At 38.2% G+C, this 48,754-nt stretch carries 39 protein-coding genes and 3 pseudogenes; 32 read left to right on the top strand and 10 right to left on the bottom strand.

Going from position 1 to position 48,754, the window contains the following annotated elements; genetic code table 11:
• Positions 1–641: 641 nt before the first annotated feature.
• Together EAL04_RS06450 and EAL04_RS06445 are read right to left on the bottom strand one after the other, a co-directional pair.
• A complete protein-coding gene (locus tag EAL04_RS06450; protein ID WP_120974107.1) occupies positions 642–1,520 on the bottom strand; it encodes a YihY/virulence factor BrkB family protein in 879 nt (292 codons plus the stop codon).
• Positions 1,520–2,368: a biotin synthase gene (locus EAL04_RS06445; protein ID WP_001155622.1), complete on the bottom strand. Its 849-nt coding sequence runs from the start codon at positions 2,366–2,368 to the stop codon at positions 1,520–1,522. Before EAL04_RS06445 ends, EAL04_RS06450 begins: the two co-directional genes overlap by 1 nt.
• A 201-nt stretch (positions 2,369–2,569) precedes the next feature.
• On the opposite strand from EAL04_RS06445, the gene EAL04_RS06440 reads away from it, so the two are divergent.
• From EAL04_RS06440 to EAL04_RS06430, 3 genes are all read left to right on the top strand, one after another.
• Positions 2,570–5,134 (top strand): DEAD/DEAH box helicase family protein, encoded by a 2,565-nt coding sequence (locus EAL04_RS06440; RefSeq protein ID WP_423750107.1) that lies wholly within the window; start codon positions 2,570–2,572, stop codon positions 5,132–5,134.
• Positions 5,128–6,990, top strand: a complete 1,863-nt coding sequence (locus EAL04_RS06435) for a site-specific DNA-methyltransferase (RefSeq protein ID WP_120974103.1) — start codon at positions 5,128–5,130, stop codon at positions 6,988–6,990. Before EAL04_RS06440 ends, EAL04_RS06435 begins: the two co-directional genes overlap by 7 nt.
• 118 nt (positions 6,991–7,108) lie before the next feature.
• A complete protein-coding gene (locus EAL04_RS06430) occupies positions 7,109–7,972 on the top strand; it encodes a DNA/RNA non-specific endonuclease (protein WP_120974101.1) in 864 nt (287 codons plus the stop codon).
• Positions 7,973–8,264: 292 nt separating this feature from the next.
• Here EAL04_RS06430 and EAL04_RS06425 read toward each other — a convergent pair whose 3' ends face one another.
• Genes EAL04_RS06425 through EAL04_RS06415 form a run of 3 tightly spaced genes read right to left on the bottom strand, consistent with a single transcriptional unit; the run spans position 8,265 to position 12,310 of the window.
• On the bottom strand, positions 8,265–9,092 hold the full coding sequence (locus EAL04_RS06425; RefSeq protein WP_120974112.1) for a prephenate dehydrogenase: 828 nt from the start codon (positions 9,090–9,092) through the stop codon (positions 8,265–8,267).
• Positions 9,093–9,100: 8 nt separating this feature from the next.
• Entirely contained in the window at positions 9,101–11,605 is a 2,505-nt protein-coding gene (gene lon, locus EAL04_RS06420) for an endopeptidase La (protein WP_120974099.1), read from the bottom strand.
• Between the two features lie 42 nt (positions 11,606–11,647).
• On the bottom strand, positions 11,648–12,310 hold the full coding sequence (locus EAL04_RS06415; RefSeq protein ID WP_120974097.1) for an outer membrane protein assembly factor BamD: 663 nt from the start codon (positions 12,308–12,310) through the stop codon (positions 11,648–11,650).
• A gap of 403 nt (positions 12,311–12,713) precedes the next feature.
• Between EAL04_RS06415 and fliW the strand changes: the two genes are divergently transcribed.
• Positions 12,714–13,103, top strand: coding sequence for a flagellar assembly protein FliW (gene fliW / locus EAL04_RS06410; RefSeq protein WP_001861714.1), 390 nt, complete (start codon positions 12,714–12,716; stop codon positions 13,101–13,103).
• On the opposite strand, the pseudogene EAL04_RS08265 reads toward fliW, so the two are convergent.
• A pseudogene (locus EAL04_RS08265) lies at positions 13,061–13,225 on the bottom strand (flavoprotein oxidoreductase). The gene fliW and the pseudogene EAL04_RS08265 sit on opposite strands and share 43 nt — an antisense overlap.
• A gap of 47 nt (positions 13,226–13,272) precedes the next feature.
• Here EAL04_RS08265 and fabZ point away from each other — a divergent pair.
• Genes fabZ through mreC form a run of 5 tightly spaced genes read left to right on the top strand, consistent with a single transcriptional unit; the run spans position 13,273 to position 17,751 of the window.
• Positions 13,273–13,752, top strand: a complete 480-nt coding sequence (fabZ, locus tag EAL04_RS06400; protein ID WP_000438071.1) for a 3-hydroxyacyl-ACP dehydratase FabZ — start codon at positions 13,273–13,275, stop codon at positions 13,750–13,752.
• A gap of 2 nt (positions 13,753–13,754) precedes the next feature.
• Positions 13,755–14,567, top strand: a complete 813-nt coding sequence (lpxA, locus tag EAL04_RS06395) for an acyl-ACP--UDP-N-acetylglucosamine O-acyltransferase (protein WP_060871255.1) — start codon at positions 13,755–13,757, stop codon at positions 14,565–14,567.
• Between the two features lies 1 nt (position 14,568).
• Positions 14,569–15,915: an ATP-dependent protease ATP-binding subunit ClpX gene (gene clpX, locus EAL04_RS06390; protein ID WP_120974095.1), complete on the top strand. Its 1,347-nt coding sequence runs from the start codon at positions 14,569–14,571 to the stop codon at positions 15,913–15,915.
• Between the two features lie 42 nt (positions 15,916–15,957).
• Positions 15,958–17,001: a rod shape-determining protein gene (locus tag EAL04_RS06385; protein ID WP_000577745.1), complete on the top strand. Its 1,044-nt coding sequence runs from the start codon at positions 15,958–15,960 to the stop codon at positions 16,999–17,001.
• Positions 17,002–17,004: 3 nt separating this feature from the next.
• Positions 17,005–17,751 carry a rod shape-determining protein MreC gene (gene mreC / locus EAL04_RS06380; protein WP_120974093.1) on the top strand — a complete coding sequence of 249 codons (747 nt, stop codon included), beginning with the start codon at positions 17,005–17,007 and terminating at the stop codon, positions 17,749–17,751.
• 50 nt (positions 17,752–17,801) lie between these two features.
• Here the strand turns inward: mreC and EAL04_RS06375 are convergent, their stop codons facing one another.
• Genes EAL04_RS06375 through EAL04_RS08210 form a run of 3 tightly spaced genes read right to left on the bottom strand, consistent with a single transcriptional unit; the run spans position 17,802 to position 23,174 of the window.
• A complete protein-coding gene (locus EAL04_RS06375) occupies positions 17,802–20,705 on the bottom strand; it encodes a DEAD/DEAH box helicase family protein (protein ID WP_120974091.1) in 2,904 nt (967 codons plus the stop codon).
• Positions 20,706–20,715: 10 nt separating this feature from the next.
• A complete protein-coding gene (locus EAL04_RS08215) occupies positions 20,716–21,744 on the bottom strand; it encodes a DNA methyltransferase (RefSeq protein ID WP_120974089.1) in 1,029 nt (342 codons plus the stop codon).
• Between the two features lie 8 nt (positions 21,745–21,752).
• Positions 21,753–23,174, bottom strand: a complete 1,422-nt coding sequence (locus EAL04_RS08210) for a DNA methyltransferase (RefSeq protein WP_120974087.1) — start codon at positions 23,172–23,174, stop codon at positions 21,753–21,755.
• Positions 23,175–23,420: 246 nt separating this feature from the next.
• On the opposite strand from EAL04_RS08210, the gene EAL04_RS06360 reads away from it, so the two are divergent.
• From EAL04_RS06360 to EAL04_RS06250, 23 genes and pseudogenes are all read left to right on the top strand, one after another.
• Positions 23,421–24,284 carry a DNA-methyltransferase gene (locus tag EAL04_RS06360; protein WP_021304183.1) on the top strand — a complete coding sequence of 288 codons (864 nt, stop codon included), beginning with the start codon at positions 23,421–23,423 and terminating at the stop codon, positions 24,282–24,284.
• Positions 24,271–25,050 (top strand): annotated as a pseudogene (locus tag EAL04_RS08145) (DNA methyltransferase); the annotation flags it as partial. The gene EAL04_RS06360 and the pseudogene EAL04_RS08145, both read left to right, overlap by 14 nt.
• Complete coding sequence (locus EAL04_RS08140; protein ID WP_240454723.1) at positions 25,027–26,208, top strand: restriction endonuclease subunit R; 1,182 nt, start codon at positions 25,027–25,029, stop codon at positions 26,206–26,208. The pseudogene EAL04_RS08145 and the gene EAL04_RS08140, both read left to right, overlap by 24 nt.
• Positions 26,209–26,294: 86 nt before the next feature.
• A complete protein-coding gene (gene crdR, locus EAL04_RS06350; protein WP_108322083.1) occupies positions 26,295–26,936 on the top strand; it encodes a copper response regulator transcription factor CrdR in 642 nt (213 codons plus the stop codon).
• Complete coding sequence (crdS, locus tag EAL04_RS06345) at positions 26,902–28,104, top strand: copper-sensing histidine kinase CrdS (RefSeq protein ID WP_120974083.1); 1,203 nt, start codon at positions 26,902–26,904, stop codon at positions 28,102–28,104. The genes crdR and crdS overlap by 35 nt, the downstream gene beginning before the upstream one ends.
• A gap of 2 nt (positions 28,105–28,106) precedes the next feature.
• A complete protein-coding gene (locus EAL04_RS06340) occupies positions 28,107–29,501 on the top strand; it encodes an NAD(P)H-hydrate dehydratase (protein WP_120974081.1) in 1,395 nt (464 codons plus the stop codon).
• A gap of 10 nt (positions 29,502–29,511) precedes the next feature.
• Positions 29,512–30,978: a replicative DNA helicase gene (locus tag EAL04_RS06335; RefSeq protein ID WP_120974079.1), complete on the top strand. Its 1,467-nt coding sequence runs from the start codon at positions 29,512–29,514 to the stop codon at positions 30,976–30,978.
• Positions 30,975–32,288 (top strand): ComEC/Rec2 family competence protein, encoded by a 1,314-nt coding sequence (locus tag EAL04_RS06330; RefSeq protein WP_162982516.1) that lies wholly within the window; start codon positions 30,975–30,977, stop codon positions 32,286–32,288. Before EAL04_RS06335 ends, EAL04_RS06330 begins: the two co-directional genes overlap by 4 nt.
• Before the next feature lie 70 nt (positions 32,289–32,358).
• On the top strand, positions 32,359–33,201 hold the full coding sequence (gene mqnP, locus EAL04_RS06325; protein ID WP_240454721.1) for a menaquinone biosynthesis prenyltransferase MqnP: 843 nt from the start codon (positions 32,359–32,361) through the stop codon (positions 33,199–33,201).
• Positions 33,194–33,688, top strand: a complete 495-nt coding sequence (locus tag EAL04_RS06320; protein WP_205585822.1) for a hypothetical protein — start codon at positions 33,194–33,196, stop codon at positions 33,686–33,688. Before mqnP ends, EAL04_RS06320 begins: the two co-directional genes overlap by 8 nt.
• A gap of 12 nt (positions 33,689–33,700) precedes the next feature.
• Entirely contained in the window at positions 33,701–34,207 is a 507-nt protein-coding gene (locus EAL04_RS06315) for a DUF6115 domain-containing protein (protein ID WP_000953115.1), read from the top strand.
• Positions 34,201–35,004: a phosphatidylserine decarboxylase gene (locus EAL04_RS06310; protein ID WP_120974073.1), complete on the top strand. Its 804-nt coding sequence runs from the start codon at positions 34,201–34,203 to the stop codon at positions 35,002–35,004. The genes EAL04_RS06315 and EAL04_RS06310 overlap by 7 nt, the downstream gene beginning before the upstream one ends.
• Complete coding sequence (nadA, locus tag EAL04_RS06305) at positions 34,994–36,004, top strand: quinolinate synthase NadA (protein ID WP_120974070.1); 1,011 nt, start codon at positions 34,994–34,996, stop codon at positions 36,002–36,004. Before EAL04_RS06310 ends, nadA begins: the two co-directional genes overlap by 11 nt.
• Positions 36,004–36,825: a carboxylating nicotinate-nucleotide diphosphorylase gene (nadC, locus tag EAL04_RS06300; RefSeq protein ID WP_120974068.1), complete on the top strand. Its 822-nt coding sequence runs from the start codon at positions 36,004–36,006 to the stop codon at positions 36,823–36,825. The genes nadA and nadC overlap by 1 nt, the downstream gene beginning before the upstream one ends.
• Positions 36,826–36,849: 24 nt before the next feature.
• Positions 36,850–40,317, top strand: a pseudogene (locus tag EAL04_RS06295) (type ISP restriction/modification enzyme).
• A 246-nt stretch (positions 40,318–40,563) separates the two neighbouring features.
• A complete protein-coding gene (locus EAL04_RS06290; protein WP_162982515.1) occupies positions 40,564–41,928 on the top strand; it encodes a S41 family peptidase in 1,365 nt (454 codons plus the stop codon).
• Between the two features lie 6 nt (positions 41,929–41,934).
• On the top strand, positions 41,935–43,098 hold the full coding sequence (locus EAL04_RS06285) for an SH3 domain-containing protein (protein ID WP_120974064.1): 1,164 nt from the start codon (positions 41,935–41,937) through the stop codon (positions 43,096–43,098).
• Complete coding sequence (locus EAL04_RS06280) at positions 43,085–43,795, top strand: 1-acyl-sn-glycerol-3-phosphate acyltransferase (RefSeq protein WP_000841619.1); 711 nt, start codon at positions 43,085–43,087, stop codon at positions 43,793–43,795. The genes EAL04_RS06285 and EAL04_RS06280 overlap by 14 nt, the downstream gene beginning before the upstream one ends.
• Entirely contained in the window at positions 43,792–44,493 is a 702-nt protein-coding gene (gene ung / locus EAL04_RS06275) for a uracil-DNA glycosylase (protein WP_120974062.1), read from the top strand. The genes EAL04_RS06280 and ung overlap by 4 nt, the downstream gene beginning before the upstream one ends.
• An 88-nt stretch (positions 44,494–44,581) precedes the next feature.
• Entirely contained in the window at positions 44,582–45,574 is a 993-nt protein-coding gene (gap, locus tag EAL04_RS06265) for a type I glyceraldehyde-3-phosphate dehydrogenase (RefSeq protein WP_120974060.1), read from the top strand.
• 14 nt (positions 45,575–45,588) lie between these two features.
• A complete protein-coding gene (locus tag EAL04_RS06260) occupies positions 45,589–46,797 on the top strand; it encodes a phosphoglycerate kinase (protein WP_120974058.1) in 1,209 nt (402 codons plus the stop codon).
• Positions 46,798–46,812: 15 nt separating this feature from the next.
• Positions 46,813–47,769 carry a magnesium/cobalt transporter CorA gene (corA, locus tag EAL04_RS06255; RefSeq protein WP_000248511.1) on the top strand — a complete coding sequence of 319 codons (957 nt, stop codon included), beginning with the start codon at positions 46,813–46,815 and terminating at the stop codon, positions 47,767–47,769.
• Between the two features lie 6 nt (positions 47,770–47,775).
• Positions 47,776–48,501 carry a TerC family protein gene (locus EAL04_RS06250; RefSeq protein ID WP_120974056.1) on the top strand — a complete coding sequence of 242 codons (726 nt, stop codon included), beginning with the start codon at positions 47,776–47,778 and terminating at the stop codon, positions 48,499–48,501.
• A gap of 144 nt (positions 48,502–48,645) precedes the next feature.
• On the opposite strand, the gene EAL04_RS06245 is transcribed toward EAL04_RS06250, so the two are convergent.
• A partial coding sequence (locus tag EAL04_RS06245; RefSeq protein WP_120974054.1) for an outer membrane beta-barrel protein occupies positions 48,646–48,754 on the bottom strand: 109 nt, incomplete at its 5' end.

The raw sequence follows: 48,754 nt of genomic DNA, 5'->3' as shown, positions 1-48,754 counted from the left end.
CCGAACCTGGAAGTCAAGCTCTTCATCGCTGATAATACTGCTCTTTTCAAGAGTGGGAATGTAGGTCGGTGCAGGGATAGGGAAATGTTTTTTTAGTCTTGCTTTTTATTTAATTTCATTATTGATTATATTTTAGTGCTTTATTTTTTTGTTGTTTTTTTCATTTTTTTTTATTTTTAGTTGTTTTGATTTGGGGTTTATTGTTTTATTCAAAGGTTTTAGGGTTTTAAGAAAACGAGTTTGAAAACAAAATAAATTTGAAGTCATAAAATAAAGCTTAAAGTCATAACATAAGATCTAAAATCCAATTTTTTTAAAAAGTTTAAGATTTATATCTTTGGCGAGAAAGCATCAATTAAACACGGATTTAAGAGAAAAGTTTTATTCTCTAAAGAATGTAATTATTTGTGAAACTCTTATCCAAGCTTCTTTTTAAAGGAAGTTTATGAAGTTTTTAAAATCCCTAAACCGCGCTTAAATTCTAAAGAGCGCTAAGAAATGTTTTTAGAAAGTTTTATTCTTTATTCTTTATTCTTCAGCTGGTGTTGCTTTTTATTTCTTTTGTGTTTAACTTTTTAGTTTGGGTTTTTAGGGGGTTTGTGTTTGGATTTTTAGAACCGATCTAAAAGAAAACTTTTTCATCAAGTTTCTTTTTTAAAAAAGCCTAAAAATTTCTTAAACACTTCTTTAGGATCGAATGTGTCGCACACCTTGCACCCATACATGCCAATTAAAATCACAAGCCAGCTCACATACACCCAGCTCATCAAAAACCACAAAATAGAAACGCTCCCATAAAGCTCATGGTAAGTGCGATTATACAACACATAATAAGTGAAAGCCCATTTCAGCACATGCCAAGAAACGCTCGTAAAAAACACCCATAAAAACACCCAAAAATAATGTTTAAACACCTTGTTCGTGGGAATGGTAAAAAGGATCAAAAAAAACGCGTAAGTGCCTATCCATCTTAAAACATGCAACAAACTTGAATTTTTATCTTCAAAAAACACTTGGATCTTAATATCAAAAAACACCACCAAAGGCAGAGCGAATAAAAACACTAAAGTCGTGCCAAAACCCCAAAATAAAAAGATTTCTTTACCCTTAAAATGCGCATAATCTCTGGGCTTTGCTTGAAAAATTTTTGACGCGATGGAGCGGTAGTTTTCACAAAAAAGCACCAACGCCACCACAATAGACACCTCTTCAAGCGTGCCTAAAGTCATGTCTGTTTTTTTAAAATTTTCTAAAAAATCCTTAATCGCGCCAATGAGTTTAGGAGCGTTAGGGAAAATCAAGGCTTCCATTTCACCGCTGTGCGCTTGCAAATAATGAGACACAAAAAGACTGAACACAAACAACAAAATAGGCGATAAAGACAAAATCGTATAAAAACTCAAGCTGGAAGCGTAGTAAAACAATTCGCTCAAGCCCAAAAAGGCGTTTTTCAGACGCTTGGGGAAAATCATTCTAAGAAGGCGCAAAAACCCTCTAACGCTTTTAAAAAGTTCTCTCATTAATGACAGCTTGTCGCCATTGTCAAGCCATAAGAGAGCAGTTTTTCTATATCTTTTTTAGGGGCTTTGCCTTTGGTGGTTAAATAATCCCCTAACACCACCGCATTAATGCCGTATTCAAAAAGCTTGGCTTCCTTTTTGTCGTTATCTTTAAACACCACTTCACGCCCCCCAGCCACCATAAGCCTAGCGTTAGGCAAAAACTCTTTAGCCAAAAGCACGCATTCTAGGGCTTCATCTGCGCTTAAAGTCTCTGCATCAATGGGCAATACCGGGTTTTTAATGAAAAAATTAATCGGCGTGGTGTGCGGTGAGAGCGAAGCTAACGCCCTAAGCATTTCAATCCTGTCTTCCCAGCTCTCATTAAGCCCAAAAATCCCCCCACTGCACAAGCCTAACCCCGCCCTTAAAGCGTTTTCGCATGTGATAAACCTTTCTTCCCATGTGTGCGTGGAACAAATTTTAGGGAAGAAATTTTGCGAAGTCTCTAAATTGTGGTTATAGCTATGGATGCCCGCATCTCTTAAAAATTCTAATTGCTCCAAATCCGCGCGCCCGCAGCATGCGATTAGATGCAAGCCCAATTCTTCTTGATTGATCGCTTTTGCTAATTTAGCGATGTATTCGCATTTTTCATCGTCTAATTCGCGCCCTGAAGTAACCAGACAAAACCCTAAAGCCCCTAATTCCCTTAAGGCTCTAGCTTCTTGTAAAACCACTTTTTCATCTTTAAATTTATAGCGCTTGATCGCTCCTTGGTGGTGCGAGCTTTGCGTGCAATAAGCGCAATCTTCCTTACAATCCCCACTGCGCACATTGGAAATAGAACATAAAAAAATCTCTTGCATAATCATTCCTTTGTTTTAAAAAAGTTGGTTTTTTGAGATTGATTATAGCAAAGAAAAAGAAGCGCTTTTTGATTTTAAGGGCTTTATTCCATTAAATATTAAAACTAAAACTTTATTTGATTTTCATTCAATTGTTCGCTCGCACACTTAAAATTAATCTCAAAACTTTACGCTATAATTTTGCCACTTTTTCATTAAGGGATTTCATGCAAGATTCATCCATTCAAAGTTACCCCCCCCCCCCAATCAGCGATAAAAGATCACACGCCAAATAACGCACCCAATAACGCGCATAGTAATGGAGAAATAGATCTACCCACCCACATCACCAGTAATTTAAAAAAAGAGCTTAGAGACTATCAAAAACAAGCGATATATAATTATTTAGAAAAACGCCAATCCCACCCAACTCAAAAGCATTTCATGTTTGAAATGGCCACCGGTAGCGGCAAAACCTTAGTGATGGCGGCTTTGATTTTAGAATGCTACAAGCAAGGCTATCAAAATTTTATCTTTTTTGTAAACAGCACCAGCATTTTAGAAAAAACGAAATTGAATTTTACAGACAGCTTCTCATCAAAATACCTTTTTAGTGAAAATATCAATATCAATGATGAAAACATAGAAATTAAAAGCATCAATAATTTAAACGAGAGCCATAACAACGCTATCAACATTTATTTCAGCACCATTCAAGGCTTGTTTTCATTATTCACTAAAGCTAAAGAAAACGCTATCACCCTAGAGGATTTAAAAGATCAGAAATTGGTTTTTTTAGCGGATGAAGCGCACCATTTAAACACAGAAACTAAAAAGAAATTAAATGATAGTGAGGCTAGCGAAAAACGCAACTGGGAAAGCGTGGTGAAATTAGCGCTAGAACAAAATAAAGACAATTTATTGCTGGAATTTAGCGCCACTATCCCTAAAGAAAAAAGCGTTAAAGAAAAATATGAAAACTTAAAGGTGGTAACTTACACCTTAAAAGAATTTAGCGAAGATAAATTTTGCAAAAACATCTACTCCCTTTCCTATGAAAATAAAGAATTAGAAACGCGCTTTTTAGGGGCATGCGTTTCCAGTTTGTATAAAGAATTGTTAGCCCAACACCATAATATTGAAAACTTTAAACCCTGTATTTTGTTTAAAAGCGAAAGGATTGAAGAGAGTAAAAAAAATCAAGAGCTCTTCAATGCGTTTTTAGAAAATTTAAGCCCTTTAGATTTAGAAAATTTTTTCCATTACAGCCGCAACGCTTTTTTTAAAGCCGCTAAAAACTTTTTTGATGAGAAAAATTACACCCCTAACCTTGTGGCATTCTTGCAAACGAAATTCAAAAAAAGCACCCAGATTAACACCAATAACGAAAAAGAATTAGAAAAAGGCATGCTTTTATTGAACTCACTAGAAGACAGAGACAACCCTAAAAGAGTGATTTTTAGCGTGGATAAGCTCAATGAGGGTTGGGATGTGTTGAATTTGTTTGACATTGTCAGGCTTAAAAATAAAGCCAATCAAAAAGACACCATTAAAGATGCCCAGCTCATAGGGCGAGGAGCGAGATACTACCCCTTTAGCTACAACGATTTCAAGCCAAGCCGCATAGAGTTTTACCAACGCAAATTTGATCTTGCCAATCCCTTAAGCGCACTAGAGAGGTTAGACTACCATGCCATTTATAACAGCGAATTTATCGCTAAATTAAAAGAAGAGTTACGAGAGTTAGGATTAGAATTAATTGAAAAGGAAAAAACAACTATCCCCTTAACGCCCACCAAGCGTTTCAAATGCTACTATGCGAGCAATACAAAAGACAAAAAGAAAAACTTATTTAATATGGATTATTCAGACCCTGTTGAAGCCAAACTCAAAAGCTTGCATGTCCCCTTATTTGGCTTTATTGTGCGTGAAAAGAAAGTGGATTTTAAAAAAGAAAATAAAGGCGATACAACTTATTTTGAGTCCCATACCTTAAATAAAATCCCTATAAACTATTTTTTAAAAGCCCTTAATTTAAAAAACCTGGATTTCAAAACGCTTAAAAAAGCCTTTAAAAAACATGCCTTTAACAATAAAGTGGAATTTATAGAGCGGTATGTCTCTTCATTAAAAACAAACTTCCATAAAAACCAAAAGTTTGATAACAACGAAATCCTTTTAAAACTCGCTGTTTATATCATTGAAAACTTAAAAGACACGCTTTTAAAAGAGCAAGATAAACCTAGCGTGAGCGCGTTAGAATTAAAAGAATTTGAAACGCATAATAAAAGCCTTAGCGCTAGTGAATTGGAAAAAGACATTCCCTTTTATGAATGGCTGCTTTTTAAGGACATGCGAAAACTAGACAGCGATTTAGAAAGGGAGTTTTTAGATTTTATCAACGACCATAAAGAGGTTTTAGACAAGAAATTCAAAGAATGGTGCGTTTTAAGGAACGATCATTTCGCTGAATTAAAAGTTTTTTGCAATATAGAAAATAGCCCCTTTTACGCGCAAGGTTTTGAGCCGGATTTTATCCTTTTTGCCCAAACGCATGAAGATGAATTTTTAGGCTTCACTTGTTACATGGAAGCTAAAGGCGAGCATTTAGAGCATTCTAACGCTTGGAAAAAAGAATTTTTAGAAATGCTAGAAAACGCTACGCTTAAAAGCCATAACAAAAAACTCCATTTAAAAGGCTTGCCTTTTTTCACGCTCCATAATCGCGTATTCAATGGCGATTTTCAAACCGCTTTCCATCAAACTTTTAAGGACAAAGAATGTTAAAAACCCCACTCAAAACCCTACTAGATATTTTAATTAATCATTTCACTAAAGAACGATTAGTTACTTTAATCCTAACAGCTGATGAAAAGCTTTTAATTTTCATGCTTGAGCATGAAAACGCTAACGACTATAAAAAACACTTTTTTAAAATGATCGCTAATTCGCTCGTATTCAATGAAAAAGCGTTATTAGAATGTTTAGAAATAAAAGAATTAGAAAAATCTTTCACACGATTTAAAAATAAAATAGGCTTATATTCACAAGGGTGTCCTATCAAATCCAGCGAATTAGTCGTTTTGAATTTCCCTTTTAAAGACAACGTTTTACTCGGTAACGCTAAAGATAACAACACCAAATCTAAAGAGTGTTTTTACCATGAAATACTGCATAAAAACGAAATTGACACGCTTTTAAATAAAAAAGCGTTGTGTCGTTTTGAAATGCATGGACAAGGCGATCTAAAAAACGCCTTAAAAGATAAAAACACAAACTACCTTATCAAAGGCAATAACTTGATCGCTCTTCATTCTTTAAAAAAGAAATTCGCTAAACAAGTGAAATGCATCTACATTGACCCCCCTTATAATACCGGTAATGACAGCTTTAACTACAACGATAATTTTAACCACAGCTCTTGGCTAGTGTTTATGAAAAACAGGCTTGAAGTGGCTAGGGAATTTTTAAGCGATGATGGCGTGATTTTTGTGCAATGCGATGACAACGAACAGGCTTATTTAAAAGTTTTAATGGATGAGATTTTTGGGAGAGAGAATTTTGTAGCTTGTTTTGTGTGGGAAAAGACAAGTAATAGCTTATCAAGAATACGCATAAAAACAGAGTATATTTTGTGCTATGAACAAACTAAATTTGGGCTTATTTTCAATGGGGATATGGCTGAAGAAGGACAAGATTTTCCTATTTTAAATGAAGTAAATGTAAAGAGAACTTTACAATTTCCACCAAATTCCATATATTTTAAAACTTTTAAGGGAGTGATTAAGCCTACAAAATTTAATAAAATGGAATTAATTGATGATTTAAGAATAGTAAATAAAACAAATTCAAACATGGTAAGAATTAACGCCAAATTTAAATGGACACAAGACAAGCTGGATGACGAAATAAAAGAAGGCACAACTTTTGTGATAAAAAGCGATGAGTTTTCTATGAGATATATTAGAAAAGGCGATAGGGAAGTAAAGGCAAGCAATGTTTTTAACGCAGAATGTGGGGTTACCACAAATATAAAAGCTACAAGTGAAATAAAAGTCCTTTTTGCAAATTCAAATACCGATTTATTTTCAACACCCAAACCCGAAGCCCTAATTTCAAGAATTTTAGAAATTTCCACCCAAGAAAACGACCTCGTGTTAGACTTTTTTGCTGGGAGCGGGACGACTTGCGCGGTGGCGCACAAAATGAAACGCCGCTACATTGGTATCGAGCAAATGGACTATATAGAAACTATCACTAAAGAAAGGTTAAAAAAAGTCATAGAGGGCGAGCAAGGGGGCATTTCTAAAAAATGCGATTTTAAAGGGGGCGGGAGTTTTGTCTATGCTGAATTGAAAGAAGTGAATTCAGGAATTAAAAAACAAATCCTTAACGCTAACAGCACGAGCGAATGCCTAAAAATCTTTAACGCTCTTAGCGAGCGTTTTTTAAAACGCGCCGATTGTAAGATAGATGAAATCCATAGCGAAGAGTTCCACAATTTAGATCTCAATGAGCAAAAAAGAAAATGTCGTGATCTTTTAGACTCTAACGAAGACTATTTAAACCTGGGCGATATTGACGAAGACGCATGGGAGATAGATGAGATCACTAAAAAATACAATGAAATTTTTTATTCTTAAGTTTAATCGTTCAACGCACGATTTAACGCATCAAAACGCTACGCCTATTTAGTGGGCAAAAATAAACGATTAAAAATATTGTTGTAGTATTCAAGCCAATCAAAAAAGGGAGTGAAACATGAAAATTTTTAAAAACTGGCTCTGTTTTAGCCTGATCGCTATGAGTTGGCTTCAAGCGGACATGTTGGATAATTTCACTAAGGCTATTAACAGCTACACCACTAAAAAGCTTAATGAAATCAAGGATCAAGTCAATAGCGCTAATCCTGCTAAAAACCACAATCCCACTCATAACGCTAATGGCATGCTCACTAACATTGATTGTAAAGTCTTAAAAAATAACTTCTATTCGGTGTGTTATTCTAGCGAGTTGAAAAACCCTATTTATGGCGTGAGCGTGTTGTTTGGGGATTTAGTGGATAAAAACAATATTGAAAAACGCTATGAGTTTAAGCCGGACACACGATTAGCAGAGTATCAACAAGCCGTTACACAAGATTACACAAGAAGCGGTTTTGATAGGGGGCATTTTGTGGCGAATGACGCTTCTTTTGATTTTGCCTCTAACCCTTTAAGAGAGACTTACAGAATGACTAATATCACCCCTGAAGCCAAAAACACCAACAGGCATTCTGTTTTATTGGTAGAAAAAGAGGGCCGTAATTTGGCCAGGAAATACCATCAAGTTTTAGTAGAAGAACTCACCATCATCAAACAGGGTTATAGAACTTTCAGCTCTAAAAATATCGCTATCCCTAGCGGATTTTGGTACCACTATGATACAAGCCTAACGGACAGCTATGAAAACGCTAAAAGCGAATGCTTTTATATCCCTAATGACAACCAAAAATATCCCTTACAAGAAATGAGAAGAGATTGTAAAGAATACGAGCGGGTTGAAAAGCAAGTGGTTTTTAAGAACAATAAAAACACTGAGTTGAATGAATTGCCCAAATACATGAATAATTCTAAGAAATATTAAAAACTGCCCTTAAAATACCAATATAAAATACTCGTAAAAACACCGGTATTTTGGATAAAAAGGTTTAAGGAATCAAATCCCTAAACGGCTTAAAACTGGTTTTTTATTAGAAGCGATAAGGGTTTTATGGGCGTTGGAGAAATGAGACAAGAATTATTATTACAATTATGGCAAACACAACAATGAATCCGGGTTTAAGATAATCTCTTATGGTTGTTTGCTGGTTTGCTGGATCAATCCATGCTATCTATCCATGCACCCCCAAAAACAACACTATACAAATTTTAATTTTTTACATGAACTCCTGGAGCTTGTTCGCTTGCGCCATCCATTCTGCAAGGCTTTCATAATCGTTATTTTCTATCCAAGCCTTAGCTTGCGCGATTTCTTTTTCGCATTTTTCAATCGCTTCTAAGACATTGTCTCGGTTTTGTTTGAAAATATCTTTCCACATTAAAGGCGAGCTTTTAGATAAACGGCTCATGTCCCTAAACCCCCCACCCGCTAAGGATAAAATCATCTCTGGGTCGTTTTGCTTTAAAACGCTATTAGCTAGAGCGTAGCTCAAAACATGGGGTAAATGGCTGATATAAGCCACATGGGTGTCATGCTCGTTGGATTTCATCTTAATCAAGCGCGCTTTAATGCCTAAAAAGATTTCTTTAGCGAGCTTTACTTGCTCAATCCCTGAATCTTCTAAATCGCACAATATCACCAAAGCGTTTTCATACAGCCCCTTAACGCTCGCTTTAGGGCCATAAAACTCTGTCCCACACATGGGGTGCGCGGCGATAAAATTTTGACGGATGCTTTTAGGGATATTGTGAAGGATTTGCGCTTTTGCCCCCCCTAAATCAATAATTGTTGCGCTTTTTTTGATAGAGGTCATTTTTTTCAAACACCCAATGATGCCCTCAACTGGAATGGCTAAAAAAATCACATCGCATTCTAAAATCTTTTCAAATTCCACGCATTCATCTACAAGCCCCAAAGTCAAAGCCAATTTAGCATGCAAAGCGTTATGATCATAGCCCATAACGCTTTTAAAACGCCCCCATTCTTGCAAGGCTAGCCCTAAACTCCCTCCCATAAGCCCTAAACCAATAATGCCTGCTTTCATGTCAAATTTCAAAGCAAAGTTTTTTCTAGCACTTCAGCGATGTTTTTCACCGCAACGATATTTAAATTCTCTCGCACTTCAGTAGGGATTTCGTCTAAATCCCTTTCGTAATTTTTGACAGGAATGAGAGCGGTTTTAATGCCGGCTTTAAAAGCGGCGATCAATTTTTCTTTCAACCCTCCTATGGGCAAAACTTCCCCGCTCAAAGTCAATTCGCCCGTCATTGCCACCTCGCTTCTTGTAGCTCTGTCGCACAAAATGCTTGCCATCACGCTCGCCATAGCGATCCCAGCGCTCGGTCCGTCTTTAGGCGTAGCCCCCTCAGGGACATGCAAGTGCAAATCGTAAGCGTTATAAACTTTCAGCGCTTTTTTCTTTTTCTTATTCTCTGCATCGGCCTCGCTAGGGATTTTTGGCGCTTTTAAGGTTTCGTTATCCAACAAGACTTTGACAACAGAAAAGGCAATAATGGCGGATTCTTTCATCACATCGCCTAAACTCCCGGTGAGTTTTAATTCCCCCTTGCCCCTAATCTTAACCGCTTCAATTTTAAGCACATCACCGCCCACTGGAGTCCATGCCAAACCATTGACGATACCGATTTTATTTTCTTCATCTATGGGGTCAATCTCAAACACCATGCGTTCTAAATACTCTTTAAGGTTATCAGGCGTGATAGAGACGCAAAAATCTTTGTTCTCGCCTCTTTTTTCGTTTTCTTCATTTCCGCCTTTTTGTTTTTCGCCTTTTTGATCTTCGCCTTTTTTGGTCCGCCCTTTTTTGTGTGGGTTATCTTCTAGGTATTTTAAAGCCGCTTTACGCATAATCGTTGCGATCTGTCTTCGTAAATCCCTAACGCCCGCTTCTCTGGTGTATTTTTCAATAATGAGTTTCAAACACTCATGGCTAATATCCACTTCGCTAGGCTTTAAGGCATGCTTTTCTAATTCTTGGGGGATGAGGTAGTTTTTAGCGATCTCTTCTTTTTCGCTAGGCGTGTAGCTGGACACGCTGATAAATTCCATTCTGTCTCTTAAAGGAGCCGGAATCCTGTCAATATTATTGGCGGTAGCGATAAAAATCACTTGCGACAAATCAATGCTGAAATTCGCGTAATGATCCCTAAAAGCGATATTTTGCTCAGGGTCTAAAATCTCTAATAAAGCGCTCGCTGGATCGCCCCTAACGCTCCTATCCACCTTATCAATTTCATCTAAAACCATGACAGGATTCATCTTTTTAGCTTCAATAAGCCCCTGGACAATGCGCCCGGGCATTGAGCCTATATAAGTGCGTCTGTGCCCTCTTAGTTCATTCACATCTTCTAATCCTCCTAAAGCGATCCGAACTAAAGGGCGTTCTATCGCTTTAGCGATGGAATTAGCCAAACTCGTTTTACCCACGCCAGGAGGCCCATAAAAGCATAAAATCGTGCCTTTAGCTTTGTCTTTTTTTTCTGGTTTTTTCTTGTGGCGCATTTCTAAAAGCTGCATGGTGGCAAAGTATTCTACAATGCGCTCTTTAGGCCTTTTTAAGGAATAATGATCGTTATCTAGTTGCTCTTTGACATGCTTAATGTCAAGCGCTTTTTTTTCATATTGCCCAAAAGGCACATCTAACATGGTTTCAATGTAATTTTGTAAAGTCGCGCTATCAGAGCTGTCCGCATGGGTTCGGCTCAGTCGGTCAATTTGCTTTTTGATTTCCTTAAACGCTTCTTCTTTCAAAAAAGGCTTGATGCTTTCTAGTTTTTGGTAGTATTGGTTTAAGTCTTCATCTCGCTGTTTGTCTGTGCCAAGCTCTTTTTGGATTTGTTTGAGCTGCTCTTTTAAGAAATATTCCTTATTGGTTTGCTCCATTTTTTGATGGACTTTGGATTTGATTTCTTTTTGGAGTTTTTGGGTTTTAGTTTCTTCTATCACAATGTCAATCAAATCCAACAAGCGTTGCTCGGTGTTGTTGTTGGCAAAAAGAGAATACGCTTGATCTTTTTTCAAATGCAAGGCCGCTGCGATTAAATCAGCGATGCGGTTAGGATCGTCATTGTCTTCTAAAGCCTTGATCAAATCCGGGGGGAAGAGTGAGCTGACATTGGCTAGAGTGATCACCTTTTCTTTTAACACTTCCACGATCGCTTGAATGTTTTCTTTATCGTATTCTAAATATTCAATAGGGCTTATTTGAGCTTCTAAAAAGCCTTGCTCGTTTTCTTTGGTAGGCTCTAAAATACGCCCCTTAGCGATGCCATTAAAGAGCAATTTCACGCGCCCATTAGGCATGTTGGCTTCACGCATCACCGAGCCTATCACCCCCACATCATAATAAGGGGCTTCATTATCGTTCAATTTGTCTTTTTGGCATGCAATAAAGACTAATGATTTGTTGTTTTTAGCGTAAGCCACCGCCTTAATGCTCGCGTTATTTTGCAAAAAAATAGGGGCTATCATAAAGGGGTATAAAAAAGTGTCTTCTTCTACCAATAAAGGCAGAATTTTAGGAAAATCTTCAGTCATTTTTCATCTCTCTGTTATAAATTTGTATGGTTTTGAAATATCCTACCAATCAAAAATTAACACATACCAAGGCATGTGCGATGGTTTGGGTTTAGTCTCTTTTTCTAAAGTCTCATCTATCCTTTCTAAATAGCGTTTCACGCCCTCAGGCTTGTGGCGTTTTTTATAGACATTCGCGATCGCGCGATTGAGCTCATTTTGCCCTAAAATGAATTTGATTTGCATGTATTCTACATAGGGGCGGTAACGGCTGTTAGGGTATTTTTCTATAAATTCGCCCAAGCTCACAATAGAATTAGAGATAAATTCCTGGTCTTTAGAATGGTTTTTGAAAGCGTAATAATGCGATTGCAGTTTCAAAAAGGTTAAATAATCCACATTGTCCTTCGTCCCAAAGCGCTTGATGTATTCATCAAAGTAAAAAGATGCTAAAACATACTCTTTCTTTTTCATGTGCGCTTGCCCTAAAGCTAGCATGGCTTCTGGGAGAAGAGGGGAATTGATGTGTTCGCTCTGTAAAGAAGAATAATAATTGTCCGCTGTTTCTAAATTAGCAAAAAGGATTTCTCTTAAAATCCCTTGATACCAAAAGATCGCCGGTTTGTTGTATTCATCTTTTTTTTTCTTTTTGTTCGCACAACCGGTGCCTATCACAATCATCGCCATTGCGATAAAAAGGAAAATTTTAAAATGTTTTAAACGCATGCCACCTATCTTATAAAATTAAATTTAAATTTTTGAATAACTCATGGTTATTTTTTCTTATCTTTCTTATTCCCACCGAATAATGTCAGCACCATTTCTCCAAATCAAGCCCAGCCACACCAAAAAGACGCCACCCATCGCTATAATGAGATTTACTGGGATTATTTTTCTTGATTTGTGGTTTTATTTTGCCCATCTTTCACTCCTTAAATATTCACTCAGTAAGCTTTCATTGTTATTAAGTTATTGAGATTATACCCAAAACTAGCAAAAATTGATTTTACCAAAATTGTTTGATATAATACGGAGTTTAGTTTAGAAATCATTGAGCGCTGGTTTTAAGGCGGTCTTTTATTCTTTAAGGAGAAGATTTTGTGCTTTTTTAAAGGGAATGCAATCGCCTATGATTTTTGATGTGAAAGCGCCTATATTAGGGTTTGAAACCATTCATAAAATGCACTTGCAAAAGGTTGATGAAATCTTTTTGCGTTTGAATAGCGCAGAAGACAATTCTGTCGTGTCTTTCACGCTGGTTAATCCCTTTGCTTTAAGAAAATACGAATTTGAAGTGCCTACCCCCTTAAAAATCCTTTTAGAATTAGAGGGAGCCAAGAGCGTTCTAGTCGCCAATATCATGGTTGTTCAAACCCCCATTGAGCTTTCCACCGTGAATTATTTAGCCCCTTTAATTTTCAATTTGGACAAGCAGCTCATGGGGCAAGTGGTTTTGGATTCTAACAAATACCCACACTACCATTTAAGAGAGAATATTCTAAGCCACACGCATGAATGATGCATGAGCGGTGTCTGCGTAAAGCGTTTCTTTAAGTTTATGGCGCAATGCATCGGCGTTTTTGCAAAACAAGCGAGCGGTTTTCTTATGGTATAATAGCGGTTATTTTTTAGAATAACCAACGCTAAAAATGGCGCTTTAATTGAATCCAAAACAAGGAGTTTATTTTATGGAACAAAGCCATCAAAACTTACAATCTCAATTTTTTATAGAGCATATCTTACAGATTTTACCTCACCGCTATCCCATGCTCTTAGTGGATAGAATTATAGAGTTACAAGCCAATCAAAAAATTGTCGCTTATAAGAATATCACTTTTAATGAAGACGTGTTTAATGGGCATTTTCCTAATAAGCCCATTTTCCCGGGCGTTTTGATCGTAGAGGGCATGGCGCAAAGCGGAGGGTTTTTAGCTTTCACTAGCTTGTGGGGGTTTGACCCTGAAATAGCCAAAACAAAAATCGTGTATTTCATGACAATTGATAAGGTTAAATTCCGCATTCCTGTAACCCCAGGCGACAGATTAGAATACCATTTAGAAGTCTTAAAGCATAAGGGCATGATCTGGCAAGTGGGCGGCACGGCTCAAGTGGATGGCAAAGTGGTCGCTGAAGCCGAATTAAAAGCCATGATCGCAGAGAGAGAATAAAAATGAGTAAGATTGCAAAAACAGCCATCATCTCTCCTAAAGCTGAAATTAATAAGGGCGTAGAAATTGGGGAATTTTGCGTGATTGGAGATGGCGTCAAACTAGATGATGGCGTGAAACTCCATAACAATGTAACCTTACAAGGGCATACTTTCATTGGGAAAAACACCGAAATTTTTCCTTTTGCCGTGCTAGGCACACAGCCTCAAGATTTAAAATACAAGGGCGAATACAGCGAACTGATTGTTGGAGAAGACAACCTTATTCGTGAATTTTGCATGATAAATCCCGGCACTGAAGGGGGGATTAAAAAAACCCTTATTGGGGATAAAAACCTGCTCATGGCTTATGTGCATGTCGCTCATGATTGCGTGATTGGCAGCCATTGTATTTTGGCTAATGGCGTAACTTTAGCAGGGCATATTGAAATAGGCGATTATGTCAATATTGGCGGTCTTACCGCAATCCATCAGTTTGTGCGTATCGCTAAAGGGTGCATGATAGCCGGTAAGAGCGCTTTAGGCAAAGACGTGCCGCCTTATTGCACCGTAGAGGGCAATCGCGCTTTTATTAGGGGGTTAAACCGCCACCGGATGCGCCAATTATTAGAGAGTAAGGATATTGATTTTATCCATGCGCTTTATAAGAGGTTGTTCCGCCCTATCCCCTCTTTAAGAGAGAGCGCTAAATCAGAATTAGAAGAGCATGCCAATAACCCTTTTGTAAAAGAGATTTGCTCTTTTATTTTAGAGAGTTCTAGGGGCGTGGCGTATAAGTCAAGCGAATATTCTAGCGAAGAAAAACAAGAGGAATAACATGAACGAAACGCTTTATTGCAGTTTTTGCAAAAAACCAGAATCCAGAGATCCCAAAAAACGCCGCATTATTTTTGCGAGCAATCTCAATAAAGATGTGTGCGTGTGCGAATATTGTATAGATGTGATGCATGGGGAATTGCACAAATACGACAGAATGGATTCTTTATTGGCGCTCAAAAGAGACCGATTGAGGCGAATGGAATCCAGCACTTATGAAGAAGAGTTTTTGCTCTCTCATATTCCAGCCCCTAAAGAGCTTAAGGCGGTTTTAGACAATTATGTGATAGGGCAAGAGCAGGCTAAAAAGGTTTTTTCCGTAGCCGTGTATAACCATTACAAACGCTTATCTTTTAAAGAAAAACTCAAAAAACAAGACAACCAAGACAGCAATGTGGAGTTGGAACATTTAGAAGAAGTGGAGTTGAGCAAGTCTAATATTTTATTGATCGGCCCTACAGGATCGGGCAAAACTTTAATGGCGCAAACTCTCGCCAAGCATTTGGATATTCCTATCGCCATTAGCGATGCGACTAGCTTGACTGAAGCGGGCTATGTGGGCGAAGATGTGGAAAATATTCTCACAAGATTGTTGCAAGCGAGCGATTGGAATGTTCAAAAAGCCCAAAAAGGCATTGTGTTTATTGATGAAATTGATAAAATCAGCCGTTTGTCAGAAAACCGCTCTATCACTAGAGATGTTTCTGGCGAGGGCGTTCAGCAAGCGTTGTTGAAAATCGTTGAAGGCTCTTTGGTGAATATCCCCCCCAAAGGCGGCAGAAAGCACCCTGAGGGCAATTTCATTCAAATTGACACGAGCGATATTTTATTCATTTGCGCCGGAGCGTTTGACGGGTTAGCTGAAATCATTAAAAAACGCACCACGCAAAATGTGTTGGGTTTCACTCAAGAAAAGATGAGCAAAAAAGAACAAGAAGCGATCTTGCATTTAGTCCAAACCCATGACTTAGTAACTTATGGGCTTATCCCTGAGCTTATTGGCCGTTTGCCGGTTTTAAGCACGCTAGATAGCATCAGTTTAGAAGCGATGGTGGATATTTTGCAAAAACCTAAAAACGCTCTCATCAAGCAATACCAACAACTTTTCAAAATGGATGAAGTGGATTTGATCTTTGAAGAAGAAGCCATTAAAGAAATCGCTCAACTCGCTTTAGAGCGAAAAACCGGAGCTAGGGGCTTAAGGGCGATCATTGAAGATTTTTGTTTGGATATTATGTTTGATTTACCCAAGCTTAAGGGATCGGAAGTGCGTATCACTAAAGATTGTGTTTTAAAACAGGCTGAACCTTTGATCATTGCTAAAACGCATTCTAAAATTCTTCCTTAAGGAACACGCTTATAAATTTAACGATAAAGGATTAGAAAAGGCATGATTTTTAGCAAATTGATCGGTTTGTTTTCGCATGATATTGCCATAGATTTAGGCACGGCTAACACGATCGTGTTGGTCAAAGGGCAGGGCATTATTATCAATGAGCCTTCTATTGTGGCGGTGCGCATGGGATTGTTTGATTCTAAAGCTTATGATATTTTGGCAGTGGGGAGCGAGGCTAAGGAAATGCTAGGCAAAACCCCTAACAGTATCAGAGCGATTCGCCCCATGAAAGATGGTGTGATTGCCGATTATGACATTACCGCTAAAATGATCCGCTATTTTATTGAAAAAGCGCACAAACGAAAAACATGGATCCGACCGCGCATCATGGTGTGCGTGCCTTATGGGCTGACAAGCGTGGAAAGGAATGCGGTTAAAGAGAGCGCTTTAAGCGCTGGGGCTAGAGAGGTCTTTTTGATTGAAGAGCCTATGGCAGCCGCGATCGGGGCAGGCTTGCCGGTCAAAGAGCCTCAAGGGAGTTTGATTGTGGATATTGGCGGCGGCACGACTGAAATTGGTGTGATCAGCCTTGGGGGGCTAGTCATCTCTAAAAGCATTAGAGTGGCTGGGGATAAATTGGATCAAAGCATCGTGGAATACATCCGCAAGAAATTCAATTTATTGATAGGGGAGCGCACCGGCGAAGAGATTAAGATTGAAATCGGTTGCGCGATCAAATTGGATCCGCCTCTCACAATGGAAGTGTCAGGGAGGGATCAAGTGAGCGGGCTGTTGCACACGATTGAATTGAGCTCTGATGATGTGTTTGAAGCCATTAAAGATCAAGTGAGGGAGATCTCTAGCGCTTTAAGGAGCGTGCTTGAAGAGGTGAAGCCGGATTTAGCGAGAGACATCGTGCAAAATGGCGTGGTGCTTACCGGCGGTGGGGCTTTGATTAAGGGCTTAGACAAGTATTTGAGCGATATGGTTAAACTCCCTGTGTATGTGGGCGATGAGCCTTTATTGGCGGTAGCCAAAGGCACAGGGGAAGCCATACAAGATTTGGATTTACTCAGCCGTGTGGGTTTTAGTGAATAATGCATGCGTTTTTATTTTAAATTCCTTTGGCTTTTAGGGATTTTTCTTATTTTTTATTTTTTAGACATTAAAGGCAGTTCTTCTTATATCAGCGACCGGATTAAAAACGCCTTGATGAGCGCTAAAAACAGCTTATTAGACAACATTCAAGCGTATTTTTTTCAAGCCCAAAACATTAAGGAATTTCAAAAAGAACGCTTGATTTTAGAAGCTTTAAAACTAGAAAACGCCGATTTGAAAGAGCGTTTGAATAGTATTTATCCTTTAGAAAATCCAAAAATGACTTATACCCCTACTTTTATGACTTCATTCATCAGTTTAGAAGACACGCACAGCGTTTCTCTCAACCCTATTGTAAATTTAGAAGAAAACAAGATTTATGGCCTTGTCTCTCACAATCAAGCCATAGGCATTGCCGTGCTGGAAAAAGGGCGCTTGAACGGGTTTTTGAACGCTCACAAGCGGTGCGCTTATAGCGTGATGGTAGGCAAAAATCAAGTGCTAGGCTTCATAGGATCTAATTTCAAGCAAGAATTAATCGTGGATTTCATTGTCCCAAGCGCTGAAATCAACATAGGCGATCAGGTGCTAACGAGCGGGTTAGATGGGATTTTTGGAGTGGGGGTGTTTGTGGGCGAAGTTTCAAGCATTGAAGATCATTACACTTATAAAAGCGCGGTGTTGAAAAACGCTTTTTTAAGCGAAGCCAAACTTTTAAGGCATGTGTTTTTAAGCGATGTGAAAAACTAGCGCTCTATTCAAGGCTGATTCAAGCGGATTTTTAACCCCTTTCAATAAAACTAGGCTAATTGTTTTAGAAAAAAATCTTTTAATTCCCCTTCTTTAATCCAATCATCTCTATAACGCTCCCCCACATCATCCTTATTTCCATAAAATTTTAAAACCACTTTGATTTTGAGATTGGGATTGTCTTTGGGGTTAAAAACCTTATCTTTAAAAAGTTGATACGCATCTGCCTTATGTTCGTAATCAGTGTGTTTGCTCCCTTTAGGATCAATGAAGCAAATGAACTGCGTGCCGCCTTTTTGCAGCCAAAAGATAAAATCAGGGAAAAATTTCCTTTCTGCAGCGCCGTTGAAATAAGGGATAAACAAATTGTCTAAATGCTCATCAATCTTGCTGAACGCCCAAAAATCATAGTTTTCTTGCAGCGTTTCTGTAATCTTTAACAACTCTTCTAAAAAATCGCTCTCGCTCTTTACTTTAACCACATGCTTAAGCCAATCGCAGTTTTTGGCTTTTATTAAAGGGGTGTAGTAATGCTCTTTGAGTTTTAACAGCTCTGCATCATTAACTTTGAATGTTCTGTCTTGTTTGTGTTTGTCTGTATCATAAGGATCGATCTCGCCTTGCGCGATTTTCATTCTTAAAGTTTCTTTATCCAAAGGCGCATACTCTTCCACTTCTTGGATGGTTTTCATTAATGCTTCTTTTTTATCCGCCTTAACTTTAACCCTTTTAAAATGCACGATTTTCTCATTATCTAGGGCGTTAAACTCGTCTTTAGGCACTTTTTGATTAGGGTATAGCTTGCCTTTAATTTCAGAAATCATGTAATCTAAATCTTTATAATGCCAGGTTGATACCTTTTTAAAATGTGCTGTTTGTATCATTTCTTTTAACAGCTCGTAATCTTTAGGGTTATAAATTTCATGCTTTAAAATAAAATGCTTTTCACTCATTAAATGAAAATACTCTTTTAAATCCTTAAAATTTTTTTCGCTCATTTTAAACGAAGCGCTTGGAGAAATTTTAAGAGCGTTGGTTTGTTCTTTTCGGTAGCAAGGCACGAATAAGGCGTGTTTTATGGGCGTTTTTTCTAATTTGATTTCACGCCAAGAGCCTCTATTCTCACCTCCATTCTCGCTCTCTTTTTGGAACTTTAAAATCGCTTCAAGGCTTGCATGGTTGGTGGGTATCACAAAAAGCGTTTCCAGCATTGCAGCGTTTGGTTTCAACTTTTCTTTAATGGCTTCATCTATGTCTAAATACGCTAACCTTTGGCGTTGGTTTTTGACGCTTTCAATCCTTACGCCCCTGCCAAAAGATTGTTTCACCAGCTTTTTAGCGTCATCATCAAGCCCTATATTTAAAAATAAAATCACGCTAGGCCTTGTGCTATCCCACCCAGTGTCAAAAGCACGAGACCCCACTAAAATATTGATACTGCTCTTATCAATCTGGCTGAAATAGCTCTCTTCTTTAAAGCTCAAATTCTTACTCACCACCTTCACGCTCTTTAATTTTTCACAAATCCATTCTGTAATATCGCCTATTCTAATCAGGCAAAAGACTTTATCGCTTGTGTTGAGCTTGAAAGCGATTTCTTGGTTGTTTTTAGGGTTAATAATCACTTCAATATGCCCGTTACTGGCATAAAAAACTTCTTCTTTTAAGCCCTTAAAATCCATGCTTTTTAAACCCTCTTTAAAAACTTTAATCTTATAGTCTTGATCTTTGCCATCGCTAAAAAGAAATTCCGGATTCTTTAATTCCTCTAATAAATCGTCTTTAGCCTTTAAAAAATCGCTTCCATCGTCGTTTTCAATCACGCGCGCTAAAGTTTTAAAAAAGATTTCCGCATCGCTGTTTTCCACGTTCACAGAATGCGTGAACACGAGCATTAAAGGGTCGTAAAAATAGCCTTCTGTTTGATAGCGTTTTTGCATGCCTAAAAGCAATAACGCTTTTAAAAGCGCGATTTCTTTTTCCCTATCGTTTAAATCTTTCAATTCCTTAAAAGCGTTTAAGTTGTTTTTCTTTAATAAAACAGACTCTTTGCCATAGCCAAGTTTCACCCACTCGCCCACGCTCAAATTATACACCGCAGTGATGAGATCGCTCTCTTCGGTGAAAGTGGCGCTGAAATTGAATAAAAACCCTTTTAAAGACAGCAGACTAAAAATAGCCTGTCTTTTGCTTTCAGACTTGTTCCCCTTATGCGCTTCATCTAAAATCACATAGTTTTCCCCATTATCCCAACAATCCTTATAATCTAAAAGGTTTTCCTTGCTTTCTTCATCATTCATTAAATCCGCGCGGTAATAAAAAAGAGCGATTTTTTGAAAAAAATCTTTTGGAGAGTGGTAAAAATCCTTATTAGTAACGCTTTTAAGGTTTTTGAAATCAATCTGTTTGGAATAGTCTTTACTCCGGTTGTATTTTTCAATTTCTTTTTTAAATTGCTGGATCAGATTTTCATTCGCGCTAAAAAACATGATATTTTTCTTAGGGATCAAACCCATTCTTATAGCCACGCTTAAAAGCTCTACCAGTTTGATAATGACGATCGTTTTACCGCTCCCTGTGGCCATGTAAAAGGCTAGGCGGTTGATGAAATTTTCAAAACGCACGCAATGATTTTCTACCTTAAAATGGCTCTTTAACAAAGGATTGAGTTTCTTTTTAGCGAAATCGCAATTAGCGAATGAATAATGTTTTTGATAAAAAGCGTAAAATTCTTTTTTATTTTCTTTGAAATCTCTAAAATAAGCGGCAAGCATTCTAAAAGCGTTGATCAAAGCTTGCTGTTGGTAATCTAAAAGCTCCTTATTATTATCAAAGCTTTTAAAGTCTAGCATTTCTAACGGATCGTTAATCTTATTAGTGTCCAATTCCTCTTCAGCGAGTTTTTGAGCGACAAAAATTTCATTATTCCTTACTTCTTGTTTTTTCTTTGCCATGATTTCCTCCTTACCAAATGAGCGCTTCTTTTAACGCTTTTAAAATTTCTACTTCTTTATCATTCCCTTTAAATTTCACCACTTTTTCGTTGAAAAACTCCACTCCAACGCCGTGTAAATTTTCCAAAGTCTCTTTAATATCCACGCCCATTTTTTCTAGCGCTTCTACATTGAGCGTGTAAGATTCGTTTTTGCATCCCACTAAATCGCTGTATTGTTCATCATACGCTAGGGGTTTGTCGTTGTCTTCATACTTGATTTTTCTTAAAATCTCTTCATAGCTTTCTAATTCATAAACTTTGATTACCCCACCTTTATTAAATTCTTTGAGCGCGCCGCTTTTAAAACCGCCTATAACCTTTTTAAGGCGAGGCAAAATCACGCGCTCAAAATGCTCCCCCATTTCAATACCGATATACTTCCTTTTCAACTTGTGCGCCACCGTGCAAGTCGTCCCGCTCCCAGCGAAAAAATCGCACACGAGATCGTTTTCTTGGGTAGCGTGTTCTAAAATTGTAGCGATTAAACTTTCAGGTTTAGCGTTTTTAAATATTTCAGCAAACCCTAAAGAAATCAATTCTTTAGTTGCCACTTGGTTCATATAACAATTATCGCTAAATATCAAACTATCAAAAGTCTTTTTTGTGGTTTTTAAATCCTTCAAATAGCGTTTGTAAATAAAGCCCCTTTCATTATCCTTATGCTCTTTTTTAAAGCAAATCCGCCCCTCATCAATGTGTTTTTGTATCGTATTTTGCGAAAAACGCCAAAACCTACCTACAGGGGGATAATCCACTTTGTTTGTGTAAGGGTTAGTAACTCCAAAATACCCTGTTTTCATATTCCCACTTTTCGCACTAGGGTTATCATTAATCCACGCTCCATTAGGGTCGTTATCGGGGTTTTTGTAATTTTCTAAATTCTTTTCTCCTCCCAAGAGATTGACAAATTCTTTATTTTTCGCATAACAGAGTAAAAATTCATGTTGGTAATTGACGCCCGTTTTAGCGTCATTAGTCGTGCTTTTAGTTTTTCTAATGAAATCAGCTACAAAGTTATCACCCCCCCATTAAAGACTTCGTCCATGAGCGTTTTCAAGTAAGCCTGTTCGTTATCATCAATGCTCACAAACATTACGCCTTTATCATTCAATAAGGCATGTGCAAGCTCCAAGCGGTTTTCCATCATGGTAAGCCAGCTGGAGCGCTTGAAATTATCCGCATAAACAAATTCATTGTTTTGCGTGTTATAAGGCGGATCAATATAAATGCAATCAATGGCTTCTTTATAGCGGTTTTTAAGAGAGTTTAGGGCTTGGTAGTTTTCGCTTTTAATGAGCGTGCCGTTGATTTCATATTCATTGAATAAGCTTTTAATCTCTTCTTCTAAATCTTTAAAATAGAGGGTGTCTAGGGGTAAGAACTCGTTTTCTAAAAGATTGTCTGTAATTTTTAAATTCAAGTCTTGCCATTCTTTAACTTGTTTGGGGTAGTTTGGGTGGGTTGTGATTTTATTCAAATCGTAGTTTTTAGCTTTGAGTTTGTCTAGGCTCACGATGAAATGCGAGTTTAACACCAAGCGGGGTTTGTTCCAAATCTTACAGAGTTCGTTTTCAAACTCGCTCACTAATGCAATCACTTGCAACGCCACTTCTTTAATGGTGTTGATCTCATTAAGGCGTTTTAAATCAAATGCAGTCATTTCTTTAAAAAGGTATTCAAACAAATACAAATCCAATTGCTCTTTTAAAAACCCTAGCGCGTTTTTATGGATGAAATAATCCATGCTGCCTTGCTTTTTGAATTTCACAAACGCTTTTTTTAAAATTTCTTCATCAAGTTTGACGCCTTGATTGGAGCATTCTTTTAGGATTTCATTCGTTTTTGTTTGAGTCCCCTTACTGCTAAGAGTAACGCTAAAATTCAAGGTGTTAGTTTTTGTGTCTATATCTTTTAAATCAAAGATTAAATCCACTTTTTCATTATACTTTTTGCTTTCTAGTAAAGAAGTGTCAAAGTTAAAAAGAATACCCTCTAATTCAAAGCAAAAATCCTTATAAATCGTTTCGCTTTTCACATAATAGAGATCTTTGGTTTTATAAAATAAAGCGGTGTCTTTTTTAAGGGAGCATTTTTCATAATCGCTTTTGGTATAAAGGCTGTCATAAAGGGGCGTGTCGTTGAAATAAATCCCTCCATTAGCGCTGAAATAACGCTTGAAAAAGCTATAGAGTTTGTCAAACAATTCTTCTTTGAGATCGTTGTTATCTTGGCATTTTAAATCAATGAGTTTTTTTAATTCTTGTTTTTTATTGTGGTAATACTGGCTTTTAGCCTTCATGAGATTGATCATGCCACTTTTTAGCACTCTAGCGTTAGGATCTAAAAGGCTTTCTTGTTGGTCTTCAATCTTAACGCCTATGAAAAGGTTTTCTAAAACTTCATAAAATTGCGCTTCGCTCGTTTTCATTATCACGCTCCTTAAAAATATGGAAAGTATTATAACAAAGCCCACCCATTAAGCGCTACAATACCCCCATGCAAAAAAAAGATTTTTTACTAGAAGACGATTACCTTTTAAGCGAGAGCGTTAAGGCGTTTGGCTTGTTGAAATTTTAGATTGCCTTGACTGACTCATTTTTTTAAAATACCCCTATTTCATTGTAAAATTGTCTCTGTGAAACCCATTGAAGTTTAATAAAAGGTAAAAATAAGATTGAATATCAATAAAGTGTTTTATCATAGCAGCACCAACATGAATGAAGTGCCAGATAATAGCGTGGATTTGATCATCACAAGCCCGCCTTATTTCAACATCAAAGATTACACGAAAAATGGCACACAAGATTTACAGCATTCAGCCCAACATGTTGAAGATTTAGGGGCGTTAGAAAAATATGAAGATTATCTTTTAGGTCTTTTAAAAGTTTGGCTTGAGTGCTACAGAGCGCTAAAACCCAATGGTAAGCTATGTATCAATGTGCCTTTAATGCCCATGCTTAAAAAGGTTTTAAACACGCACTATAACCGCCATATCTTTGATTTGCATGCTGATATTCAACACTCCATTTTGCATGATTTAAATAATACGCTAGAAAACAAGCCTAAAATGTTCTTACTAGATGTCTATATTTGGAAACGCGCAAATCCTACTAAAAGATTGATGTTTGGGAGCTACCCTTATCCTAGAAATTTTTATGCGCAAAATACTATAGAATTTATCGGCGTGTTTGTCAAAGACGGCAAGCCCAAACAACCCACAGAGGAGCAAAAAGAACAAAGCCAATTGACTCAAGAGGAATGGGTGGAATTTACCAAACAAATTTGGGAAATCCCAATCCCTAATAAAAACGATATTGCTTTTGGTAAGCATGCGGCTTTAATGCCGGCTGAATTAGCAAGGCGTTTGATTAGATTGTATAGTTGCGTGGGCGATGTGGTTCTAGATCCATTTAGCGGGAGTGGGACAACCTTAAGAGAAGCAAAGCTTTTAAAAAGAAATTTTATAGGTTATGAACTCTATGAAAATTATAAGCCCTTGATTGAGCAAAAATTAGGAAACTTGTTTGATTTTGAATAAGATTTATATAGAAGATGTTTTCACATTTTTAGACAAATTAGAAGATAAAAGCGTTGATTTAGCCATTATTGATCCTCCTTACAATCTTAAAATTGCTTCATGGGATAGTTTTAAAAATGATGAAGAGTTTTTAACATTTTCTTACGCTTGGATTGATAAAGTGCTACCCAAAATCAAAGATACGGGGAGTTTTTATATTTTTAATACCCCCTTTAATTGCGCTTTATTTTTAGCGTATTTGTGCCAAAAAAAAGCGCATTTTTTAAATTTTATCACTTGGGTTAAAAAAGATGGGTTTGCCAACGCCAAAAAGCGTTATAACCACGTGCAAGAAAGCATTTTATTTTATAGCATGCACAAGAAAAACTACACCTTTAATGCCGATGAAGTGCACACCGCTTATGAATCTACTGAACGCATCAAGCATGCTCAAAGTAAGGGGATTTTAAAAAACAACAAACGCTGGTTCCCCAACCCTAAGGGCAAATTATGCCTTGATGTGTGGGAAATCACTTCACAAAGGCATGTTGAAAAAGAGAATGGTAAAATCCTTAAGCCAAAACACCCTAGCATTAAACCTAAAGCGCTCATTGAGCGCATGATAAAGGCTAGCTCCAATGAAAACGATTTGATTTTAAATTTGTTTAGCGGCAGTGGCATGATTAGCTTAGTGGCTAAAAGTTTAGGGCGTAATTTTATAGGGTGTGAGAGCCATGCTGAATATGTGCATGAGAGTTTGGAAATGTTTAAGTATAATGAATACAAATCCCAACACAATCGTTACGATCAAAATAAAATTAAAATTATTATTCAAGCTATTTTCAATGAAGTGGGAGAAGATTTTTTGCAAATCCGCACCACCGATATGAGCAAACGCCCTAGCAATATCATAGGCGAAGAGGTTTATGCAAAAGTGGTTGATAATATCTGTAAGTCTGAAATGCCTCAAGATAATTTAGGAAAAAAGAATCAAGTAACCCAAGATAGCTTGAGAAAAAATCTTTTTGTGGATATGCATAGAATGGGGTTGATTGAACGCTACAATAAAAATAAAGAACCTACAAACCCCTACATCCAAAGCAATATTAAATATATCAGTTTAACTCCCTTAGCCATAGAATTTTTAAACGCGCAGGATTTGTTAAGAAAAAATTTTTGTTACACGCAAGCTTTAGAAAATCTTTTACAGGGTTTTGGGGCAGAATGCAGAGAGGTGATGATAGAGCTTGAAAATCATTATTTAGACATTGAAGAAATGATGTTTTTTGTTACATTTTTAAATATTGAAAATTTTACTAGAAGTGAAATTATAGAATATGTTAGAGAGTATAGGAGTTTAAGCCGTATCCAAAAAGAAAAATTAAAAGAGTTAGTGCAAAATTATTGCAATCCTAATCATTTTGATGGGAATAAGTTAGACAAGAGAGATTATCATAATTGGAAAAATCAAGCCCAACAAATTTTTAGCTTGCTAGAACAAAGCGTGTTTTTTGAAACCAATAAAGAGAGGCTTATTTTAAAAACGCTCAATGAAGAAAACAAACAAAACGATAAAAAGCTCAAACGCTCCATTAAAGAAAAAGCCCTTTATTTTGAAAAACATGGCGTTAAAAAAGAAAAGGGTTTTGAGTTGCACCATATTGTGCCTTTATGCTTGGCCCGCTCTGTAGAAGAGTTTGATCTTTTGGATAAATGGGAAAATTTAATCTATATTGACGCTTTTAACCATGCGAAGATATCTCAAACGCAAAATAAACATATTTGTTTGTATTTTGAAAATTGCGATGTGATTTTATCTAAAGGCTTAAAAGAAGAACAAGAAAGCCTTTATTTTACTTATATTGAAAATGTGTTATATAAACTTGATTTACAAAATGTCATGCTGAAATACAATAAAGATTTATTATATTCTAAAAACGGCTGATAAAATAAAGCGGTGTCTTTTTTAAGGGAGCGTTTTTCATAACCGCTTTTGGTATAAAGGCTATAGAATTAGCGCTACAATACCCCATGCAAAAAAAGATTTTTTTACTGGAAGACGATTACCTTTTAAGCGAGAGCGTTAAGGAATTTTTAGAGCATTTAGGCTATGAAGTGTTTTGCGCTTTTAATGGGAAAGAGGCTTATGAAAGGCTCTCTGTTGAGCGTTTTAACCTCTTGCTTTTAGACGTGCAAGTGCCTGAAATGAATAGCTTGGAATTATTCAAGCGCATCAAAAACGATTTTTTAATCTCTACGCCTGTGATTTTTATCACCGCCTTACAGGATAATACTACCTTAAAAAACGCTTTTAATTTAGGAGCGAGCGATTATTTGAAAAAGCCTTTTGATTTGGACGAATTGGAAGCGCGTATTAAAAGGTTTTTCAATGATGATCCCATAGAAATTATGCCTAACATTTTTTATCACCAACATTCTTTGGATATTAAAGGGAAAAAGGAAATCCTAGCGCCCAAAACCGCACAACTTTTAGAATACTTTTTAGAGCATAAAGGGCAAATCATCAGCTCTCAAGCGTTAGAAAACAACTTGTGGGAACAAGCGATTGATGATTCCACCTTACGCACTTACATTAAAGTGTTGCGCAAGCTTTTGGGTAAAAATTGCATAGAAACGCATAAGGGGGTGGGCTATCGCTTTAACCCACTATGAAAAAAAATCCCTCAAGCTCTTTTTAGGGGCTTATTTAGGCTCTTCGTTTGTGTTAATGCTAGTGATTAGCGTTTTAGCGTTTAACTATGAAAAAAACGAAAAAATCAAAATGATACGCATGGACATGGACAAAATGGCTTCCAAGATCGCTAGTGAAGTGGTTGCCTTGCACATGCAAACGCATGCGGATTACCAAAACGCTTTAAACGCCCTCATTTCACGCTATAAAGACGCTTCCATAGCGCTTTTTGATAGTAAAAAGCGTGTTTTATATTCTAATATCCCTGAAAGTGCGGATCTGATTAAAACCCATAAAGAGGCGGGTTTTTTTAGTTTTAAGGGGGAATATTACCTGTTCAGCGATGAAACTTTCGCCCATTTAGGCGTGGCTAAAATGCTTTTTAAAAATTCTAAACCCCTTCATTTTTCTTCTTTGTATCGCAATATTGTTTTAGTGTTTGTCATAGCGTTTTTATGCGTGATAGGGGTTTCTGTGTTTTTGGGGCGTTTGTTTTTAAAGCCCATTAGGAATGAAATCATTCGCATCGATCATTTTTTAAAAAACACCACGCATGAATTAAACACCCCCATGAGCGCTTTAGTCTTGTCTTTAAAAACCCTAGAAGACAGCCAACAACACCGCCGCATTAAAATCGCTATCCAGCGCATGAGCTTTTTATACCGCTCGCTCTCTTATTTAGTGATGCAAGATATTGAGCGCGAATCCTTTGTGCTTTTGGATTTAAAAGCCCTAATTACCAAAGAAAACACGCTTTTTAGCGAGATGATAGACTACCACAAGCTGGAATTTAAAAGCGATTTGGTGGGAGTGGAATTGAAGGCTAAAGAGCAGGATTTCCTTTCGCTTTATAGCAATTTGCTCATGAATGCGATCAAATACAGCGTCATGCATGGGTATATCCACATAGAGCTAACGCCTGAGTTTTTGAAAGTGAAAAATTTAGGGTATGAAATCCCTAAAGATAAGATTAAAGATTTGAGCGTTCGTTACGCGCGTTTCAATTCTAGCGTGTTGGGTTATGGTATAGGGTTAGATTTAGTGAAAAAAGTGTGTGAAAAGTATAAAATGCGTTTAGAAATTCATAGCGAACCCTCTTTAAAAGGATCGTTTCATGAAAATTCGTTCTGTATTCATTTCCAAGGATAAAAATGCTTTCAGTGTATGAAAAAGTGAATGCCCTAGACAAAAGGGCGCTTGAAGAATGGCTTTTAAGCGAAGACATTTTAATGGAAAACGCCGCTATGGCTTTAGAAAGGGCGGTTTTAAAAAACGCTTCTCTAGGCGCTAAAGTCATTATCCTTTGTGGGAGTGGGGATAACGGAGGCGATGGCTATGCTCTAGCCAGGCGTTTAGTGGGGCGTTTTAAAACGCTAGTTTTTGAAATGAAATTAGCCAAAAGCCCCATGTGCCAATTGCAAAAAGAAAGGGCTAAAAAAGTAGGGGTAGCCATCAAAGCATGGGAAGAAAAGAATGAAGATTTAGAATGCGATGTGTTAGTAGATTGCGTGGTAGGGAGCGCTTTTAAGGGCGAATTAGAGCCGTTTTTAAACTTTGAAAGCCTTTCTCAAAAAGCGCGTTTTAAAATCGCTTGCGACATTCCTAGCGGGATAGATTCTAAAGGCAGGGTGGATAAGAGGGCGTTTAAGGCGGATACGACTATCAGCATGGGCGCTATCAAATCATGCTTACTAAGCGATAGGGCTAAAGACTATGTAGGGGAATTGAAAGTGGGGCATTTGGGGGTTTTTAATCAAGTTTATGAGATCCCAACAGAGACTTTTTTACTAGAAAAAAGCGATCTCAAACTGCCCTTAAGGGATAGAAAAAACGCTCACAAAGGCGATTATGGGCATGCGCATGTGCTTTTAGGTAAGCATAGTGGGGCGGGGTTATTGAGCGCTTTAAGCGCGTTAAGTTTTGGATCTGGGGTGGTGAGCGTTCAAGCGTTAGAATGCGAGATAACTTCTAATAACAAGCCTTTAGAATTGGTTTTTTGCGAAAATTTCCCTAAAAAGCTCAGCGCGTTCGCTCTTGGCATGGGGTTAGAAAATATCCCAAAGGATTTTAAGAAGTGGCTTGGATTAGCCCCATGCGTTTTAGATGCGGGCGTTTTTTACCATAAAGAGGTGTTGCAAGCTTTAGAAAAAGAAGTGATCTTAACCCCTCACCCTAAAGAGTTTTTATCGTTATTAAAATCAGTGGGGATCAATATAAGCATGCTAGAATTACTAGACAATAAGCTAGAAATCGCAAGGGATTTTTCTCAAAAATACCCCAAGGTGGTTTTGCTTTTAAAAGGGGCTAATACCCTAATCGCTCATCAAGGGCGAACTTTTATCAACATTTTAGGGAGCGTGGCTTTGGCTAAAGCAGGGAGTGGCGATGTGTTAGCGGGGCTGATTGTAAGCCTACTTTCTCAAAACTACACGCCTTTAGACGCCGCTATTAACGCAAGTTTGGCGCACGCCCTAGCGGGTTTGGAATTTAAGAATAATTACGCTTTAACGCCCTTAGATTTGATAGAAAAGATCAAACGACTATAAAAGGATAAAAATGGATCATTTAAAGCATTTGCAGCAATTGCAAAACATTGAAAGGATCGTGCTTTCAGGCATTGTGTTGGCCAATCATAAGATTGAAGAGGTCCATAGCGTTTTAGAGCCTAGCGACTTTTACTACCCGCCTAACGGCTTGTTTTTTGAAATCGCTTTAAAACTGCATGAAGAAGATTGCCCCATTGATGAGAACTTTATCCGCCAAAAAATGCCTAAAGATAAGAAAATCGAAGAAGAAGATCTAGTCGCTATTTTTGCGGCAAGCCCCATAGATAATATTGAAGCCTATGTGGAAGAGATTAAAAACGCCTCCATTAAACGAAAACTTTTTGGCTTGGCTAACACCATTAGAGAGCAAGCCCTAGAAAGTGCGCAAAAATCCAGCGATATTTTAGGCGCTGTGGAGCGAGAAGTCTATGCGTTATTGAATGGCAGCACGATTGAGGGCTTTAGGGATATTAAAGAAGTGCTTGAAAGCGCAATGAATCTCATTACAGAAAACCAAAGAAAAGGGAGTTTGGAAGTTACTGGCATACCGACTGGCTTTGTCCAATTGGATAATTATACGAGCGGTTTCAATAAGGGGAGTTTGGTCATTATAGGGGCAAGGCCGTCTATGGGTAAAACCAGTTTGATGATGAACATGGTCTTAGCTGCACTCAATGACGATAGGGGGGTAGCGGTTTTTAGTTTGGAAATGTCCGCAGAGCAACTCGCTTTAAGGGCGTTATCGGATCTCACTTCTATTAACATGCATGATTTAGAGAGCGCAAGGCTTGATGATGATCAATGGGAAAATTTAGCCAAATGCTTTGATCACCTTTCGCAAAAAAAACTCTTTTTCTACGATAAAAGTTATGTGAGAATAGAGCAAATCCGCTTGCAACTGCGAAAGCTTAAATCCCAACACAAGGAATTGGGTATCGCTTTTATTGACTATTTGCAACTCATGTCAGGGAGCAAAGCCACTAAAGAGCGCCATGAGCAAATCGCTGAAATTTCAAGGGAGCTTAAAACCTTAGCCAGAGAATTAGAAATCCCTATCATAGCGTTAGTGCAACTCAACCGCAGCCTGGAAAATCGAGACGATAAACGGCCCATCCTTTCGGATATTAAAGACAGCGGAGGGATTGAACAGGACGCTGATATTGTTTTATTTTTGTATAGAGGCTATATCTATCAAATGAGGGCTGAAGACAACAAAATAGACAAACTCAAAAAAGAAGGCAAGGTTGAAGAAGCGCAAGAGTTGCACCTAAAAGTGAATGAAGAAAGGCGTATCCACAAGCAAAATGGCAGTATTGAAGAAGCTGAAATCATTGTGGCTAAAAACAGGAATGGGGCTACAGGAACGGTTTATACGCGCTTTAACGCTCCTTTCACGCGCTATGAAGACATGCCTATGGATTCTCATTTAGAAGAGGGGCAAGAAACTAAAATAAATTATGATATAGTTACAACTTGAAAGATAAAACCTTTCATGGGGCGTTTGAACTTCTTTCAACCCCCAAAGAATACTTATGGTGTGGGGTTATTTTAAGCCTTTTGTTGGCGATCAACCTTTGTTTAGAATACTTGAATTACCAAAAGCTTGATTTTTCAAAACCTACAAGCCTGAACGCTCAAATCTTATTACAATACCCTAAAACGAAAGATCAAAAAACCTATTTTGTCTTAAAGCTCCAATCTAAGGGCATGATCTTTTACACCACCATTAAAGAGCCTTTAAAAAACCTCCAATACCGCCACGTGCAATTTTTTGGCAAAATCAAGCCTTGTTCGTTCTTAGAGTCTCTAAAATCATGCTTTTTTCAAACTTATTCTTTTTCTTTAACACGAAAACACAATTTCAAATCGCATTTGCGCCATTTCATTGATAGTGCTCATGAAAACGCTTTGGTGGGTAATTTGTATCGAGCGTTATTCATAGGGGATAGCTTGAATAAAGACTTAAGAGATAGGGCTAACGCGCTAGGGATCAACCACTTACTAGCCATTAGCGGGTTTCATTTAGGGATTTTGAGCATGAGCGTGTATTTTCTTTTTTCGCTTTTTTATACCCCCTTACAAAAACGCTATTTCCCTTACAGGAACGCTTTTTATGATATAGGGGTTTTGGTGTGGGTTTTTTTGCTGGGGTATTTATTGCTATTAGATTTTTTACCCTCTTTTTTCAGGGCGTTTTTAATGGGCTTATTAGGGTTTTTGGCATGCTTTTTTGGGGTAAGGATCTTGAGTTTTAAACTTTTGGTTTTAGCGTGCGGTATCGCCATAGCGTTACTCCCTAAATTGCTTTTTAGCGTGGGGTTTTTGCTTTCTGTTTGTGGGGTGTGGTATATCTTTTTATTTTTAAAACACACTCAAATTTTTTTTAAAACCTCTTCTTTTTGGATGCGATTTTTTCAAGCGATCGCTTTAAGCGTGTTAGTGTTTTTGAACATGCTCATTGTTGCGCATGCCTTTTTCCCTATGTTTTCGCCCTACCAGCTCTTTAGCATTCCTTTAGGCTTGATTTTTATCGTGTTTTTCCCTTTGAGTTTGTTCTTGCATGCGGTGGGTTTAGGGTCTTTATTGGATAATATTCTAAGCATGCCTTTAACCATCCCTACGATTTCGGTTTCTTCACCCTTATGGCTTTTAGGGGCGCATTTATTTTTAACGATTGTGAGCGCGCGTTTTTTTAAGGTTTATTTAAGCATGAATGTTTTAAGCGCGGGCTTTTTCTTGTATTGTTGCTATCAATATATTATAATGCCTAGTTCAATTGTGGGTTAGAAAAGTCATTTTATTAGGGATCAAATAATTGCTTAAAAAAATCACGCACCAAATCAAAGCTTTAAGCGAATTGGTCGCTTTGGAGCATACGATATTTTCTAGCATGTTTTTACTCATGGCTATGGTCATAAGCTCCTATCAAAAAAATCAAACGCTCTTTTTTGGGTTAGAAACCTTAATCCTTTGTTTTTTAGCCTTACTAGGGGCGAGAAACTTCGCTATGGGGTTTAACCGCTTGGTGGATAGGGATATTGATAAGGATAACCCAAGGACCAAAAACCGCCCGAGCGTGGATGGTAGGATCAGCGTTAAAGGCATGGTGGTTTTTAGCGCTTTAAACGCCCTTTTATTCGTGGGGGTGAGCTATTTCATTAACCCTTTAGCGTTCAAGCTCTCGTTACCTTTTTTAATCATTTTAGGGGGGTATTCGTATTTCAAACGCTTTTCTTCTTTGGCGCATTTTATCGTGGGTTTGGCTTTGGGTTTGGCCCCCATTGCAGGAAGCGTGGCGGTTTTAGGAGCGATCCCTTTATGGAATGTCTTTTTGGCTTTAGGGGTGATGTTATGGGTGGCTGGGTTTGATTTGCTCTATTCTTTACAAGATATGGAGTTTGATAAAGAAAGGGGCTTGTTTTCCATTCCTAGCCAATTAGGGGAAAAATGGTGCTTGAATCTTTCAAGGCTCTCACACTTTGTAGCACTGATCTGTTGGCTTTTTTTTGTGAAATGCTATCATGGGGGGCTTTTTGCGTATTTGGGCTTAGGGGTTTCAGCCTTGATCTTACTCTATGAGCAGATCTTAGTGGCCAGAGATTATAAAAACATCCCTAAAGCCTTTTTTGTGAGCAATGGCTATTTGGGGGTGGTGTTTTTTATTTTTATTGTCCTTGATGTGGGGTTTAAGCATGCATGAGTTGGTTTTAAGATCCCAAGCTTTAGGGTTTGAAACGCGCTTAGTCCAGTGCGATTTATCGTTCTCTCATGAAAGGTTTATTTCTAAAAGTAAACGCTCTTTAGCGGTGTTAGAAGAATTTGATTGGTTAAATTCTGGCTTTGATTTTTCACGCTTGAATGTTGAAAATGACACTCTAGAATTGCTCAAAGCGCTGTATTTCAAGCTAGAAAAATTAGAAAGCCTGCTTTTAAAAGAAAACCTGCTTGAATTGGAGCAAAATAACCGCATCATCGCTTTAGGGCATGGACTCATTTGCCTGAAAAAACAAAGCCTGATAGTGCCTCAAACTTACTATGGGCGTTGCGTGTTAGAGGGGAAAATCCTAGCCTTTTTTGGCGTGGCTAGGGATAAAGATTTTTTAGAAATCACTCGCATGCACGCTTTAGATATTAAGCGTTACGATTCTTTCATTGTTGATAGCGAAAGAAAAGGCTTGAAATTATGAACGGGAGCAATCATGTTATCTTCTAATGATTTGTTTATGGTCGTTTTAGGAGCGATTTTATTGGTGTTGGTGTGCTTGGTGGGGTATTTGTATCTTAAAGAAAAAGAGTTTTACCATAAAATGAGGCGTTTAGAAAAAACCTTAGACGAATCCTATCAAGAAAATTATATTTATTCTAAGCGTTTGAAAGAGTTAGAGGGGCGTTTGGAAGGCCTTTCTTTAGAAAAAAGCGTTAAAGAGGATAGCTCATTAAAAACGACCCTTTCACACCTTTATAACCAGTTGCAAGAAATCCAAAAATCCATGGACAAAGAGCGCGATTATTTAGAAGAAAAAATCATTACTTTAGAAAACAAATTCAAAGACATGGGGCATTATGCCGTTAGCGATGAGATCAATGAAAAACAGGTTTTAAAAATGTATCAAGAGGGTTATAGCGTGGATTCTATTTCTAAAGAATTTAAAGTGAGTAAGGGCGAGGTGGAATTTATATTGAACATGGCAGGGTTAAAATGGTAGATTTAAGCAACGCTCTTTCAAGGGTTTTTGGCTCTGTGGCTGGTTATAAATTCCCTTCTTTTATCCAAAAAGGCATCAACGCCCTTTACGTTAAGATCTTTAAAATTGATTTGAGCGAGTTTGAGCCTTTAGAAAACTACAAGAGCTTGAACGCCCTTTTCACGCGCTCTTTAAAAAAAGAACGGCCCTTTGACAAAGCCCCTAATATTTGCATCGCGCCTTGCGACGCTTTAATCACCGAATGCGCTTGTTTAGACAACGATACCGCTTTACAGATTAAAGGCATGCCCTATAAAGCGCATGAATTAGTGGGCGAAATCAACCCCTTAAGCCCTTCTTTTTTCTATGTGAATTTTTACCTTTCGCCCAAAGATTACCACCACTACCACGCCCCTTGCGATTTAGAAATTTTAGAAGCTCGTTATTTTGCGGGGAAATTACTGCCAGTCAATAAGCCCTCACTACACAAAAACAACAATCTGTTTGTGGGCAATGAAAGGGTCATACTTGTTGCAAAAGACATTCAAGGCAATCAATTGTATTTTGTAGCGGTGGGGGCGTTAAATGTGGGTAAAATGCGTTTTAATTTTGATAAGAATATCCAAACTAACGCTAAAGCCCGTTTCACGCAAACCTACTCTTACAACCCCCCCATTAAGGTCAAAAAGGGGGATAATTTAGGGAATTTTGAAATGGGCTCTACTATCGTTTTATTCATTCAAAACACCGCTTTTAAAGATTTGAAAGAAAAAAGCGTGAAGTTTGGGGAAAGTATAGGGGAATTTCATGCCAACTGATAACGATTTAAAAACTTCTATTTTAGAATTGTTGAACGATTTAGACGCGCTTTTAGTGGCTCATTTCTATCAAAAAGATGAGATTGTAGAGTTAGCCCACCACACAGGCGATAGCTTGGAATTAGCCAAAATCGCAAGCCAGAGCGATAAAAACCTCATCGTGTTTTGCGGGGTGCATTTTATGGGTGAGAGCGTGAAAGCCCTAGCCTTTGACAAACAAGTGATCATGCCCAAACTCTCATGCTGCTCTATGGCGAGGATGATAGACAGCCATTACTATGATAGAAGCGTCCATTTATTGAAAGAATACGGCGTTAAAGAATTTTACCCTATCACTTATATCAATTCTAACGCTGAAGTGAAAGCCAAAGTCGCTAAAGATGATGGCGTGGTCTGCACCAGCAGGAACGCTTCTAAGATCTTTGATCACGCCTTAAAACAAAATAAAAAAATCTTTTTTTTACCGGATAAATGCTTGGGGGAAAATCTGGCCCTAGAAAATGGCTTAAAAAGCGCGATTTTAGGCGTAAATAGCCCAGAAGAAATCCAAAACGCTGATGTGGTTTGTTACAACGGCTTTTGTTCGGTGCATCAGCTTTTCAAATTAGAAGACATTGAATTTTACCGCCAAAAATACCCGGATATTTTAATCGCTGTCCATCCAGAGTGCGAGCCTAGCGTGGTTTCTAATGCTGATTTTAGCGGATCAACGAGTCAAATCATAGAATTTGTAGAAAAGCTAAGCCCCAATCAAAAAGTCGCCATAGGCACTGAAAGCCATTTAGTCAACCGCTTGAAAGCCAAGCGCCACCATCAAAACACTTTCATTCTTTCTAGCACGCTCGCCCTTTGCCCCACCATGAATGAAACGACTTTAAAGGATTTGTTTGAAGTCTTAAAAGCCTATAAAAACCACAGGGCTTACAATACGATTGAATTAAAAGATGAGGTGGCGCGTTTGGCCAAACTCGCTTTAACCAAAATGATGGAGTTATCTTAATGGAGATAAAAACCTTTTTAGAATGCGCTTTAAAAGAAGATTTAGGGCATGGGGATTTGTTTGAAAGGGTGTTAGAAAAAGATTTTAAAGCCACAGCGTTTGTTAGGGCTAAACAAGAGGGCGTGTTTTCAGGCGAAAAATACGCTTTAGAGTTGCTTCAAATGACCGGCATTGAATGCGTTCAAACCATTAAAGATAAAGAACGCTTCAAGCCTAAAGACACTTTAATGGAGATTAGGGGGGATTTTAGCATGCTTTTAAAGATTGAACGCACCCTTTTAAATCTTTTGCAACACAGCAGCGGGATCGCCACTTTAACAAATCGTTTTGTAGAAGCTTTAAATTCTCCCAAAGTGCGTTTGTTGGACACGAGAAAAACCAGACCCCTTTTAAGGATCTTTGAAAAATATTCCGTGCTTAATGGGGGAGCGAGCAACCACCGCTTAGGGCTAGATGACGCTTTAATGCTTAAAGACACGCATTTAAAGCATGTGAAAGATTTAAAAAGCTTTTTAACGCATGCCAGAAAAAACTTGCCTTTCACGGCTAAAATTGAAATTGAATGCGAGAGCTTTGAGGAGGCCAAAAACGCCATGAATGCGGGGGCGGATATTGTGATGTGCGATAACATGAGTGTTTTAGAAACGAAAGAAATTGCCGCTTACAGAGATGCGCATTATCCCTTTGTCTTATTGGAAGCGAGCGGGAACATCTCGCTAGAGAGCATCAACGCTTACGCCAAAAGCGGCGTGGATGCCATTAGCGTAGGGGCTTTAATCCATCAAGCCACTTTTATTGACATGCACATGAAAATGGCTTAAAGACTTTAAAAAGGGGTTATTAGCATGCTAAAAGAATATTTAGAAAGCATTAAAGATCTTACGCCTGAAAAGAATGAACTCGCGCACCGCCCTTTTTTACACAACTTGCTTGATAAGTTAAAAAACCATTTCAATAAAGAGTTTAAGATTGAACATGAGCCTAAAAAAGACAAACAAGGGGGTCAGCCTGATTTTCGCATCTCTTATCAAGGGCTTAACATCGGCTATATAGAAAATAAAAGGGTAGGGACTAATCTTATCCAGCTCTTAAAAAAAGATCAAATCCTTAAATATTTAGAATTAAACCCCAACCTCATGCTCACCGATTACCTTAATTTTATGTGGGTAGGGAAAGATGAAGAAAATAAGCCTTTAATTAAAAGAGAAATTTCTATCGCTAACCCTGATGAACTCTCTAAACCCCTAAAACCCAAACCGCAAACCGAGCACGATCTGATTGAATTGTTTAGAGGCTTTTTCAATCACGAACCAGCCCCTATCACTAACGCTAAAGATTTTGCAAACGCATTAAGCGCGCCCACTAGGTATTTAAAAGACGCTTTGATCCAATACCAAAAAGACACGCAAGTTTCTAGCATTTTTAAGAATTTTAAAGAATATCTTTATGAAGAATTGAGTTTTGAAGACTTTAGCGATGCGTTCGCTCAAACGCTCACCTACAGCCTTTTTATAGCCAAGCTCAACCACCCTTTTGAAAAAATTAATTTGGATAATGTGAGAAGTTCTATCCCTAAAAACTTCGCTGTGATCAGAGAAATGGCGGATTTTTTAAAGAAGCTTGATGCAATCAAAGAAATCCAATGGCTTTTAAATGAAATTTTAAGCTTAATCAATCATGTTGATATGGATTCTATTATTAAAGATTTGAATGACGATAAAGACCCTTATTTGCACTTTTATGAAACCTTTTTAAGCGCTTATGACCCTAAATTGTGAGAGAAAAAGGGCGTGTATTACACCCCAGATTCTGTGGTGAAATTCATCATTAACGCTTTGGATAGCCTGCTTAAAACGCGTTTCAAAGACGCTCCCTTAGGCTTAAAAAGCGCTTTAGATAACAAAAACATCAAGCTCTTAGATTTTGCTACCGGCACCGGCACTTTTTTATTGGAAGCGTTCAGGAAAGCCTTAGAAACGAGAAAGACAAGCGATGGAGGCACCTCCACTAAAGAGGACAAATACCAAAACCTCTTGAAGCAATTTTACGGGTTTGAATACTTGATCGCTCCTTATGCGATCGCTCATTTGAACCTCAGCCAAGCCTTTAAGGAGGAATTTAAAAAACCTCTCAAAGAAAACGACGCGCTTAAGATTATTTTAACCAACACCCTCATACAGCCTAGTGAGATCGTTGCTTATCGTGGGCTAAGCCCGATTTTTGAAAAAGAGCTTTCAAACGCTCAAGAAATCAAAAGAAATGAAAACATCCTTATCATCACCGGTAACCCCCCTTATAGCGGGGCGAGCGAGAATAAGGGCTTGTTTGAATGGGAAGTGAAAGCCACTTACGGCATAGAGCCTGAATTTCAAACCATAGAAATTGAAAAAAACATTAAACTTGCCGATAAGATCCAAACGCTTTTAAAGAACGTTCAAAAACAAAAAGAAAGCAGCAGTAAAAACGATCTAAAGAAACTTAAAAGCCTCCATTCCAAATACAAATTGCAAAAGGAGAAAAACCCTAAATGGCTCTTAGACGATTACGTGAAATTCATGCGTTTCGCTCAAAACAAGATCGAATCGTTAGGGCATGGCCTCTTTGGCTTTATCTCTAACAACGCTTTTTTAGACAACCCGACTTTTAGGGGGTTAAGGCGCTCTCTTTTAGAATGCTACGATGAGCTTTATATCTTAAATTTGCATGGAAACGCTAGGAAAAAGGAGGAAACCCCACAAGGCGCAAAAGATGAAAACGTTTTCAATATCATGCAAGGTGTGTCCATTAACCTCTTTGTCAAAAAGGTGCAAGCCACCAAGCCAAAAATCTATTATTATGATGTGTATGGCGAAAGGGCTGAAAAATACGCCTTTTTAGCCCAAAACGATTTGAATAGTATTGAATGGCTTGAGCTTGCCCCAAGAGAGCCTTTTTACTTGCTATTACCTCAAGAAACGCCTTTGTTAGAGGAATACGAGCAAGGGTTTAGCGTTCAGGAGGTGTTTCAAGTTGGAGGCACCGGTATTTGCTCTAAACGAGACCATGTCGTTTTCCATAAAGACAAAGAAAGCTTGTTAAAGCTTTTAAAAGATTTTTCAACCTTAGAACCTAGCGAGTTACGCAGAAAATATGACATTGAAGATACTGAAGGTTGGAAACTTGGAAGGGCAATTGAAAATGTTAAGAAAAATCAACATGAATTAGAAAAATACATTGTTTTGTGCCAATACCGCCCCTTTGATTATCGTTGGACTTATTACACTGATAAAAGTTATGGATTTTTAGCTAGACCCGTTTATGATGTTTTTAAGCACATGTTACCCCCCCCCCCAACAAACCCTAAAACACCCAATCAAACGCGCAAAAATGTCGCGCTAAACACCCCACGACAGCTAAAAAACAACGATAAAAGTTGGACGCAATGCTTTATAAGCTCCAATATTAACGATCAAGGGTTAAGCTCTGGAGGCAATGGAGCTGGGGTTAATTACCCCCTTTATCAGTTTAGAGATCCCAACTACACCGAAAATTTTACGCCAGAGTTTAGAAGCTTTATAGACAAGCATTATAGCCACCATTTTGAGCCGCTAGAGGTTTTAGGCTATATCTATGTGCTATTGTATTCCCCAAACTACCGCAAGCGTTATGAAGATTTTCTCAAAGCCGATTACCCTAAAATCCTTTTCACAAACGATAAAGATTTGTTCAGAGCTTTAAGCCTTTTAGGGATTGAATTGATCGGCTTGCATGTCTTAAATAAAGAAAGCCTGAATCACAGCTTTGAAAAATTAAAAGACCCCACCATAGGCGAATCTCACTACAAAGAAGCACATGATCGTAACCCCATTATCTCCAAAAAACCCTCTCATAAAAAGCCAGAACAACGCCTTTATATCAACCATAGTGCTTATTTTAGGGGGGTGAGTGAGGAAATTTATCATTACATGATAGGGGGGTATGGCGTTTTAGATAAATATTTAAAAAGCCACAAAAACGAGTCTTGCGACTTTGATCATGTAAGCAATATCATTAAAGTCATCGCGCGCACGATTGAAATCCAAAAAACGCTTGGATTTTTAACGAGCGATTTGCCCCATTTAAAAGGGAATGAGAGCAAAGCCTTAATACAAGAAATCTTGCAAAATCCACCCCCCCCCCCATTTAATACCAATATCGCCCTTATCTTATCGCGCCAAGCCAAGGCCATCGGAGATTTTGACTTTGATGCCGCATTCATCAGCAAAGAAACGAGCGACAACAATATCTACCGCAGAGGCGGAGGTTCAGCCTTCCCTTTATTCTGTATTACCTAATCTCGCTCTCATTTGCGATAGAGACTCTAAAGTAAGCCCCATTTCTAATGTTTTTGTAACGGGCATGCTTTGCGATTTGCATTTGAACGGATCGGGGAGTTATGCGTTTTTGTTGTATCGTTTAGGCTCAAAATGAGTGAATGAATGGGCATGTTATCTAAATTTTAGATAGAATAAACGCAAAAAATTGAATAAAACCTTAAAGGTGATTCTTTCTAATCTCAAAAATGGGTGGTGCTATTAACAATGACAAAACGACTTTTTAAAGGGTTGTTAGCGATTTCTCTTGCGGTGAGTTTGCATGGTGGTGAAGTTAAGGAAAAAAAGCCGGTCAAGCCGGTTAAAGAAGATCCGCAAGAATTAGCGGCTAAAAGGGTGGAAGCGTTCAGTCGTTTCTCTAATGTGGTTTCAGAAATTGAAAAAAAGTATGTGGATAAAATCAGTATTTCTGAGATCATGACTAAAGCGATTGAAGGCTTGCTCTCTAATTTGGACGCGCATTCAGCGTATTTGAATGAAAAGAAGTTTAAGGAATTTCAAGCCCAAACCGAGGGCGAATTTGGGGGGCTTGGGATCACGGTGGGCATGCGCGATGGCGTTTTGACCGTTATTGCCCCCTTAGAAGGCACTCCCGCTTACAAGGCTGGGGTTAAATCAGGCGATAACATTTTAAAAATCAATAACGAAAGCACGCTGAGCATGAGCATTGATGATGCGATCAATCTCATGCGCGGCAAGCCAAAGACCCCTATTCAGATCACCGTTGTAAGAAAAAACGAGCCAAAACCCTTGGTGTTTAATATCGTTAGAGACATCATTAAAGTCCCCTCTGTCTATGTGAAAAAGATTAAAGACACGCCTTATTTGTACGTGAGAGTCAATTCTTTTGATAAAAATGTTACCAAATCGGTTTTAGACGGCTTGAAGGCTAACCCCAACATTAAGGGCGTTGTGTTGGATTTGAGGGGGAATCCTGGAGGGCTATTAAACCAGGCGGTAGGCTTGTCTAACCTTTTCATTAAAGAGGGGGTTTTAGTTTCTCAAAGAGGTAAAAATAAGGAGGAAAATTTAGAATACAAGGCTAATGGCAGAGCCCCTTATACCAATTTACCTGTTGTGGTGTTAGTCAATGGCGGTTCAGCGAGTGCGAGCGAGATCGTCGCAGGGGCACTGCAAGATCACAAGCGAGCCGTGATTATCGGTGAAAAAACCTTTGGTAAGGGAAGCGTGCAAGTGCTGCTCCCTGTCAATAAAGACGAAGCGATTAAAATCACGACCGCACGCTATTATTTACCGAGCGGGCGCACCATTCAAGCTAAGGGGATCACGCCTGATATTGTGATTTATCCGGGTAAAGTGCCAGAAAATGAAAATAAATTCAGCTTGAAAGAAGCGGATCTAAAACACCATTTAGAGCAAGAGCTTAAAAAAATTGATGATAAAACCCCTAATTCCAAAGAGGCAGATAAAGACAAGAAAAATGAAGAGGAAAAAGAGGTTACTCCTAAAATGATCAATGATGATATTCAGCTAAAAACCGCTATTGACAGCTTGAAAACCTGGTCTATCGTAGATGAGAAAATGGATGAAAAAGCGCCTAAGAAGAAATAAAAACTCATGGGGTTTTTATTTGAAAAATCGTTAATGAGTTTTTGCGCTCATTCAATCAAAACCCTTAAAATCATCAGTTTGATTTTAAGCTTTTTGGCGGCTTTTTTGGTTGCTGAGGACGCTCATGAGCCAGAAGAGATCAAGGCTAAAGTGGCTTATGTGAAAATCCCCCAATTAGAAGATTTAGAAAACACCCCGGTTTATATCGGTCAAATTATAGGCGTAACTTATGATTTATTGCTGTTTGACGCTGAGTTTTTGGAAGCCAAAATCAAAGACGGGTTGGATAAAACCCAAATTGAGCTTTTAAACAAGATGCCTAAATGGAAAAAGGTGGAAAAAGAGCTTTTCAGAGCGACTTATTATTATAAGATTAAAGGCGTAAAAGCGATTATTCCGTCCTTAGAAGTGAGCGCGTTTTCCAATAAAGACAAGTATATAGATTATTCCATAGCCCCCAAAGTTGCTTTGCAGGTAACGGATTTGTCCAAAAACCCTCGTTATGCGAATGTCATGGCCAAAGATTTACAAGTTGTGCAATACAAAACCAAAGATTATGACGATAAAAACAATATTTTGGTGATGGAAATAGCGTTCAAAGAAGCCACTTGGGAAGATTTTCACATCAAAGAAGCGATCAAACAGGGGTTTGATAACGCCTCTTTAAACCAGATCAAGGCTAAAGAAGGGAGCGTTTTTTATTATTGCGTGTTGCCTAAAACCCTTCAAAACCTTTCTTTTGATTATTTTTCGCTTTCTAATAGGCAGTTTAAGACCTTATCTTTTTCAGCCATTCCCACTCAAGACACTACCGGTATTCAAAGCGATCTCATCCCTAAAAACAATTTTTTAGTCTTTTCTAACGTGGCGTTGCTCGCTTTGTGCGTGTTTTTCTTGGTGTTGTTTTTCATTTTTGGGCGCAAACTCATTTTTTTAGGGCTTGGGGTTTTGTGCTTAGGGTTTGTTTTATATAACCTTTTATTCACGCAAAAATCAGCCCTTTTGCTCGCTCATAAAAAAATCCGCATTCTGCCCACGCAAAATTCCACCATTTTAGGGCTTTCTAAAGATGAAATGCCCATTAAAATCTTAGGCTCGCATGATGATTATTATAAAATCCTAACGCCGCATGAACAAATAGGATGGGTCAAAAAAGATGAAGTCAAATAGTTTAAGAGCGATTTATAGGGCTTTAGTGATCGCTATAGGCTTAGCCGTTATCATTGTTTTCAATTATTTTAACCGCAAAAACAATAACGCTCGTTCTAGCCGTAGGGCTTGTTCGTGCTTCTTTTCTCTCACCGGGGTTCATTTAGAAAAAATAGGCGCTTTTGATACGGACGCTAAACTCATTGTTTTAAACCACCAAAGCTTACTAGACATTATTTACTTAGAAGCCTACCACCCCAGTAATATTTGTTGGATCGCTAAAAAAGAGTTGGGCGAAATCCCCTTTTATGGGCATGCCTTAACCGATACCGGAATGATTTTAATTGACAGAGAGGATAAAAAGGGGATTGTGAGCCTTTTAAAAGCGTGTAAAGAAAAGCTAGATCAAAACCGCCCTTTAGTGATTTTCCCTGAAGGCACTAGAGGCAAAGGAGGAGAAAAGTTCCTCCCCTTTAAGCAAGGGGCTAAAATCATCGCCGAAAAATTCCAGCTCAAAATCCAGCCCATGGTGTTAATCAATTCCATTAAAATCTTTAATTCCAAGCCTCTAGAAGCCTATAAAGCCCGCACCCGTTTAGTCATGCTAGAAAGCTATACGCCTGATTTTAACTCGCCCACCTGGTATGAAGAATTACAAGAACGCATGCAAAAAGAGTATTTAAAACACTACCATGAATTAAACCCTAGCGAACAATGAAGCTTTTTGACTACGCTCCTTTGAGTTTGGCTTGGCGGGAGTTTTTGCAAAGCGAATTTAAAAAGCCTTATTTTTTAGAAATAGAAAAACGCTACTTAGAAGCCCTAAAAAGCCCTAAAACCATTTTCCCTAAAAGCTCTAATCTGTTTTATGCACTCAATCTAACGCCCCCTAGCGCGGTTAAAATCATCCTTTTAGGGCAAGACCCCTACCATTCCACCTACCTAGAAAATGAACAAGAATTGCCGGTGGCGATGGGGTTGAGCTTTAGCGTGGAAAAAAACGCCCCCATCCCCCCAAGTTTAAGGAATATTTTTAAAGAATTGCATGCGAATTTGGGCGTGCCTGTGCCTTGTTGTGGGGATTTGAGCGCATGGGCTAAAAGGGGCATGCTCTTATTGAACGCCATTTTAAGCGTGGAAAAAAACCAAGCCGCTTCGCACAAGTATATTGGCTGGGAAGCTTTTAGCGATAGGATATTGATTCGCCTTTTTGAAACGATCTCCCCTTTAATCGTGGTGCTATTAGGGAAAGTCGCCCAAAAAAAGATCGCGCTAATCCCTAAAAACAAACACATCATCATCACAGCCCCTCACCCTAGCCCATTATCTAGGGGGTTTTTAGGGAGTGGTGTTTTTACAAGCGTTCAAAAAGCTTATAGAGAGGTTTATCGCAAGGATTTTGATTTTAGTTTGTGATTGATGCTTAATAAGGCAGAACCCCTTAAGAATGCCTTGATTTAAGAGCATTTGTGATAAAATGCTAATTTTTAAATAAAGGGAAAACATGCCAATTAAAGTCGCTATCAATGGGACCGGGCGCATCGGTTTGTGCGCTATAAGAGTCGCCAGTCAAAGAAAAGACGTGGAAATCGTAGCCATCAATTCTACCGCTGAATTAGAAACTCTTTTGCATTTGATACGCCATGATAGCGTGCATGGGCATTTTGAAGCCAAATTAAACGCCAATAGAACCTTAAATATTGGGCATAGTAAAAATATTTTAGTGTTGAGCGAGCGAGACATTAACAAGCTTGATTTTTCTGTCGCTAACGCAGAAATCATCATAGAATGCACCGGGAAATTCAATTCCCTAGAAGCTTCAAGCGCTCATCTTAAAAACAGCGTGAAAAAAGTCATCATCTCCGCCCCCACGCAAAACGCCCCCACCTTTGTCTATGGGGTGAATCACACTAATTACCATAACGAAAGCGTGATTTCTAACGCCTCTTGCACGACTAACGCTACCGCTCCTTTACTCAAAATCTTGGATGAAGCCTTTAAAGTAGAAAACGCGCTTTTAACCACCATCCACAGCTACACTAACGATCAAAACCTTTTAGACACCAAGCACAAGGACATCCGTCGCGCTAGAGCGGCTGGTTTAAACCTTATCCCCACAAGCACCGGCGTGAGCAAAGCCATTTCGCTAGTCTTACCGCATTTAGGCTCTAAGATTACAGGCCTTGCGATTAGAGTGCCTACCCCTAATGTGAGCTTGGTGGATTTGTCTTTAAATTTTAAAAAAGTTGTGAGTAAAGCAAGCGTTCACCATGTGCTTAAAGACGCCAGTAAGCATGCCTTTAAAGGGATTGTGAGCGTTGATGAAGAAAGGCTCGTTTCAAGCGATTTTATTTCTTCGCCTTTTAGCGCGATCGTGATTGATGACCAAATCATGACAATAGGCGAAAAAAATGCTAAAGTATTGGCATGGTATGATAATGAAATGGGTTATAGCGAGCGCTTGATAGACATGGCGCAATATATAGCACAAAATTAAAAGAAAGGATTTTCATGTTAGCTAAAATGTCGTTTATGCAAAACGTTAAAAACATTCAAGAGGTGGATGTCAATCATAAAAGGGTGCTTATTAGAGTGGATTTTAACGTGCCTTTAGATGAAAATTTGAATATTACCGATGATACGCGCATTAGAGAGAGCTTGCCTACCATCCAATATTGTATTGACAACAAGGCTAAGGATATTATTTTAGTGAGCCATTTGGGCCGCCCTAAAGGGGTTGAAGAAAAATTGAGTTTAAAACCCTTTTTAAAACGCCTTGAAAGACTTTTAAATCATGAAGTGGTTTTTTCTCAAAATATCGTGCAACTCAAGCAAGCCCTAAACGAAAACGCGCCCACAAGGATTTTTCTTTTAGAAAATATCCGCTTTTTAAAAGGCGAAGAAGAAAATGATGAAAATCTGGCTAAAGATTTAGCGAGCTTGTGCGATGTGTTTGTGAATGACGCTTTTGGCACGAGCCACAGAAAGCATGCCAGTACTTATGGCACCGCACAATTCGCCCCTATTAAAGTGAGCGGGTTTTTACTCAAAAAAGAAATTGATTCGTTTTATCAAGCGTTTAACCACCCTTTACGCCCTCTATTGTTGATTGTAGGGGGGGCTAAGGTCAGCTCCAAACTCACTTTATTAAAAAACATTTTAGATCTCATTGACAAGCTCATCATTGCCGGGGCGATGAGTAACACCTTCTTAAAAGCTTTAGGCTATGATGTGCAAGATTCTTCTGTAGAAGACGCTCTAATCAATGACGCCCTAGAGTTATTACAAAGCGCGAAAGAAAAAAAAGTCAAAGTCTATTTGCCTATAGACGCTGTAACCACTGATGATATTCTCAACCCCAAACACATTAAAATTTCACCCGTCCAAGACATTGAGCCTAAGCACAAGATCGCTGATATAGGGCCTGCGAGCCTGAAATTATTTTCTGAAGTCATAGAGAGTGCGCCCACCATTTTATGGAATGGCCCCTTAGGCGTGCATGAAAAACAAGAATTCGCTAGAGGCACAACCTTTTTAGCCCACAAAATCGCTAACACTTACGCTTTCTCGCTCATTGGGGGGGGCGATACCATTGATGCGATCAACCGCGCGGGCGAAAAGGATAACATGAGTTTCATTTCTACCGGTGGGGGAGCGAGTTTGGAATTGTTAGAGGGCAAAATTTTACCTTGTTTTGAGGTTTTGGATAAACGCCATTAACTCTAAGGATCGCTTATGGTGAATGTGTTTTTCAAACAGCAAAAATTTGTCATTAAAAAACGCTTTAATGACTTTAATGGTTTTGATATAGAAGAAAATGAAGTTTTATGGTTTGAATTAATCAACCCTACGCCCAATGAATTAGCCACTCTAAGCCAAGAATACGCTATCCACTACAACACAGATCATTCCCAACGAGTCTCATCAGTTACCAAATACTGGGAAGACAGCTCCAGCGTTACGATCAACGCTTTTTTCACTAACCAGGATGAAAATGAGACTTTCCACACGGAAATGGCGACCTTTATTTTGTCCAATAACATTCTTTTCACGATCTATTATGGGACTTTAGAAATCTTTGATTCTATCCAAAAAAAGGTTTTGGCTAGCCCTAAAAAATTTGAAGACGGGTTTGATATTCTAACCAAAATCTTTGAAGTGTATTTTGAAAAAGGGGTGGAATGTTTGGAGTGGATCAACAAACAAACGAGCCTGTTGCGCAAAAACATCATTTTCAAAGAAACTTCTACGCATGATGATATTTTAGTGCGCTTGTCCAATTTGCAAGAATTTAATGTGGCTTTAAGGGATTCTTTTTTTGACAAACGGCGCATTATCACCGCTTTATTAAGGAGCAATAAAGTGGATAGCGATACTAAAAATAATTTAAATATCATTTTAACCGATTTTAGCTCTTTGGTGGAGTCTACAACGGTCAATCTCAACTCGCTTGATAACATTCAAAACCTGTTCGCTTCTCAAGTCAATGTGGAGCAAAATAAAATCATCAAACTCTTCACTGTGGCGACTATGGCGATGATGCCTCCCACATTGATTGGCACGATTTATGGCATGAATTTTAAATTCATGCCGGAGTTAGAATGGCAATACGGGTATCTTTTCGCGCTGATTGTCATGGCGATTTCTACGATTTTGCCTGTGCTCTATTTTAAAAAGAAAGGCTGGTTGTAGCCTTTTATGGAATTTTTATCCTCACTCTTAGACGCTCTTTCTACACCGCATGGCATAGTCTCCTTGGCTACGCTCACGCTTTTAGAGATCGTTCTAGGGATTGATAATATCATTTTTATCACGGTGATGGTCTATAAACTCCCCAAACACCAGCAAAATAAGGCCATGATTTTAGGCTTGGGCTTAGCGATGATCGCTCGTATAGGGCTTTTAGGGAGCTTGTTTTTCATCAGCCATTTGCAAAAGCCTTTATTCGCTATAGCGGGCATGAGCTTTTCATGGCGTGATGTGGTGCTGCTTGCAGGGGGGGCGTTTTTGGCTTTTAAAGCGTTAGTGGAATTAAAAGAGCAGATCTACCCTAAAGAAAAACGCCAAGAAAAAGCGTTTGGCTTTTTCATCACTTTAATAGAAATCATGTTTTTAGACATCGTCTTTTCTTTAGACTCCGTGATCACGGCTATTGGGATCGCTAAACACCTAGAAGTCATGGCGCTTGCTATTATTTTATCTGTAATCGTGATGATGTTTTTTTCCAAAATCGTTGGCGATTTTATTGAAAGGCATTATCGCATCAAAACTTTAGCCTTTGTGTTTTTGCTCGTTGTGGGCGTGTTTTTGTTTTTAGAAGGCTTGCATTTGCATGTTGATAAAAATTATTTGTATGCGGGTATTGGTTTTGCCTTGCTCATAGAATGCTTGAACATTTTCATAGAAAAGAAAATGAAAAAATAAGAAGCGTTTTTTAAAAACAAAATTAAAGGAGTTATTTGTAAAAGGCTTTCATGCTTTTATGAACAACTAAATTTTAATCAAAATTCATAAGCGCATAGGGGGCATTTCGTAATGAAGCCCCCTTAAAAAGAGAATTTGCGCCACCTAGTAAGCAAACACATAATTGAGGAAAAGGCTATACATCCTTCGGTATTCTAGTTTAGCGCCCATGAAAGAATAGTAGCTTGTGTTGATCGTAGGGATTTTAAAACCT

This window comes from Helicobacter pylori, assembly GCF_003638305.1.
Classification (GTDB): Bacteria; Campylobacterota; Campylobacteria; order Campylobacterales; family Helicobacteraceae; genus Helicobacter; species Helicobacter pylori_DJ.
This window is presented reverse-complemented; position numbering and strand designations above follow the sequence as displayed.

Coding starts and splice junctions, on each gene's coding strand:
- lon (WP_120974099.1), bottom strand. CDS start 11,605: ATGACTGAAGATTTTCCTAAAATTCTGCCTTTATTGGTAGAAGAAGAC.
- EAL04_RS06450 (WP_120974107.1), bottom strand. CDS start 1,520: ATGAGAGAACTTTTTAAAAGCGTTAGAGGGTTTTTGCGCCTTCTTAGA.
- EAL04_RS06320 (WP_205585822.1), top strand. CDS start 33,194: ATGCATGAGTTGGTTTTAAGATCCCAAGCTTTAGGGTTTGAAACGCGC.
- EAL04_RS06385 (WP_000577745.1), top strand. CDS start 15,958: ATGATTTTTAGCAAATTGATCGGTTTGTTTTCGCATGATATTGCCATA.
- fabZ (WP_000438071.1), top strand. CDS start 13,273: ATGGAACAAAGCCATCAAAACTTACAATCTCAATTTTTTATAGAGCAT.
- EAL04_RS06340 (WP_120974081.1), top strand. CDS start 28,107: ATGCTTTCAGTGTATGAAAAAGTGAATGCCCTAGACAAAAGGGCGCTT.
- EAL04_RS06260 (WP_120974058.1), top strand. CDS start 45,589: ATGTTAGCTAAAATGTCGTTTATGCAAAACGTTAAAAACATTCAAGAG.
- EAL04_RS06285 (WP_120974064.1), top strand. CDS start 41,935: ATGGGGTTTTTATTTGAAAAATCGTTAATGAGTTTTTGCGCTCATTCA.
- EAL04_RS06250 (WP_120974056.1), top strand. CDS start 47,776: ATGGAATTTTTATCCTCACTCTTAGACGCTCTTTCTACACCGCATGGC.
- lpxA (WP_060871255.1), top strand. CDS start 13,755: ATGAGTAAGATTGCAAAAACAGCCATCATCTCTCCTAAAGCTGAAATT.
- crdR (WP_108322083.1), top strand. CDS start 26,295: ATGCAAAAAAAGATTTTTTTACTGGAAGACGATTACCTTTTAAGCGAG.
- clpX (WP_120974095.1), top strand. CDS start 14,569: ATGAACGAAACGCTTTATTGCAGTTTTTGCAAAAAACCAGAATCCAGA.
- EAL04_RS06375 (WP_120974091.1), bottom strand. CDS start 20,705: ATGGCAAAGAAAAAACAAGAAGTAAGGAATAATGAAATTTTTGTCGCT.
- EAL04_RS08210 (WP_120974087.1), bottom strand. CDS start 23,174: ATGAAAACGAGCGAAGCGCAATTTTATGAAGTTTTAGAAAACCTTTTC.
- EAL04_RS08140 (WP_240454723.1), top strand. CDS start 25,027: ATGTTTAAGTATAATGAATACAAATCCCAACACAATCGTTACGATCAA.
- EAL04_RS06280 (WP_000841619.1), top strand. CDS start 43,085: ATGAAGTCAAATAGTTTAAGAGCGATTTATAGGGCTTTAGTGATCGCT.
- nadA (WP_120974070.1), top strand. CDS start 34,994: ATGCCAACTGATAACGATTTAAAAACTTCTATTTTAGAATTGTTGAAC.
- EAL04_RS06435 (WP_120974103.1), top strand. CDS start 5,128: ATGTTAAAAACCCCACTCAAAACCCTACTAGATATTTTAATTAATCAT.
- EAL04_RS06335 (WP_120974079.1), top strand. CDS start 29,512: ATGGATCATTTAAAGCATTTGCAGCAATTGCAAAACATTGAAAGGATC.
- nadC (WP_120974068.1), top strand. CDS start 36,004: ATGGAGATAAAAACCTTTTTAGAATGCGCTTTAAAAGAAGATTTAGGG.
- gap (WP_120974060.1), top strand. CDS start 44,582: ATGCCAATTAAAGTCGCTATCAATGGGACCGGGCGCATCGGTTTGTGC.
- ung (WP_120974062.1), top strand. CDS start 43,792: ATGAAGCTTTTTGACTACGCTCCTTTGAGTTTGGCTTGGCGGGAGTTT.
- mreC (WP_120974093.1), top strand. CDS start 17,005: ATGCGTTTTTATTTTAAATTCCTTTGGCTTTTAGGGATTTTTCTTATT.
- EAL04_RS06445 (WP_001155622.1), bottom strand. CDS start 2,368: ATGCAAGAGATTTTTTTATGTTCTATTTCCAATGTGCGCAGTGGGGAT.
- corA (WP_000248511.1), top strand. CDS start 46,813: ATGGTGAATGTGTTTTTCAAACAGCAAAAATTTGTCATTAAAAAACGC.
- EAL04_RS06310 (WP_120974073.1), top strand. CDS start 34,201: ATGGTAGATTTAAGCAACGCTCTTTCAAGGGTTTTTGGCTCTGTGGCT.
- fliW (WP_001861714.1), top strand. CDS start 12,714: ATGATTTTTGATGTGAAAGCGCCTATATTAGGGTTTGAAACCATTCAT.
- EAL04_RS06315 (WP_000953115.1), top strand. CDS start 33,701: ATGTTATCTTCTAATGATTTGTTTATGGTCGTTTTAGGAGCGATTTTA.
- EAL04_RS06290 (WP_162982515.1), top strand. CDS start 40,564: ATGACAAAACGACTTTTTAAAGGGTTGTTAGCGATTTCTCTTGCGGTG.
- EAL04_RS06425 (WP_120974112.1), bottom strand. CDS start 9,092: ATGAAAGCAGGCATTATTGGTTTAGGGCTTATGGGAGGGAGTTTAGGG.
- EAL04_RS06415 (WP_120974097.1), bottom strand. CDS start 12,310: ATGCGTTTAAAACATTTTAAAATTTTCCTTTTTATCGCAATGGCGATG.
- EAL04_RS06430 (WP_120974101.1), top strand. CDS start 7,109: ATGAAAATTTTTAAAAACTGGCTCTGTTTTAGCCTGATCGCTATGAGT.